This window comes from Bacillus sp. 7894-2 (genome assembly GCF_002272225.1).
Taxonomy (GTDB): domain Bacteria; phylum Bacillota; class Bacilli; order Bacillales; family Cytobacillaceae; genus Cytobacillus.
Genome location: NZ_NPDG01000072.1, coordinates 1 through 57,671, shown reverse-complemented (window position 1 = coordinate 57,671; position 57,671 = coordinate 1). Strand labels below are relative to the sequence as shown.

Annotated in this window: 60 protein-coding genes and 2 riboswitches; of the genes, 22 read left to right on the top strand and 38 right to left on the bottom strand. The window is 40.3% G+C overall.

Annotated elements, in window-relative coordinates; translation table 11 throughout:
* Positions 1–281 precede the first annotated feature (281 nt).
* The 4 genes from CHI10_RS11545 to CHI10_RS11525 all read right to left on the bottom strand — a co-directional run bounded on the left by CHI10_RS11545 (position 282) and on the right by CHI10_RS11525 (position 5,176).
* Entirely contained in the window at positions 282–845 is a 564-nt protein-coding gene (locus tag CHI10_RS11545) for a hypothetical protein (RefSeq protein ID WP_095244433.1), read from the bottom strand.
* Between the two features lie 102 nt (positions 846–947).
* Positions 948–1,274: a hypothetical protein gene (locus CHI10_RS11540; protein ID WP_076260223.1), complete on the bottom strand. Its 327-nt coding sequence runs from the start codon at positions 1,272–1,274 to the stop codon at positions 948–950.
* Between the two features lie 11 nt (positions 1,275–1,285).
* A complete protein-coding gene (locus CHI10_RS11535) occupies positions 1,286–2,176 on the bottom strand; it encodes a hypothetical protein (protein ID WP_095244432.1) in 891 nt (296 codons plus the stop codon).
* A 468-nt stretch (positions 2,177–2,644) separates the two neighbouring features.
* Positions 2,645–2,727, bottom strand: a riboswitch (cyclic di-GMP riboswitch).
* A gap of 1,084 nt (positions 2,728–3,811) precedes the next feature.
* Entirely contained in the window at positions 3,812–5,176 is a 1,365-nt protein-coding gene (locus CHI10_RS11525) for a hypothetical protein (protein ID WP_095244431.1), read from the bottom strand.
* A 220-nt stretch (positions 5,177–5,396) separates the two neighbouring features.
* On the opposite strand from CHI10_RS11525, the gene CHI10_RS11520 reads away from it, so the two are divergent.
* Together CHI10_RS11520 and CHI10_RS11515 are read left to right on the top strand one after the other, a co-directional pair.
* Complete coding sequence (locus tag CHI10_RS11520; protein WP_095244430.1) at positions 5,397–6,242, top strand: hypothetical protein; 846 nt, start codon at positions 5,397–5,399, stop codon at positions 6,240–6,242.
* A 242-nt stretch (positions 6,243–6,484) separates the two neighbouring features.
* On the top strand, positions 6,485–6,838 hold the full coding sequence (locus CHI10_RS11515; protein WP_095244429.1) for a hypothetical protein: 354 nt from the start codon (positions 6,485–6,487) through the stop codon (positions 6,836–6,838).
* An 852-nt stretch (positions 6,839–7,690) separates the two neighbouring features.
* Here the strand turns inward: CHI10_RS11515 and CHI10_RS11510 are convergent.
* The gene (locus tag CHI10_RS11510; RefSeq protein ID WP_095244428.1) at positions 7,691–9,958 is read right to left on the bottom strand and encodes an AAA family ATPase; all 2,268 of its coding nucleotides are present in this window, start codon (positions 9,956–9,958) and stop codon (positions 7,691–7,693) included.
* Between the two features lie 347 nt (positions 9,959–10,305).
* Between CHI10_RS11510 and CHI10_RS11505 the strand changes: the two genes are divergently transcribed.
* From CHI10_RS11505 to CHI10_RS11490, 7 genes are all read left to right on the top strand, one after another.
* The gene (locus CHI10_RS11505; RefSeq protein WP_095244427.1) at positions 10,306–10,872 is read left to right on the top strand and encodes a hypothetical protein; all 567 of its coding nucleotides are present in this window, start codon (positions 10,306–10,308) and stop codon (positions 10,870–10,872) included.
* Positions 10,873–11,655: 783 nt separating this feature from the next.
* On the top strand, positions 11,656–12,645 hold the full coding sequence (locus tag CHI10_RS11500; RefSeq protein ID WP_095244426.1) for a GTPase: 990 nt from the start codon (positions 11,656–11,658) through the stop codon (positions 12,643–12,645).
* 38 nt (positions 12,646–12,683) lie between these two features.
* Positions 12,684–12,842: a hypothetical protein gene (locus CHI10_RS22355; protein WP_179289017.1), complete on the top strand. Its 159-nt coding sequence runs from the start codon at positions 12,684–12,686 to the stop codon at positions 12,840–12,842.
* A gap of 142 nt (positions 12,843–12,984) precedes the next feature.
* Positions 12,985–13,173: a winged helix-turn-helix domain-containing protein gene (locus CHI10_RS22690; protein ID WP_286137311.1), complete on the top strand. Its 189-nt coding sequence runs from the start codon at positions 12,985–12,987 to the stop codon at positions 13,171–13,173.
* A 30-nt stretch (positions 13,174–13,203) separates the two neighbouring features.
* Complete coding sequence (locus CHI10_RS22685; protein WP_286137310.1) at positions 13,204–13,647, top strand: hypothetical protein; 444 nt, start codon at positions 13,204–13,206, stop codon at positions 13,645–13,647.
* The gene (locus tag CHI10_RS22680; RefSeq protein WP_286137309.1) at positions 13,595–14,035 is read left to right on the top strand and encodes a Mu transposase domain-containing protein; all 441 of its coding nucleotides are present in this window, start codon (positions 13,595–13,597) and stop codon (positions 14,033–14,035) included. Before CHI10_RS22685 ends, CHI10_RS22680 begins: the two co-directional genes overlap by 53 nt.
* Before the next feature lie 14 nt (positions 14,036–14,049).
* Entirely contained in the window at positions 14,050–14,643 is a 594-nt protein-coding gene (locus CHI10_RS11490; protein ID WP_286137308.1) for a recombinase zinc ribbon domain-containing protein, read from the top strand.
* 16 nt (positions 14,644–14,659) lie between these two features.
* On the opposite strand, the gene rlmD is transcribed toward CHI10_RS11490, so the two are convergent.
* The 5 genes from rlmD to CHI10_RS11465 all read right to left on the bottom strand — a co-directional run bounded on the left by rlmD (position 14,660) and on the right by CHI10_RS11465 (position 19,874).
* Positions 14,660–16,048 (bottom strand): 23S rRNA (uracil(1939)-C(5))-methyltransferase RlmD, encoded by a 1,389-nt coding sequence (rlmD, locus tag CHI10_RS11485; protein ID WP_095244424.1) that lies wholly within the window; start codon positions 16,046–16,048, stop codon positions 14,660–14,662.
* Between the two features lie 19 nt (positions 16,049–16,067).
* Positions 16,068–16,949: a DNA-3-methyladenine glycosylase family protein gene (locus CHI10_RS11480; RefSeq protein ID WP_179289016.1), complete on the bottom strand. Its 882-nt coding sequence runs from the start codon at positions 16,947–16,949 to the stop codon at positions 16,068–16,070.
* A gap of 103 nt (positions 16,950–17,052) precedes the next feature.
* Positions 17,053–17,844, bottom strand: coding sequence for a delta-lactam-biosynthetic de-N-acetylase (gene pdaA / locus CHI10_RS11475; protein ID WP_095244422.1), 792 nt, complete (start codon positions 17,842–17,844; stop codon positions 17,053–17,055).
* A gap of 117 nt (positions 17,845–17,961) precedes the next feature.
* The gene (locus CHI10_RS11470; protein ID WP_095244421.1) at positions 17,962–19,515 is read right to left on the bottom strand and encodes a fumarate hydratase; all 1,554 of its coding nucleotides are present in this window, start codon (positions 19,513–19,515) and stop codon (positions 17,962–17,964) included.
* Positions 19,516–19,691: 176 nt separating this feature from the next.
* Entirely contained in the window at positions 19,692–19,874 is a 183-nt protein-coding gene (locus CHI10_RS11465; RefSeq protein WP_035326476.1) for an SE1561 family protein, read from the bottom strand.
* Positions 19,875–20,049: 175 nt separating this feature from the next.
* Between CHI10_RS11465 and CHI10_RS11460 the strand changes: the two genes are divergently transcribed.
* A complete protein-coding gene (locus CHI10_RS11460) occupies positions 20,050–20,568 on the top strand; it encodes a DUF421 domain-containing protein (RefSeq protein WP_095244420.1) in 519 nt (172 codons plus the stop codon).
* A 13-nt stretch (positions 20,569–20,581) separates the two neighbouring features.
* On the opposite strand, the gene ggt is transcribed toward CHI10_RS11460, so the two are convergent.
* Both ggt and CHI10_RS11450 read right to left on the bottom strand, forming a co-directional pair.
* A complete protein-coding gene (gene ggt / locus CHI10_RS11455; protein WP_095244419.1) occupies positions 20,582–22,288 on the bottom strand; it encodes a gamma-glutamyltransferase in 1,707 nt (568 codons plus the stop codon).
* A 137-nt stretch (positions 22,289–22,425) separates the two neighbouring features.
* On the bottom strand, positions 22,426–23,055 hold the full coding sequence (locus tag CHI10_RS11450) for a hypothetical protein (RefSeq protein ID WP_095244418.1): 630 nt from the start codon (positions 23,053–23,055) through the stop codon (positions 22,426–22,428).
* Between the two features lie 165 nt (positions 23,056–23,220).
* Between CHI10_RS11450 and yfkAB the strand changes: the two genes are divergently transcribed.
* Entirely contained in the window at positions 23,221–24,342 is a 1,122-nt protein-coding gene (yfkAB, locus tag CHI10_RS11445; RefSeq protein ID WP_095244417.1) for a radical SAM/CxCxxxxC motif protein YfkAB, read from the top strand.
* A 37-nt stretch (positions 24,343–24,379) separates the two neighbouring features.
* Here yfkAB and CHI10_RS11440 read toward each other — a convergent pair whose 3' ends face one another.
* From CHI10_RS11440 to CHI10_RS11425, 4 genes are all read right to left on the bottom strand, one after another.
* On the bottom strand, positions 24,380–25,201 hold the full coding sequence (locus CHI10_RS11440; protein WP_095244416.1) for a YfkD famly protein: 822 nt from the start codon (positions 25,199–25,201) through the stop codon (positions 24,380–24,382).
* Between the two features lie 410 nt (positions 25,202–25,611).
* Positions 25,612–26,673: a calcium/proton exchanger gene (gene cax, locus CHI10_RS11435; protein ID WP_095244415.1), complete on the bottom strand. Its 1,062-nt coding sequence runs from the start codon at positions 26,671–26,673 to the stop codon at positions 25,612–25,614.
* Positions 26,674–26,852: 179 nt separating this feature from the next.
* The gene (locus CHI10_RS11430; protein WP_095244414.1) at positions 26,853–27,995 is read right to left on the bottom strand and encodes an acyl-CoA dehydrogenase family protein; all 1,143 of its coding nucleotides are present in this window, start codon (positions 27,993–27,995) and stop codon (positions 26,853–26,855) included.
* A 135-nt stretch (positions 27,996–28,130) separates the two neighbouring features.
* Positions 28,131–28,514, bottom strand: coding sequence for an OsmC family protein (locus tag CHI10_RS11425; RefSeq protein WP_095244413.1), 384 nt, complete (start codon positions 28,512–28,514; stop codon positions 28,131–28,133).
* 148 nt (positions 28,515–28,662) lie between these two features.
* Between CHI10_RS11425 and CHI10_RS11420 the strand changes: the two genes are divergently transcribed.
* Both CHI10_RS11420 and CHI10_RS11415 read left to right on the top strand, forming a co-directional pair.
* A complete protein-coding gene (locus CHI10_RS11420; protein WP_095244412.1) occupies positions 28,663–29,841 on the top strand; it encodes an MFS transporter in 1,179 nt (392 codons plus the stop codon).
* A 213-nt stretch (positions 29,842–30,054) separates the two neighbouring features.
* Positions 30,055–31,977, top strand: a complete 1,923-nt coding sequence (locus CHI10_RS11415) for a heavy metal translocating P-type ATPase (protein ID WP_095244411.1) — start codon at positions 30,055–30,057, stop codon at positions 31,975–31,977.
* A gap of 223 nt (positions 31,978–32,200) precedes the next feature.
* On the opposite strand, the gene CHI10_RS11410 is transcribed toward CHI10_RS11415, so the two are convergent.
* Together CHI10_RS11410 and CHI10_RS11405 are read right to left on the bottom strand one after the other, a co-directional pair.
* Positions 32,201–33,025 (bottom strand): YihY/virulence factor BrkB family protein, encoded by an 825-nt coding sequence (locus CHI10_RS11410; protein ID WP_095244410.1) that lies wholly within the window; start codon positions 33,023–33,025, stop codon positions 32,201–32,203.
* Between the two features lie 19 nt (positions 33,026–33,044).
* Entirely contained in the window at positions 33,045–33,425 is a 381-nt protein-coding gene (locus CHI10_RS11405) for a YtxH domain-containing protein (protein ID WP_095244409.1), read from the bottom strand.
* A 239-nt stretch (positions 33,426–33,664) separates the two neighbouring features.
* Here CHI10_RS11405 and CHI10_RS11400 point away from each other — a divergent pair, with 239 nt between their 5' ends.
* Positions 33,665–33,895, top strand: a complete 231-nt coding sequence (locus CHI10_RS11400; RefSeq protein ID WP_035326433.1) for a DUF1128 domain-containing protein — start codon at positions 33,665–33,667, stop codon at positions 33,893–33,895.
* A gap of 306 nt (positions 33,896–34,201) precedes the next feature.
* On the opposite strand, the gene CHI10_RS11395 is transcribed toward CHI10_RS11400, so the two are convergent.
* The 4 genes from CHI10_RS11395 to CHI10_RS11380 all read right to left on the bottom strand — a co-directional run bounded on the left by CHI10_RS11395 (position 34,202) and on the right by CHI10_RS11380 (position 37,866).
* Complete coding sequence (locus tag CHI10_RS11395; protein ID WP_048010425.1) at positions 34,202–34,717, bottom strand: type 1 glutamine amidotransferase domain-containing protein; 516 nt, start codon at positions 34,715–34,717, stop codon at positions 34,202–34,204.
* A gap of 76 nt (positions 34,718–34,793) precedes the next feature.
* Positions 34,794–35,531, bottom strand: coding sequence for a trehalose operon repressor (gene treR / locus CHI10_RS11390; protein WP_286137315.1), 738 nt, complete (start codon positions 35,529–35,531; stop codon positions 34,794–34,796).
* A 47-nt stretch (positions 35,532–35,578) separates the two neighbouring features.
* A complete protein-coding gene (locus CHI10_RS11385; RefSeq protein WP_095244407.1) occupies positions 35,579–36,568 on the bottom strand; it encodes a class I SAM-dependent methyltransferase in 990 nt (329 codons plus the stop codon).
* Positions 36,565–37,866 (bottom strand): FAD-dependent monooxygenase, encoded by a 1,302-nt coding sequence (locus CHI10_RS11380; RefSeq protein WP_095244406.1) that lies wholly within the window; start codon positions 37,864–37,866, stop codon positions 36,565–36,567. The genes CHI10_RS11385 and CHI10_RS11380 overlap by 4 nt, the downstream gene beginning before the upstream one ends.
* A 227-nt stretch (positions 37,867–38,093) precedes the next feature.
* Here CHI10_RS11380 and mnmH point away from each other — a divergent pair, with 227 nt between their 5' ends.
* Positions 38,094–39,152 carry a tRNA 2-selenouridine(34) synthase MnmH gene (gene mnmH, locus CHI10_RS11375; protein WP_095244405.1) on the top strand — a complete coding sequence of 353 codons (1,059 nt, stop codon included), beginning with the start codon at positions 38,094–38,096 and terminating at the stop codon, positions 39,150–39,152.
* 180 nt (positions 39,153–39,332) lie between these two features.
* A complete protein-coding gene (locus CHI10_RS11370) occupies positions 39,333–39,656 on the top strand; it encodes a helix-turn-helix domain-containing protein (protein WP_048010430.1) in 324 nt (107 codons plus the stop codon).
* A gap of 100 nt (positions 39,657–39,756) precedes the next feature.
* On the opposite strand, the gene CHI10_RS11365 is transcribed toward CHI10_RS11370, so the two are convergent.
* The 6 genes from CHI10_RS11365 to sipW form a co-directional block, all read right to left on the bottom strand.
* Positions 39,757–39,906 (bottom strand): anti-repressor SinI family protein, encoded by a 150-nt coding sequence (locus CHI10_RS11365; RefSeq protein ID WP_179289014.1) that lies wholly within the window; start codon positions 39,904–39,906, stop codon positions 39,757–39,759.
* Positions 39,907–39,933: 27 nt separating this feature from the next.
* A riboswitch (cyclic di-GMP riboswitch) is annotated at positions 39,934–40,022 on the bottom strand.
* A gap of 144 nt (positions 40,023–40,166) precedes the next feature.
* A complete protein-coding gene (locus tag CHI10_RS11360; protein WP_095244403.1) occupies positions 40,167–40,418 on the bottom strand; it encodes a hypothetical protein in 252 nt (83 codons plus the stop codon).
* A gap of 50 nt (positions 40,419–40,468) precedes the next feature.
* Positions 40,469–40,774 (bottom strand): DUF5658 family protein, encoded by a 306-nt coding sequence (locus tag CHI10_RS11355; protein WP_095244402.1) that lies wholly within the window; start codon positions 40,772–40,774, stop codon positions 40,469–40,471.
* A 78-nt stretch (positions 40,775–40,852) separates the two neighbouring features.
* Positions 40,853–41,698 carry an LPXTG cell wall anchor domain-containing protein gene (locus CHI10_RS11350; RefSeq protein ID WP_095244401.1) on the bottom strand — a complete coding sequence of 282 codons (846 nt, stop codon included), beginning with the start codon at positions 41,696–41,698 and terminating at the stop codon, positions 40,853–40,855.
* A 64-nt stretch (positions 41,699–41,762) separates the two neighbouring features.
* Positions 41,763–42,383, bottom strand: a complete 621-nt coding sequence (locus tag CHI10_RS11345; protein ID WP_095244400.1) for a TasA family protein — start codon at positions 42,381–42,383, stop codon at positions 41,763–41,765.
* Between the two features lie 79 nt (positions 42,384–42,462).
* Positions 42,463–43,053, bottom strand: a complete 591-nt coding sequence (gene sipW, locus CHI10_RS11340; RefSeq protein WP_095244399.1) for a signal peptidase I SipW — start codon at positions 43,051–43,053, stop codon at positions 42,463–42,465.
* 266 nt (positions 43,054–43,319) lie between these two features.
* On the opposite strand from sipW, the gene CHI10_RS11335 reads away from it, so the two are divergent.
* The 3 genes from CHI10_RS11335 (at position 43,320) to CHI10_RS11325 (ending at position 45,645) form a co-directional block, all read left to right on the top strand.
* Entirely contained in the window at positions 43,320–43,661 is a 342-nt protein-coding gene (locus CHI10_RS11335) for a helix-turn-helix domain-containing protein (protein ID WP_095244436.1), read from the top strand.
* Positions 43,662–44,273, top strand: coding sequence for a class D sortase (locus CHI10_RS11330; RefSeq protein ID WP_095244398.1), 612 nt, complete (start codon positions 43,662–43,664; stop codon positions 44,271–44,273).
* Positions 44,274–44,481: 208 nt separating this feature from the next.
* Positions 44,482–45,645 (top strand): GumC domain-containing protein, encoded by a 1,164-nt coding sequence (locus CHI10_RS11325; protein WP_095244397.1) that lies wholly within the window; start codon positions 44,482–44,484, stop codon positions 45,643–45,645.
* 254 nt (positions 45,646–45,899) lie between these two features.
* Here CHI10_RS11325 and CHI10_RS11320 read toward each other — a convergent pair whose 3' ends face one another.
* The 3 genes from CHI10_RS11320 to CHI10_RS11310 all read right to left on the bottom strand — a co-directional run bounded on the left by CHI10_RS11320 (position 45,900) and on the right by CHI10_RS11310 (position 49,444).
* Positions 45,900–46,811, bottom strand: a complete 912-nt coding sequence (locus CHI10_RS11320) for a pseudouridine-5'-phosphate glycosidase (RefSeq protein WP_095244396.1) — start codon at positions 46,809–46,811, stop codon at positions 45,900–45,902.
* A gap of 14 nt (positions 46,812–46,825) precedes the next feature.
* Positions 46,826–47,923, bottom strand: a complete 1,098-nt coding sequence (locus tag CHI10_RS11315; RefSeq protein WP_095244395.1) for a carbohydrate kinase — start codon at positions 47,921–47,923, stop codon at positions 46,826–46,828.
* A 135-nt stretch (positions 47,924–48,058) separates the two neighbouring features.
* Positions 48,059–49,444 carry an alanine/glycine:cation symporter family protein gene (locus CHI10_RS11310; RefSeq protein ID WP_095244394.1) on the bottom strand — a complete coding sequence of 462 codons (1,386 nt, stop codon included), beginning with the start codon at positions 49,442–49,444 and terminating at the stop codon, positions 48,059–48,061.
* Between the two features lie 159 nt (positions 49,445–49,603).
* Between CHI10_RS11310 and CHI10_RS11305 the strand changes: the two genes are divergently transcribed.
* Together CHI10_RS11305 and CHI10_RS11300 are read left to right on the top strand one after the other, a co-directional pair.
* Complete coding sequence (locus CHI10_RS11305) at positions 49,604–50,032, top strand: MarR family winged helix-turn-helix transcriptional regulator (protein ID WP_095244393.1); 429 nt, start codon at positions 49,604–49,606, stop codon at positions 50,030–50,032.
* A gap of 56 nt (positions 50,033–50,088) precedes the next feature.
* Positions 50,089–51,285: an MFS transporter gene (locus CHI10_RS11300; RefSeq protein WP_095244392.1), complete on the top strand. Its 1,197-nt coding sequence runs from the start codon at positions 50,089–50,091 to the stop codon at positions 51,283–51,285.
* 298 nt (positions 51,286–51,583) lie between these two features.
* On the opposite strand, the gene motB is transcribed toward CHI10_RS11300, so the two are convergent.
* From motB to CHI10_RS11270, 6 genes are all read right to left on the bottom strand, one after another.
* On the bottom strand, positions 51,584–52,381 hold the full coding sequence (motB, locus tag CHI10_RS11295) for a flagellar motor protein MotB (protein ID WP_095244391.1): 798 nt from the start codon (positions 52,379–52,381) through the stop codon (positions 51,584–51,586).
* Positions 52,374–53,168, bottom strand: a complete 795-nt coding sequence (motA, locus tag CHI10_RS11290; protein WP_095244390.1) for a flagellar motor stator protein MotA — start codon at positions 53,166–53,168, stop codon at positions 52,374–52,376. Before motA ends, motB begins: the two co-directional genes overlap by 8 nt.
* A gap of 137 nt (positions 53,169–53,305) precedes the next feature.
* Complete coding sequence (locus CHI10_RS11285; protein WP_095244389.1) at positions 53,306–53,680, bottom strand: hypothetical protein; 375 nt, start codon at positions 53,678–53,680, stop codon at positions 53,306–53,308.
* Between the two features lie 139 nt (positions 53,681–53,819).
* A complete protein-coding gene (locus CHI10_RS11280; protein ID WP_095244388.1) occupies positions 53,820–54,281 on the bottom strand; it encodes an STAS domain-containing protein in 462 nt (153 codons plus the stop codon).
* 31 nt (positions 54,282–54,312) lie between these two features.
* Positions 54,313–54,687 (bottom strand): DnaJ family domain-containing protein, encoded by a 375-nt coding sequence (locus CHI10_RS11275; RefSeq protein WP_095244387.1) that lies wholly within the window; start codon positions 54,685–54,687, stop codon positions 54,313–54,315.
* A 100-nt stretch (positions 54,688–54,787) separates the two neighbouring features.
* Entirely contained in the window at positions 54,788–55,354 is a 567-nt protein-coding gene (locus CHI10_RS11270) for a peroxiredoxin (RefSeq protein WP_286137314.1), read from the bottom strand.
* A 143-nt stretch (positions 55,355–55,497) separates the two neighbouring features.
* Between CHI10_RS11270 and CHI10_RS11260 the strand changes: the two genes are divergently transcribed.
* A complete protein-coding gene (locus tag CHI10_RS11260) occupies positions 55,498–55,725 on the top strand; it encodes a hypothetical protein (protein ID WP_226619409.1) in 228 nt (75 codons plus the stop codon).
* Positions 55,726–55,763: 38 nt separating this feature from the next.
* On the opposite strand, the gene hutH is transcribed toward CHI10_RS11260, so the two are convergent.
* Entirely contained in the window at positions 55,764–57,257 is a 1,494-nt protein-coding gene (gene hutH / locus CHI10_RS11255; RefSeq protein ID WP_179289018.1) for a histidine ammonia-lyase, read from the bottom strand.
* Positions 57,258–57,671 lie beyond the last annotated feature (414 nt).

Here is a 57,671-nt window from a genome sequence, read left to right as displayed (position 1 = left end):
TCCAGCAGCGTACACGCCTCAACATGTGAGGATTTGATCGTGCATATAAATCTCATTAATATATTGGAATAGCACTTGCGATTTAAATAGAGTAAGGCGTATAAATTCACTCCATGCGCCCCTCACAAATTAGTACATACTGTCATCACAGATGACTAGTCCAAAAAGCCATTATTACATAAGAATATTCTTACCATCTAATCTTTGAAGAAAGCATATTAAATCATAAAGTACTTTTGTAACACATTCATCAAAAATTAAATTACTTCGACGCGTTCATTTCAACTTTTACCTGGCTTTTTTATTAACCTCATGAAAATAATCACAACGTTACATGCACAAATAATTAGGGAGAAAAATAATGGGATTGCTGAGATGACTAAAAACGAATCGATATCTCCATAAATATTCCCAACGCTATTATAGAACTCCTTAAATTCAAACAAAAATATTACTTCTGGTACTATCATAATCAAAACCAAGATTACAGATATCCAGAAAAAAAATCCGCCTTTCCTAAAATATAATATTGCTGAAAGAATATAAAAGAATAAAGCTAACAAAATTGGATATGTAATAACTTGAATTTCGGAATCACCACGGGTAATAGTCTCTTTAGTTATAAAATATAGCCATACATACCAAAAGATAAAAATTGTATTTGTCATAAAACTAATTACCGAGAAAAGCACATTTGGTTTATCAACTGATTGATTATTTCGATTTTCTATTGAATCTTTCATTTTACTAAAACTAATAGAGTTGAAATTAAATTGACAATTACTACAATTAGCTGAATTCACTTTTCTCTTTAAACCACAATTAGGGCAATATTTAAAACTCATCATTATCCACCTTTATAGTCATAGGCAAAAAAGACTAACACCAGTCAAGAAAAATTTATTTTCATTTTCAATATAACTCTAGACATGATTTAACTTATGATTCTATAGACCATAAATACTTTTAGCCAAAGCCTGGTCTATAGCATCGATGTTTTTATCATGGTTTAAATCATGATTCCAATTAGTAAGTCCAAAGTTTTGCTCGAAACTATCAATTATATTATTGTGATCTAAATCTGCTTGAAATTTGTCTATATATAGATCATTATTTAAATCCATATCGAATTTATCAAGAACTAAATCATGATCAATATCATTGATTGAATAGGTACCATGGTTTTCCAACTCGTACATTTGTAGATCGTTTGCATCAACTTCCATGTCATAGTTCATATCTAATACATCGAATGGGTCAAAATCTATAGCCATTTTGCATCCTCCTATAAATGTTTGTCTAAAAAACTCCCAATTCTCTTACCTGTTTCAGATAACTTCTTTTGCTGCTGCTTCTTTACATGTTCCCAAGTATTTTCAATACGTGAATCAATGTCTGGATAATATGTTAAATAGAATGCTCTATATGGCGTATTTGTTACTGTTTGATCTATGACTAATTTATCATTGTTATCTTGCAGTTTCTTTTTTAATAAAGATTTTAATAATTTATCTGCAGGCTGGAATCCCAATTTTCTAGATATATTTAATGTTCTTAGTTTCAATATTTTATTCTGTCCCTGATCATAGAGTTGAGAAAGATAAAATAAGTATTCCGCTTTTTTTCCTTGGTTTTTTTCCACTTGAATTGCCCGTGACATATAATCAATGCCATAGTTTAGCATTTTGTTTCTTTGATTTATTGTATTTGCAGATGCTGCTGAGTACCCTAATGCTTTAGCCAAGATAACAAGGTCCTCACCTAATATTTTTCTATTCTTATCCTTTATTCTTTTCATAGATAAAGCAATTGTCATGCCCAAACATTTTATAGGATCAAAAGATTCATAGGTATCATCCAATGTATTTAACCCTTTTGATATACCTTTACCTGCAAAAAAACCCACAGGATTAATGACCCCACGTCCTACATTGACACCACTATTTATTCTTTTATAGAAAGTAAAGGCTTCAAAGTAAAAAAGCCAATTTTTAGGATTGTCAGGATGATCTATTAAATTTTGTTGAAGTTCTCCTAATCCTGAAGCACCTTGAAGTGAATCACCAATCGCTGATATTAATGGCAAAGAGGATAACTCTTTTTTGGCTCTCCGAGAAAATTCAGCTAACTTCTTTTGTTCCGATTTTGAAAAAAAATTATCTAACATACCACCCATGCTCTCCAAACACCTTTCAAAACTTTCATATTTTAGTGTATATTGCTGATAAAAAATCCTTCATTAACCTTTCTACGGTATAAACCAAAATAAATTCCTTTATATCTTCATTTCCATCCAATCGAATTATTCCAATTTTTTATAAACTATCATAGTATAGTAACTTCTTGATTTGACAATCGGTTAGTAGATGTATTTTTGAAATATAATAACATTGTGGTTTTTAATGTTTTCGCAGTTTCGAAACTTTATAATACAATTTGCTTTAATCAATTCCTTCACAGTTAACTTCGACTATTGATCCAACTGCCATCAACACGACACCTAAACAGATAATATTTAGAACGATACTAAACATAATTTTATAAGCCTATGTGTATCAGGTTAAGTTTTTCCTTCAAACATTCCTATATTCAGCTATATAAAACAAAAAAACGCCCGTTATAGGACGTTGAAAATCTATAAAAGATTTACAACTGGCTGGCGTGTCAGAAGATTTAGCCCCTATAGTTTTGCGTCCTACTTTTTCAAGTAGTTTGCCATTTGAATTTAGGTATTATTGACTATTGTTAGTTTATTACTTTTTTACCAATTTGTAAATATGTTCCTTGTTGATTATTATTCCAAATGAATTAAATACTTAGAATGTTTCCTGAAAATCATCTTAAAATTAGCAAAACTAAAAACGAAGTTCAACCTATTATCCTATTAAGCAGTAGAGCTTAATTAATTTTGTTACTACAATCTTTCCCAAACTTCGCAGTGGCTAGAGTGGTGATGACAGAGATTATTCTTCGATGGTTAAAATTCCAAATCTTTTTTTTATTTATTACATAGTCAATAAGGTGAAGTTTTTACAGAAAATAAATCATATTTTTCAAGTACAGACTTGGAGTATAAAAATCCAAGATGCATATTTTGGGAAATACAGAAACAAATACTAACCCGATAATAAGCTAATTAAGCAGAGATTACTTAGCCTCATGAACAAAAAGTCGGCTTTCAAATTAGCAAAAAAAAATGATAAGTATTTATCTATTAGAATAGATCCAGGACGGGTCAAAGGGACAGATTCTCCCTCCCACCACAACCTTTTGTTACTTCAACAAAAAAAGAGCGGTTAACAACAACCACTCCTCATTCAGGCTTGTTTCAGGATGGAGTCTGAAAGAAGCACATAAACTGCTGATCCCCCTTGAGGCAGATAGCTATCTATATATAACTTTACTCAGCTTCAACAACTCTTACCACTTTATGCCCGCACTGCTGGCATTTGCCATGCAGGACTAATCCAAATTGATGGTTTCCAATCGTAAAACTCTCCATAGTGACAGCATCTTTACATTTGATACAAAAGACATTTTTTCTAAGTTGGCTTCTAAACTATTTAGGAATGGAGAGCCATTTTTTATTTGCATGCATACAAAATTCTCTCCCTGCTAATTTTTATAGAAACACAAACTTGTTATTTGAGTTCCAGCAGCGCAACCGCCTCAACATGTGTGGACTGTATTTGACAACACAAAGGGATGTTGGTGGGTTTACTAACACTCTTTTAAAGAATACACCTTCCTACAAATAGTGAAACCTAAAGTATCGTACGTACCTGCATCTGAATTATTTACATTTCTTTTTTTACTTAAATCCCAGCGAGTTAAATTGCCTTTCTGTTCTAGCTATATAAATACTTATCAATTTTTCAATATTCTCTGTTTTGCCATCCCGCATTTTAGCAAAGTGTTCTAATGCTTCCCTTGTTAAAACATCATCCGGGACAAGTTGTGGGCGGTCATAATAAAATATTGCTGGTTCGATTTCACCTGTTAATTTTGCAAAAATACACACTATACACATAATATCAAAATTAATATTCTCTTCTTGTGGATATGAAACATTATAAAAATCAAATGGAGAAACATTATTATATTGACGTAAATACTCTTGAATCAATATTTCAAAGCCTGGCTGCATAAATCTTGGAATATTAAGCCTTGTTACAATTGGAGTAATATTTCCTGTGAAAATAATATCTCCGTCTTCTATAAAATATTGTGTTATGTTAGTTTCTTCAAAACAGGAAACATCCAATTTATTATTTGCATATGGATTATGAAAAATAAAAAGTCCATCTGTCAATAACTCTGGAACTTCTTTATCAACGACCTGTAATTTGTATGGAATATCATTATCTTCATAATCCCTTCTAAGATTGTATACTATATTGGTAGAACTTTTTCCTGATGACAGTGCCATTGAAGTTAATTTCCCTAAAGTTGTGGTACAAGAATAAATAATTGCTGAAATATTACTATATTTATCAGAATTAAATATTCCAATAGGAATATTTGCTCCTGTTTCAGGCTTAACAACTGTATCCTTTTTTATGTAATGCTTTTCTTCTGGTACATAATATAATCCGTAAAGCAATGCTAACATAGGAAAAATATATTCTCGTCCATAATTCACCTGATCATAAGAACTCATTGCCACCAAGAATGGAACATCCTTTTCAATCCACTCACATTTAGAATACTCTTGAAAATGCTTATTTATTTTATATGTTATGGTATTGGAATGCCTAATTATAGCTTCATCTAAAACTTCATTAAAGTCAGTTTGTTGACTTGGAGGAATGAACATTTCCATTAAATCATTTAAATCTCTGTCTTTTTCTTCTCTTCCACCCTGCTTGATATTTGATACTACAGCCTCAACATATATTTTGTTTGGAGATGTGATAATAAAATCCGGTCTATTGTATGAATGTTCCAGTTCAAACCCCATTTCATTAAAACACGCATTCAAATAAAATTCCCAAAAAGTTGAATGAAATGTTTCTTGAAATTCTCTTACTATTTTTTTATCTCTATCCACAAATCCTTCCGTCCAGCCAAGTAAAATATCTCGCTCGTCATTCATAGTTATACTTTCTTTTAACAATTTAAATTTAGGATGTAAGTTTTCTTCACTAACACCCTTTACTATCTGAAATAATTCCAAACTCGTACGACCTTTCTAAGATAAAGTTGATTCCCTCTAATTAATAAAGTTTGCCGCTTTCGTATTTTAATTCCTTTCCTTTATTTAAAAACCCTATTTCAATCTATCAAGTTTAATAGAAGGAGATAATGTAAAAAGACCATTCTAACGAATATTATCTATCTAACCCAAACAAATACTGGTAATATGTACCTTAAATACTAATATAGAGGTGAATCAAATGTCCAAAAATACAGACATAGTAAGGGGAAATAACTTTGAGGTTTTGTTACCAGAAACCACGGAGGATAAAAAGAAAGAATTAAAGAACCTTATTGACCAATATGAAATTTCTGATAACCGAAAAAAACAGATAGAAGACCAAGCTATTAAGAAAAACCTCACGAGTACTTTACTTTCTAACACTGGATTGTTAGGTAAAGTCGTTAAGTTTTTTAAAGATACTGATGATGAAGTAAACAAGTCACAGCAACAAGAAAAATTTGATGCACTAATATTTGATCTAATAACCTCACAAAAAGTAAATAATGATACCATTCAGCAAATTAAAGAACTTCTTTTGGACCCCTATGGTAGTATGTTATTTAATAAATATTCAAGAATATTAAATAATGTCCCATATTATAATGAGTTTATTGATTTGTTAGGTGATGCATTAATTAATATTTCTCAAGAAGATTATCAAGAAAAGTACTACGATTTAGACTTTCTACTTACAAAGATTGAAAGTTTATCACCACTAGCTCTACTTTTACTAACCAAATTAAATGATTGGCAAGGAGAAACGTATAATAAAACAGGTGATTATAAACTAATAGATAATATTGTCCAAGGAGATTGGTATACAGACTTTGCTGCTCAATATCAAAGTGTATTACTTAAATATGGGGTATCTGAAAAAATAGAACTAGTTAATATGCATTCCCGTATGGCTCTTGTAATTAGAGAATTAGCAAACGAAGGGTTAGTAATAGCAAGTGGTGATGGTAACAAAAAACGGAAGGAATTTACTATAGGTTTATCAAAACCGGCTTTTGATATTTTACAACTATTAAAGGTGAAATAGATAAATATAAAGATACAATTCTCTTGCCCGATAATTCAAAGAAAATCGGTAATGAATTCAACTAAAAACTAATTGATTTCCAATTTAAAGTCTATAATAACTAACTTTTTCAAATTCGAAGCATCCTTTAATGTGGAGAGTTACAAATAGAAAAGACCAATAAGGTCCTTTTTTACACTATATATAATAAGTATCAATTTTTGCTTTCTCATTTTCCTAAAACGCTTCAGTAATTTAATGAAATGGTCAGACTAGCAACTTTATACGAAAAACCTCTAACAAAAGACAGGGCTAAAGAATTAGCAATTGCCGCTTTGACAGGCAATCTTGGTAAGAGTCTTTTTAGGCAGGCATTAAAGTTTATCCCTGGTGCTGGCTCTCTAGTTGGTGCTGGAATTGCCGGTAGTATGACTTTAGCATTAGTTTATGGTATTAAATATGCTTATGAAAATAACATTGAATTAGATGCGGAAGTCTTGAAGAGTCTATCTAAAATGTTTTTTAAAAAGAGGATAATTTACATCCTAATTTACAAAATTAAAATGTATTTAAAAAGCTTGGGAAGTCAAAACCTCCAAGCTTTTTGTATATTGTGAACTTTTTTTAAAAAAATGGCATTTAGTACTTCAATATACATTAGTCTAAGTAAGGTTTTTTCTGATAAGTAATTAGAGAATAAATATAAAGACCACCCCGCCTGGTAAGCTGATTTGTGTGGCCTATTCCGTTGGCGACTAACCAATGGAATTTCTAAAGTCTACTTCTAGTATTTGTTAATGGTGGTGAAGTCCAGAATTCACCCTTCACTAAAAAGGGTGAATCTGGCATTAACAATTACTCCTGTTTTGAGTATGGAGCCGCCATTATTTTGTAGTACCAGAAATGCACCTAATGCACTCCTGAGTCGCCCAGGTCTCGCTTTACCGACCGTTTCACCACGAAACGTACTACAACCCACCTTGCAAATACCAACGAGCACGGGATGTTTGATTCCTAATAACTAAAATCAATCTGGGGACATAATTCCCTTCTAACGGGATGACATCACGATGGTAAGTCGTGAGCGAGGTTGACGGGAAACTCTAACAATTCTTTTACGTCTTTTTTGCATTATCAAATCGCCTACCGATAGATGAATGGGCACACTGCCAGTTATATTAGTTTTTCTTGATGTAAAAACCACAAGGCCATTAACTTTCTCTAAACCCTTTTTATGGTTTCTCATCCTAATATGTTAATTTCGAGAAAATTAACTGTTCCCTTTCTCCAATTGATAATTTTAAATTTTTTACTCAATCTATTTTTGTTCAATAACATTTCTTTAATACTTGAAGATCCTAAATATTAGGTATCGGATTCATATTTCCTCCGTAAATTACAGCACTTTATTTTTATTATTAGAAACTGTCACGTGAATATTGGCATATTTAAAAGGAGTTTTCCAAATTCTATTCCCTTGTACCGGCTACTTCTCTCATTGCAGCTCCAACCTCAGCAAATCTATCTTGTTCTTCAACAGAATCCTCATCCTCGGATGGGTTAGTATCAGCCTCATTATTAATATCATCCATCATCATATTAAAATGGGCTATATGTCCTTGAGTATCGAAAATCTTTTTAAAGACTTGGAAGTACCTCTCTACAACATCGTCACTAGATTCAACATACAAATCGTCACTTATAAAGTGAGAGCCATCATTTATCCAGGAGATTAACGACCGGCATCTCATTTTATCATCTAGTTCAAATTTTTCTTCTAAACTATCAAGATCAATATTGCCCAGAAACTTAAAATAGTTTTCCAGAATTCTACGCATAATGTTTTGAATTGAAGCCAGACCTTGTTTATCTCTAGTTTTTAATTCTTTCCACAGTAGTTCATAAGAAGTCTTAATTGGATTTTCATTAAATCGTATTATATAAGATTGGTTTTCTTTCTTTTTTACTATCCAATATCCGCCTTCACCGTAGCTCTTTTTACCTTGTTTAAAGGTTACTTCTTTATGAAAGTAAATGTTATGTGTAAGTATAAATAGCTGCTTAATATCCGTTTTATTATCTCTTATGTCAAACATTATTTCTCTTACTAAACTGCTTACCATAAAGAGAACATTACTATCTAGACTGGATATCGGGTCGTCTATAACAACAACCTTCTCATTTACTATATCTTGTCTATTATTACTGCCTTTTAACAACTGGTAAAAGTATAGAAAGGTTATAAATGTTCTTTCACCCTCACTTAATGTATCTTTTACATCCTCTCCGGTGTTTCTTATTATTTTGTAGTTACCTTTTTTTGAAGCTGTTTCTAGTTTGAAGTTTTTAAATCCAAATGATTTAAGTATCCTATTTATTTCACTAACTGAATGTTCCACGCTGGTTGTCTTCTCTTGCAGATCAATTAAATCTTTTTCAAAACCTATTTTAAAAGATTCTTTTTTACTCTGACCTTTCCTAATTCCAACTAGAGCTTTCTCGATTTCAGTTTTTTTTCTATTAAAGCTTAAGAAATTTGTTTTGTTTTTTTCAGCAATATATCTCCAAATATCTTTTACTAAATTCTCTTTTTCGGTTTTAACATTCTCTATTAAAAGATTATATTCTGTAATTTTTTTGTTTGCCCTCTGAATTTCAGAATTAACTTCATTAAGTAATGGTAATATTTCAACCAGTTCAATAATTCTACTAGGCTCTTTTTTCTTCTTCTCTATAAGTAAAATGTTCTCATTAAATTTAGACTTAATTAATGAGAGCAGTTCTTGGATTTTCTCCCCATTAATACTTTTATCATCTGACAAGTTTTCTATTTGCCTAATTACACCTTCTACTTTATTCCTATAATCAATAGAGGATTGATTTAAATCTTCTATCTGCCTAATATAAGTTTGGTCAAAGTAACTTTCTAACTTTTTTTCAAATTCATTAGGAAGCGTTTGTTGACAGAATGGGCATTGATTATCGGTGTTTTTTATGTATGTAAAGCCTTGCTGTACCCAATCGCTTAGGTTCAATTTCATTATTAAATCAGCGATATCCACATCTTCTTTACCAATTATTTTTTGTTTGAAAATATGGTTATCATCTAGAGACGTTTCAAACAGGATTGATTTTAGTAATTCTAATTTTTCTATTGGCCGGTCAAAAATTGATTCCTTTTTTAATTTTATTTCCTCTAATGATTTTAACTGCCTAGTAGTATTTGATTCTTCAATACATTTTTGCATAAACTTTTCTTTAGAATTTCTATAACCTTCAATTAAACCTTTAAAATTCTCGTCTATTTCTTTTTTTATATCCCAACATTTCTCTTTAAATTCATTAATTAAATTTTCCTTCTCCTCAGATTTAGATTTAAGTTTTCCATCTAATTTTTCTATATCTTCTTCGTGTTTTAGAATTTCTTCTTTTAGTGAATCGACCTTAGTTTGATGTTCAACCGACTCCTTCCCTAATGTAAATATCCCTTTTATAGTTTTATCTTGTTGAAAGTTTTCATTTACAAAGTTTCGATTATATACATAGGTAGCCATCTTTCTACCTTTCCATTCTACTGTACAATCGGAGAAGTTCTCTTCATTCCTTAATACTTCTGATATTGTTGTTTTGCCGGCCCCATTATTACCGTAAATAAAATTAATTTTTCTAAGATTTTCCAAATAAGCTCCTCTATCATCATAAGTAGCAACATTTTTAAGGGTAATCTTTTCTATCATTAAAAATCCCTCCTATGAAACGCACAGATATTATATACAAATTATAACAAAATTACTAAAAAATAAATATTTACCGATGGATTCTTGTCCAATAAAAAACCCAATCTGCATTGCATAAGCTTAATTTTGACGTCATTTGAAAGCTTTGCCAAAAGAGAACAAGAGAAAGTAAAAATCCACCATTGTATGTATTAAAATTCTTCCTCATCCATATAATCGTCCGTAAACTTTAGCTTCATTGAAAGCATTGACAAAAATACCTATAAAAGGATGATCTAATGCATAATCTGAAGTTATTTTTCTCAATATAATAATGAATTTTTTTATTTGGAAGGGATTGAAGAAAATTGTTGGTTGAACCTACAAAATACTGCGAAGAATGTAGAGAATATCATCCCTACACTTTCTTTGAGGGCAGATACTTAAATATTTGTAAAATATTGAAGTGGGCTGAGGGAAGTATTAACAACGCCTTTAGACGCTCTCAAAAGACAAATAAATTAAGAAAAATCAATGGTGAAGAGCCTCTTCCGTTCTCTATTACATCATGGGACCTTCTTGATTTATGGCAAGATCAGAACGGACAGTGTTTCTATACAGGGTTGGATTTCTTCCCACCTTGGCTAGATAAATACGAAGATAAAGAAGGTATGTATACGCCCAGTATTGATAGATTAGATAATGAATTAGGGTACCAATTAAACAATATAGTTTTGGCATCTCGTTACATAAATACGATAAAAAATGATAAAAGTTTGGAACAATTCTTAGCTGAGCTAGAGGATTCTGCATATATTTCAGTTCAGGTTATATCTAGAATTAAATCTTTCTTTTATAAAGAAAGATTTAATCCGGAAATTTTTTTGTTAGATAGAGCTTCCTACTTCAACATAATGTTAAAAAAACTCATCTAAGTTCGCTAAGTAAGCTTTAAAAAAATCCCAGAAAATATTTTTATTTTATATTAAGTTGCAGAACTTTAACAATCGACAGGGTAGGATCTAATATAGATTAATGTACTTAATAGAAGAGAAACCAACATAATGTAGATGGTGTACAATGTAGATACCAGATAATGTAAAAACTCATAATGGATTTGAAAATTAAATTTTAATAGCCCTTTTCGGTAAAGCCCTGATATGTGGTGGTGAAGCCAGACTTCACCCTTCACATTAGAGGTAGAATTCGGCATTTAATAGAAAACTCCTGTTTTGCGTTTGGAGCCACCGTCATATTGTAGTACCACAAGTGCATTAAAAACACTTCTGAGTCGCCCAAGTCTCGCTTTACCAACCGTTTATAATTAACGGTGGCAATTAGATAAACTGTCAAGCTGATTAATATACTTAAAATGCCGCCCTTGCTTGGTAAGCAGATTAGGATGGCATTGTTCATCGGTGACATACCAATGGACTTGTTCAGTCAAAATATATTATATATCTATTATCGTGTTCTTATTCACATCAAAGCAACACATTAAATAAAGTAATTTTGTTCCTTCTAAATACCCAATTTTAATTACTAGAGAATTATATAGATTTCTAGTTAGGCAATAATGTGAGAGGGTAAATTCATTAGTATTAAATCAATATTTTATAATTGTTAATATACTTTTAACTGGTAAACAAGAAATTTTAAAATAAAGTGAAAAATTTAGGGAAAATTGTTAGTATTTAGTAAGGAGAGGTGAGTAGATTATGATTCAATTTGATGATAATGAATTTGAAAAGAGCTACGAAGAAGAAATAAACAATATTAATGAGCAACTTGAAAAAGAAATTTTATTTGCAATGATTGGTGATGTTAACGCTGGTAAATCCTCAACAATTAATCGCCTAATTGGAGAAGAAGTGGCTTCAGTTAACTCTAAGCCCGGGGAAACTACTGTTGTAGATAAATATAATTATAAAGATAAAATTATATTCGCTGATACACCTGGATTAGACGATATAACCAGTAAAAACTCCGAAGAGACGCTTAAATTTTATAAAGAAGCAGATGTTATTCTATTTTTCCTTAATGCAGCAGGAACGGTATTTTCAGAGGGTGAAAGACAATCCTATGAAAAAATAAAAAAATTTAATAAAAGAATAATCTTTGTTTTAAATAAAATTGATGCAGCCGATGATATTCCAGGTCTTGTTAAATTTGTTCAAGAAGTTACAAATTATGATTTTAAGGTTACTCCAATCTCATCAAGGACTGGAGAAAATATTGATATGCTTAGAAATGCTATACTTGATATTCTTAAAGAGGAAAAAAAAGATATTTTATTCGCAAAACATATTAAGGAGAAGTCTTCAACAGCAAATAAGTGGATTCTTGGTGCTGCAACTTCAGCAGGTGCTGTAGGGGCAGCACCAATCCCAGGCTCTGATATTATTCCCTTAACCGGTATACAAGTCAGCTTAATGATCAGATTGGCAACTTTATATGAAAAACCATTAACAAAAGACAGAGCCAAGGAATTGGCAATCGCGTCTTTGACTGGAAACTTGGGAAAGAGTCTCTTTAGGCAGGCAATAAAATTTATACCCGGGGCAGGATCATTTGTTGGGGCTGGAATTGCCGGAAGTATGACATTAGCGTTAGGTTACGGAATTAAGTATGCGTATGAAAATGATATTGAACTAGATGCAGAAGTTTTAAAGAATCTCTCTAAAATGTTTCTTCAAAAGAACCAATAGGCTACATACAATTTACCAAATTTAATGGAGGTTTTCATTTGGCGTTAGTCTTAATTGATCCTCGAGGTGTAGGAAAAACAAGTGTTGCAAAATTGATCGTAGAAAAACTTTGTCTTTCTTATGTATCATTATATGAAGAAGGAAAGAGTTTAGATTATTCCATTCGACAATCACCTCAGGGTGATTACGGCAAGTGAAATGTACCAACAATGACATTCTATTTACCACCTAATGACAAGAAATGTACCAGCAAATGACAAGCTGTTTACCACTATACCTTCTGTATAATTATTGAGCAAACCTTCGGGTGTGCCATTATTATTCAGGAGGTATTTTTGTATGATTCATTATCGGAAGATATTGGAATTACACGATGAGGGCATCAGCCTTAGAGGCATCGCTTCAAGTACTGGTCATTCTCGTCAAAAAGTAACAGAGATCATCGGCCTTGCCGAAAAGAAGGGGTTAGTCTGTCCGTTAGAGGAAGAAATGACGGATAAGTGGATTGAGGAATTTCTTTTTCCTTAGAAGACATTAGAGGCTTCAGGTCGACACCCCTTGAATTTTGACTATATTCATGAAGAGTTGGCAAAGCCCAATGTAACACTTTCACTTCTCCACCATGAATATGAAGCTGAATGTAGAGCGAGCCAGAAGATTCCATACTCTTATCGTAGTTTTTTGCGTCATTACAGCAATTATGCAGATAAGTACAAAGCTACTTTGCGCATTCGCAGAAAACCAGGTGAAATCATGGAAGTCGATTGGGCGGGTTCCACAGCATTCATCATTGATAGAGATACTGGAGAAAAGGTAAAAGCTTATGTGTTCGTTGCGACCCTTCCCTGCAGCCAAATATCATACGCAGAAGCAAGCTTATCTATGGATTCGCATTCCTGGATTACACTTCACAATAATGCGTATAAATATTTTGGTGGAACGACTCAGATTGTCGTTCCAGACAATCCTAAAAACGAGTGTTACGAAGCATACGACCCGTGAATTGATATTAAATCCTGCCTATAAAGAGATGACAGACTACTACAACACTGTCGTCATGCCTGCGAGGGTGTGTACTCCCAAAGATAAAGCTAGTGTAGAAGGTTCGGTTGGAGTTATCTCTACCTGGATCATTGCAGCATTAAGAAATACGCATTGCTTCACAATTGATGAATTGAACGAAGAGGTTAGGAAGAAATTAGATGAATTTAATAAAAGACCCTTCACGCGGAAAAAAGGGTCTCGTTTGTCTGCATTTGAAGAAGAGGAGAAATTTGCGCTTTCTCCCCTTCCAACAGCAACTTATAAAATGCCTGAATGGAAAAAGACAACTGTAGCACCTGACTATCACGTTTCTTTCGATAGTATGTTTTATTCCGTACCCTACTAATATATCAATATGTTTTGTTCTGTGAACATTGCCAAAAGGGAATGTGGTTCAAGGCTAATCAAAAAGGCTATAGGTGTGGCGGCAATATTAAACACGGAGATACTTTCTGGGAGAATAGAGTAGTTATCCGAGAAAAAGAACTAGAACACATTATCATCGAAGATTTACAAGAGCTTTTTCAATCTATTCAAGACGATGAGTTCCTAAAAAGCTTACAAAAGAGACTCGATCAGAAAAAATTTCAGATAAATAATGAACTCAAAAAAATTGAGAAAAAATCAAATAAATTACGTTCTAGAAAGAAAGATTACCTTGATATGTATGCTGACGAAATAATAACTCGGGAAGAGCTAGTGGAATATCGTAAGCAGATTGATCAGGAAGTATCTAATTTAGAAACGGCTAAGATTCAGTATCAAGAAAAGCTAGAAGAGTGCGAAAGTGAGAACTATGCAATTCATTTAGGTAAGAAGCTTAAAGAAGTTTCAATACTAAACGATTTAACTCCTCAAGACTTACACTCACTGGTGAATAAAGTCACCTGTAGCATTGATGGTAATCTTCGTATTCATTACAACTTCGTAAATCCTTTCGAAGAACAGGAATAGGCAACAACCACAAGGGTTAGTTGCCTTCTTTTAAAATGAGTTGCGAGATACACTCAACATGCGCCGTCTGCGGAAACATATCCACAGGCTGTATGCCATTTACTTTATATTTGGAACTCAAGACCGAAATATCCTTAGCCAATGTGGATGGATTACACGAAACATAAACCACTTTCTTCGGCTGGACTTTCAAAATAGTTTTTAAAAGCTGCTGGTCCAGTCCTGTTCTTGGCGGATCGACGATGATAACATCGGGACGCCATCCTTCTTTTGTCCATTTCGGAAGCCATTCTTCTGCTTTGCCGACCACGTATTGGGCATGCTTGATTCCATGGCGGGCCGCATTTTTCTTTGCATCTTCAATGGATTCCCTGATGATATCCATGCCGCGGATTTCAGCTGCCTTATCGGCTACCCATAGTCCAATCGTTCCGACGCCGCAGTATGCGTCAGCTACTTTTTCCTTGCCTGTTAAAGCCGCTGCTCTCTTGACTTCATTATAAAGCTTGACCGTCTGTTCAGGGTTCAGCTGGAAGAAAGTCCGTGCCGATAGTTCAAACTGAAGGTCCCCAAGCGTTTCCTGGATAAAGTCGCTTCCATCCAGATTCGTGGTTTCCTGTCCAAAAATAATGGAGGTTTTTTCACCGTTCACGTTTTGGATGATGGACTTTACTTCAGGCAGCTCACTTTTTATTTTTTCGATAATGATTTCTTTTTTAGGAAGCTCTTTTTGAGCTGTAATTAATACGATCTGCAGCTCGCCTGTCTGTATTCCCACCCTGGCAACGATGGTTCTTACGATGCCTTTGCGGTTTCTCTCATTATAAATGGGTATTCGCAGGTCCTGAAGAATTCGCTTCACTGCTTCTGTCGCCTTTGTTGTCTGCGGATGCTGGACCGCACAGTGCTCAATATTAATCAGGCGGTGCGAATTCATGCCATATAAACCGGCCAGCACCTTCCCGTCTTTTTGGCCAACCTGGAACTGGCTTTTATTTCTGTAGCTCCATGGATCTTCCATTCCAATGGTTTCTTTTATATCCAGCTTTTCAGGATTCAACTTGGTATGGCGCTCTAAAGCTTGAATAATGATATCCCGCTTTTCCTTCAGCTGCTGATCATAGCGGAGATGCTGCAGCTGGCAGCCGCCGCACTCATGATAGACCGGGCATGGGGGCTGGACGCGGAACTCCGACTTTTTGCGGATTTTCTTGATTTTGGCCTCAGAAAACTTTGGATTTACCTTTGTTGCTTCTGCGACAATTTCCTCACCTGGCAGTGCCCCAGGTACAAATACGACCTGCCTTTTAAAGTAACCGACACCTTCGCCATTGATGCCAAGCCTTTTGATTGTCAGCGGGAACGTCTGCTTAAGTTTTAATTTAGCTTTTTGTTCTTGTTTCATGATCCTTCATCACTCCAAATTACTCGATGCTTCTCCACAAATAAAGCGAAGCATAGCTCAAATAAGGATTCCAGCTCTTTGAAAATGTCTCCATTTCTTCAAGAGTCGGTTTCGCTTCTAATTTATATAATTTTTTCAAGGCATTCTGGATGCCGATGTCTGCAGCCGGAAAAAGATTTGGCCGGCCAAGCCCGAACATTAGGAAATTCTGAACAGTCCAGGGACCGACACCGCGCAATTTGATCAGTTTATCATAAATTTCTTCATCTGAAAGGTTTTTAAGCTCATCAAAGTTTATATTTCCCGCCGCCGTTTCTTTTGCAATGCCAATGACATATTCAGCCTTCCGTCCGCTGAACTGCAGTTCCCTCAGGTCCTCCACCTTAAGTTCTGCCACTTTTTCAGGCAGCGGATAGAACCACACACCGTCTTGTTCAAATCCAAAGGTTTTCACAAACCGTTCTGTTAATGTGTGTGCAAACGCAAGATTCAGCTGCTGGTGGATAATGCATTTCAGGATACAGCCATATGGATCAAAGTCGAGCACAATAGGCGTTCCATAATGCTCTTCAAATATCGGCTGTAATTCTGTGTTTTGAAAATGTTTGTGAATGGTCTCAAGTGGCAGATGCCATTGGAATATTTCCGATAAGCGCTCAGCTGCTTTTTCTTTAAGGGAGCCATCCGTTCCGGAAATTAAAAATTCCGGCTGTTCCGTCGTTCCGATTGCTTTTACTTCTGCCACGACCGGCTGACGCTTAAGCATCATAGGCACTTTCACAGATCTATCCTCTATATTAACCTGATTAAGAGGATCGTTCGAAAGCCTGTCCAGTACGAGATCAAAATTATAAGGTCCTTCTACTTGTATCTTTTCCAAGAAGAATCCGTCCTTTATCATTTTCCCCGATTATAGCATTTTTTCGCTAAAATTGTTTACCTATGCAAAAATAGACCCTGACGAGCCGGGTCTATTTCTGCGATCATTGTATTTCTGCCAAACTTCAGTACAGCATCTGCTCCCCAATCGCCTGCTCCCATGTCAAGTCGTCAAGGCTCTTAAACGTGTACCCGCGCTTTTTCAGATCCTGAATGGCTTTTTCAAGTGCATCGGCATTGTCCTTTGAGACTGTGTGCAGAAGCAGAATACAGCCAGGGTGGATCTGGCGCATAATATTGTCATAAGAATACTGCCAGCCCTTCTGCCGGTCAGTATGCCAGTCTACAAAAGCAAGTGACCAGAATACATGCGTGTAGCCTTCCTTTTTAGCAAGAGCCAATGTACGTTCACTGAATATCCCGCGCGGCGGCCGCAGATAAGCCATTTGCTTAACACCAGTCAGCTTTTCGGTTTCAGCACGGACCATTTCGAGCTCTTTGATAAATTTCTCATCGCTCACTCTGGTCATATCAGGGTGATGCCAGGAATGATTGCCAATGATATGCCCTTCAGCCGCCATCCTCTTGACGAGATCGGGTGCGCTTTTTAAATAATGGCCTGTTACAAAAAAGGCAGCAGGGACCTTTTCCTTTTTTAAAACGTCCAGAACCTGCCCGGTATAGCCGTTTTCATATCCATTATCAAATGTTAAATAGATCTCCTTTTTGCTTGTATCGCCTTTATAATAAGAGCCATGCCGTTCAAGCAGCGAATCGAGCGGCTTGCCTGCTTCAGCGGGCACCTCATTTTTTGCTTTTTTAAATCCCCAATGAACCGGCGAGTTGCCGTAGTTTGCATAAGCTGTTCCGGAAAAAAACAGAATAAATACACTCAGGAAGATACTTAATTTTTTCATCTGAGCTCCTCCAATATTTTTTCTTAGTGTTTGTGAATGAAAAAAAAACATTCACAGGGCCGGCTGGCAAAAATGCACAAAAAAAGAGAGACCGCAAGCAGCCTCTCTCGTTCCTCTTTAAAATACACGCTCTTTGAATTGAGCCAATTTCTCAAGTGAAGATTTATCGACATCACGATGAAGGCTGTTGCCGTGGGAATCCATTGTCACCACTGCGGTAAAGCCTTCAACCTTAAGGTGCCACATAGCTTCAGGAATGCCGAATTCCATCAGGTCCACACCTTCAACAGACTTGATGCAATCTGCGTAATATTGTGCAGCCCCTCCGATTGCATTTAAGTAAACGCCGCCATGCTCCTGAAGTGCTGCCAATGTTTTCGGCCCCATACCGCCTTTTCCGATTACAGCACGGATGCCAAACTTTTTCATGATGTCACCCTGATATGGCTCCTCACGGATACTTGTAGTCGGACCGGCTGCTTTCACATGCCACTGGCCGTCTTCATCCTTCATCATAACCGGACCGCAGTGATAAATAACCTGTCCATTAAGGTCAACTGGAGCATCATGATCAATCAAGTGGTGGTGGATGGCGTCGCGTCCCGTGTACATCATGCCGTTGATTTGAACGACATCTCCGACCTTAAGACCGCGAATCTGTTCTTCCGTGATCGGCGCCTGCAAGGTCACAATGTTTGTTTTCTCTGCTGTTTCAGCAGCTGCCGCAGTCTCAAGCTCAGCTTCAGTTGCACCAAATTCGATGTGCTCGCCTTCCTGGTACATCCATTCATTAATTTCGCCTGTTTCCATGCTGATTTCCACACCAAGACGGCGGAACGCCCAGCAATTATAGGCAACAGATACGAAGAAGCTTGCCGGAATGCGGTTCATCACACCGACTTTACAGCCTAGAAGTGTTGTTTCCCCGCCGAAGCCCATTGTTCCGATGCCAAGCTCATTGGCATTTTCCATTACATAGTCTTCAAGCTTGCGAAGATCTTCATTAGTGTTCACATCATCTACAGAACGGAACAGCTGCTCTTTTGCCAGGTCGTAGCCTGAAGAGCGGTCTCCCCCGATTCCCACACCGATGAAACCGGCGCTGCAGCCTTGTCCCTGGGCCTGGTATACAGAGTGCATGATGCACTTGCGGATTCCATCCAGGTCACGTCCAGCGCGGCCAAGGCCGTCAAGTTCACAAGGAAGGCTGTATTGGATATTTTTATTTTCACAGCCGCCACCTTTTAGAATCAGGCGTGCGTCAATATAGTCTTTTTCCCATTGCTCGAATTTAATAACGGGAGTGCCAAAGCCAAGGTTATCACCACTGTTGGCGCCAGTTAAAGAATCAACAGAGTTCGGGCGAAGCTTTCCATCCTTGGTAGCCTGGGCAATCGCGTTTTTGATTGCTTCCTTCATGACCAGCTGGTTCGCACCGACAGGCGTCTTGATTTTGAATGTCGGCAAGCCGGTATCCTGGCAGATTGGCGACACATTGTCATCAGCCATTTTAATATTATTTGTAATCGTATCCAGGCTCATCGCCGCTCTCGTGCCGGCATTTTCTCTTTCTTTCGCTGATTTAATCGCACGGCGCACGTCACGCGGAAGATTCGTGGATGTCTGAACAATCAGCTGATACATGCTTTCCTGAAATTTGTCGATATTCATTGCTTTAGTCCCCTTCCCTTTGCTCCCTATATCGCTATATCTTTTATGAAAATTATAATTATTAATCGTCTACCATTATACTCCTATCTGAAGTGTATTTAAAGATAAAGGTTGCAATCGTTTACAGGGTGAAAAAGGAATTTTCCGCAAAAAAAAGAGCCCTCAGGCTCCTATTGTTAATCGCGGTTATTAAATTCACGGCATTTGGATTCGAGGTCATCGATCATTTCAATCAGACGGTCGATGTCTTCGATCTCAGTGTCTTCCGGCTCAATAGCTTCCAGTACGTCCAGGAACATATTTAAGCGCTGCTTTAGAAAAGTAACTTGTGAATTTTTATCTTGAATCGGACTGCCCAAAAACGTTCTCTCCTTTCGTCTCGATTACATCCTACATGAAATCTGTGGTTTCAGCAAATAAGTATTTTCACTTAATATACCCGTCAATGCCACCCTGCAACATGAATATGGATTAAAATCGTCGTTTATTGTCTTCCTTTTAAAGGAATAGACCTATATAGAAGGGAGGCAAACCATGCTTTTTTCCAGCTGGCAGGACATATGGAGAGTTCTCTCGATTGGGGCAATGAGTTATATATTCCTCGTTATATTCCTAAGGATAGCAGGAAAGAGAACGTTAACCAAAATGAATGCATTTGATTTAGTGGTGACAGTTGCCATCGGCTCTACCCTTGCCACTATATTCCTTAATAAACAGGTATCACTTGCCGAAGGGCTGACTGCTTATGTTCTTTTGATCAGCCTTCAGTATATCGTTTCCTGGCTATCTCTTCATTCAGCCAAATTCAATAAGCTCATAAAAGCCAGTCCAGAACTTCTCTATTATAAAGGCCATTTCGTTGAATCGGCTTTAAAAGAGAACAGGGTTTTACAATCAGAAGTGCTACAGGCAGTGCGCTCCGGCGGTCATTCCTCAATGGATGAAATTGAAGCGGTTGTGTTTGAAACTGACGGCAGTATGTCAGTCATTCAAAGGAGCAGTTCAACCAGCACGATGAGCACCCTTTCTGATATTGGCCATAAGAAAAGCTGATGCCAAAACGGCATCAGCTCTTTATTTGCTCCTCTGTAATTCCGGCAGCCTTCCCTTCACGGCTTGAGTCAGCCGCTCCATATAAACGGCCTTTCTCCCGGTCGATTTGGATAGCCTGTACATTTCCGATCCTGCTTGGCTTATCTCCAAATTCATACCCCATGGACTCCATTTCTCCCTTGGATTCCATGCTGATGCCCGGCTCCCACTCAATAAGAGGGCCTGTTGTGGCAAAGATCCGGGGCTCTTCAATCGCTTCCTTTAAATTCATGTTATGATCAATAACATTCACAATCGTCTGAAAAACCGAGCCGATAATGGTCGGCCCGCCTGGAGAACCAAGGGTCAGGACTGGCTGATCATCCTTAAACAAAATCGTCGGGCTCTTACAGCTGACCGGCCTTTTGTCCGGTTTTGGTTCATTGATGCCGCCAGGGTTGGCATCAAAGTCTGTCAGCTCATTGTTTAATAAAAATCCGTATCCCTTTACCATAATACCTGAGCCAAACGGGTGCTCAACGGTTGAGGTACACGCAGCAATATTGCCCCATTGATCGACAACCGTGAAATGCGTCGTTTCACTTTTCTCTAAATCATCCGGCTGGCGGATAATCTGCTTTGGTTCGCCCTCCTGGTATTTCCATGGGTTCCCAAAATCGATGGCATCATTTCTTCTTTTAAAATTAATGGCTTTGACCCGTTCAGCAATATAATCATCATGAAGCAGCCCTTCAATCGGGAGATCTGAAAATTCCGGATCCCCTGAATAAGCAACCTTGTCAGCAAACGCCAATCTCATAGCTTCTGTAATCAGATAATATTTCTCCCATGACTTTGGATCATATTGGTTTAAGTCAAACTTCTCCAGGATCTTCAGTATTTGAATGACGGTTACACCGCCTGCACTTGGAGGAGCGGACGAAGCAATCTTATAGCCTTTATATTCGCCCCAAATCGGTTCATCAATTGTAAGACGGTAATTCTTCAGGTCCTCAAGCGTCATAAAGCCGCCTTCTTCTTCAAGACTCTTTATAATTGCTTCTGCGATCTCCCCTTCGTAAAAAGAAGAAATCCCTTCTTTTTGAAGGATCCGGAATGTCTTTGCTAAGTGCTCCTTAACAAGACTGTCCCCTTCCTTCAGGGTTTTGCCTTCAGGGAAGTAGAAAGCTTTAGCCTCTTCACCAAGTCTGTAATGAAAGTTCTGAAGAGCTTCCTCCAGTACCCAGTTCACTTCCACACCGCTCTCAGCAGCTTCGATTGCCGGCTGGATCAGATCGGCTAACGGCTTGGAACCGTGTTCCTCAAGAGCTGTTTCAAAAGCTTTTAAAATACCCGGAATGCCCACTGCTGATCCATGGGTAGAGCGTTTACGAAAATCGATTACTTCCCCGTTGTCATCGAGAAACATTTCCGGATGCACGCCTTTTGGCGCCCGAGTGTGGCCATCATATATTTTTACATCTTTCTTTTTATTGTCGTATACCATTAAAAACCCGCTTCCGCCAATACCTGTCATCATTGGTTCTACGACATTAAGAGCAAATTGAATGGCTGCTGCAGCATCAACTGCATTGCCGCCCTCCCGCAATATTTTTTCACCAATATCTGTGGCAACTGAATGAGGACTGACGACCATCCCCGCAGTGCCAACAGCTGTTTCTCTTTCGTGTGATTGCTTTTCCATATCGTTTGATAATGATTTCCCTCGTCTATAACCCATAATGTAACCTCCAAAAATTGTCCTGTACCTATAATTAAGGGTTACCCCCGCCGTGTATTTATAAAACAACCATCATTAGGAAAAAAAACAAAAAAAAATCCTCCACTCCTAAGAGCAGAGGATTTTCATATCATCTATTAAAGGTTATTGCTGTTTTTTTGAGTCTCAGGGCTATAGGTAACTGCACTTTCACCGCGCTCTGCCGGGAAAGCAGTATTTGTGCTGCTCACTGCGCCTGTACCTTGATAGTTTGAGCCTGTGGAAGTTCCACTGTTTTCAACAGGGTTTTCCATTAACTCCGAGCCAGCCTCTTTCACTTTTGAACCGATATCAGCCAGCTCGTTTTTTGCATCCTTCGCTGTTGACATAGCATCGGTTGACACTTCCTTCACCACATCCATGTTGCCGAAAACATCTTCATTCACGCGCTGATATAAACTCTGTGCGTCTTTAATGGCATCTTTCAGGGTATTGGAAGCACTCTTGAATTGATTAATCATGTTTTCCTTTACATCACCGGGATTTTCCCTTACTTCTGAAATGAGATTTGCAGAAGAATCCTTAAGATCCATTGCTTTCGTTTTTACTTTCGTTCTTGTTGAGGTATCAAGCATAGCTAAGGCACCGCCAATAATACCGCCAATCACAATCCCTTTCACCAGCTTGCTGTTTTGTCCATTGTCATAATTCATGTCCATATTCTGACCGTAATCAGACCTCAAAGCAGTTGTTGTGTTTGTCGTATTATAAGTGTTATTCTGTTCCATGTTCATTTCCTCCTCTTTAGTTTAAAAGTGTTTCTCGTTTGATATTGAGTTAATTCCCGCAGGAGGAGAAATTAAACGTTATTATGTTATTTTTAGTACTAACTATCGATTGACAATAGATCCCAAAGATTAAATAATGACAAAGGACTTAGATTTTTTAAGGAGATACATATGAAAACAAAACTTTCACCCATCACACCGGAATATGATCCATGGGAAGCTTATTCCGACATCGATCAGCACGGAAAAATGGTGCTTTCAAATATTGAATTTACCACAACAGTCTTATGCAATATGCGCTGCGAACACTGCGCTGTCGGCTATACCCTTCAGCCCAAAGATCCTGACGCACTGCCAATCGATCTGCTTCTGAAAAGGCTGGATGAAATTCCCCTTTTAAGATCACTGAGCATAACTGGCGGGGAGCCGATGCTTTCCAAAAAATCGGTTGAAAACTATGTTGCGCCGCTGCTGCGCTACGCACACGACAGAGGGGTCAGAACACAGATTAATTCAAATCTGACGCTGGAGTTAGCCCGTTATGAAAAAATCATTCCTTATTTGGATGTCCTTCATATATCTCATAACTGGGGAACGGAGGAGGACTTCATTGAAGGCGGCTTTGCGATGATGGAACGAAAGCCGACAATAGAGCAGCGCCAGCGTCTTTTTTACAGGATGATTGAAAACAGCAGGGAACTCGTAAAAGCGGGGGTAATGGTTTCCGCTGAAACCATGCTTAATAAACGGACATTGCCTTATCTTGAGAACATCCATAAACAGATTACGGAAGAAATGAATTGTCAGCGTCATGAGGTGCATCCTATGTACCCCTCAGACTTCGCCTCCTCATTAGAAACATTAACTCTTGAAGAAATGCGTTCAGCCATCCATCATCTGCTCGATGTCCGGAATGAGGATACCTGGATGCTGTTTGGCACCCTGCCCTTTTATGCCTGCAGCAGCGAGAAGGAAGACATGGAGCTTCTGAGAAGACTGCACTCATCCAAAAATGTGACGGTCCGAAATGATCCTGACGGAAGATCACGTCTTAATGTTAATATTTTCACGGGTGATGTCATTGTCACTGATTTTGGCGATACACCACCGCTTGGGAATATCCAGACCGATCAGCTTGAGGACATTTATCAGAAGTGGAGCAGAACGGACCTTGCCGATTCACTGAACTGTCATTGTGCGGGTGTTAAGTGCCTGGGCCCTAACGTTCTTGTGAAGAACAGCTATTATAAAGAAACAAATTTTAAGACGAGACGCTCGAATATCTAAAAAAATCAGCCAGCCCGGATATTGGGCTGGCTGATTTTTATCTCGGCCTTTCCGAAACAACAAACCCGAATGTCACATGATCCTGAATCGGAATCCAGGCACCTATTCCCTGTGAAGTGACATTTTTAATGACGATCATTTTTTTGCTGCCTTTCAGCATCAGATACACTTCTCCATACGTGACTTTCCCCTTTTCATTGATGGCAGGAGCATAGCCGTATAGATAGCCTAATCTTTTAGGCGGAATATTATAGATATGATCCTTTTTGGTGCCTGCGCCTATAATCGTTTCAAAAGCAAGCGGCAGACCTGATTTCTCCATGGCTTTGAGGAGCATCATCTTTTTAACATCCTCTGCATTGGGAACCTTGGCGGTAAGTCCCCCGCGGACAACCTTCTGGGCTTCCTGCACATAATGAATCTGGTATGGCGCCTTGCCGCCCCGGTTATCAAAATAATTCGTGTTTATCCGCTGATATTCCCAATTTGGGGAGGTTTCGGCCGACTCATAATTTAGCGGCCACTGGCCGAGATAGACGATCGCTCTATAGCCAAGCGCGAACGGAGTGCTGCTGACAGAGGTTTCATTCAGCATCCGGATGAGATCCGGATTTTCGATCGTAACCTTCGATGAGTCAATGAGCTGCTGAGTTAATTCGCTCGGCTGCAGTGTCGGCATATCCTGCGCAGGGTTCGGATACGTATTTTCCTTCGTTACATTCAGCACCGAATTAGGGATAGTGATTGCTTTCGGCGGCTGTTTAGCCGGCTTCTCAGCCCCTTTCTGCGCTTCTGCGGCCGGATGGAATGACAGCAATAGTATAAGACCTAAAAAAAGAATGCTTACGTATTTTTTCATGATGTCTTTCTCCTTTCAAGTCACAATCTTTTTAGGGTTGATATTAGTTTTTTCGGAGAAAGGGGATATTATCCCTCCCATGAAAAATAAGCTTTGTTTCGATTTTTTTGTAACAAAATTGTAAAAATCAGAATATTTACAAATATCAATTAATGGTTTATAATGAAATTACTAAATTAAAGGAGGGCAGTGGAAATCAACCCCACTACTATGTAAAAGGAGGAGAATCGTTTTTTTGTTAAGTCATCTGCAAGTCAGGTTAATGATCAAAAATCAGCATGAAGGTTGGTGATCAATGACAGAAAGCGAACAGAACCATTCTCTGAAAAAACATAATCCTTTAAGAAAAGTACTTAAATACCCATATAAATAACCGGCTCTGAGAATTTTCAGAGCCGGTTTTCTATTTGCTATAAAAGATAAAATCCGATTCCCATGATTACGTAAGCTGCCAGTAGAGTCGCTCCTTCAAACCAGTTGGTTTCCCCGTCATTGCCAATGACAATCATCAGCAGGACGGCCGTCACCATAGCAATTAACTCAGGCATTGTAAAGACAAGGGGCATTGCAGCCGGGAACATTAATGAAAGCAGTACAAGGACCGGTGCTACGAACATTGCAATCTGCAGAGTGGAACCAACAGCAATTTCAACAGCGATATCCATTTTATTTTTATAAGCCATAATGATGGCTGAAGCATGCTCTGCTGCATTTCCCACGATTGCCACAATGACTACCCCAATAAACAGTTCTGTCCAGCCAAACGCTTCTCCAACTGTTTCAAAGGTGTGAACCAGATTCTCTGACACATAAGCAACGGCAATGGTCGAAATGGCAAGTACCGCAATGGCTTTTCCTTTGCTCCATTCCGGCGTTTCCTCCTCATGAGAGCTTCCGTCTTCCTCATTAGACTGATAGACGCCCCGGTGAGTGACAAGCTTGAAGAATAAAGCCGCTAAATAAAGAGCTATTAAAATGACAGAGATGCCTATGCTGAATGTAATTGTTTCAGCTTCATCCATTGTCATTGAAAAAACTTCAGGAATCACAAAAGCCACAATGACGGCAAACACCAGCAGTCCTGAGTTATGACGTGCATCATAGACATTAAAGGACTGGGTCTTGTATTTAACTCCGCCAACAAAAAATGATAGTCCTGCAACTAACAGTAAATTCCCTAAAACGGATCCTGTCAGTGATGCAAGAACAACACTAATCAGGCCGGCCTTTAAAGCAAAAATGGATATAATCAGTTCAACTGCATTTCCAAAGGTGGCATTCAGTAATCCTCCAATTCTGGGACCCGCTACTACGGCAAGGCTTTCTGTCGCCCTTCCCATATAGCTGGCCAATGCGATAATCGTAATGCAGTATATCGCAAACAGCAATATATTGGACCAGTGCATCAATGTTCCGATGACAGATAGCGGAACACCTGCAAACGCCAATACCATGAACACTTTATTTGTCATATCTTTAACTCCTTTCGTTTTATACTATTTTTTAGTATTGCCTGCACATTCCTGCCTATGTGATTATATGCAGAGAGTTTATGTAAAACGTACTTTCTCTTTAGCCATTTTTAGAATGAATCAAACTTGTCGCAAATGGCATATAAAAAGCTGCCGTCTATAACAGCAGCCTTTCTTCGTTACTTTATTGCATTATTTGCTAATGCCTGAATTGTCATATCATCCATCGGCGGGTTATGAAGCCCGGCACGCACATCTCTGTAATAGCGCTGCAGCGGATTTTTTGCCGATAAACTGCGCGCACCTGCCACCCGCATGGCCAAATCGACTACTGTAATGGCTGCGTTCGTTACAGCCAGCTTGACCGCTCCCAATTCTGGCTGCATTCCGCTTCTCGTATCATCGTTTGCTTCATCCCATTTATTTGCAACTGAATAAAGGAAATGGCGCGCTCTCATGAGTTCAAATTCCATCTCGCCAATTTTTTGCTGAACATTGGGCAAATCAATAATCGCACCCTTTATACTGTTCGGGGAGTAATCCTTTGCAAACCTAATCGCATAATTCTGAGCAGCCTGTGCAATGCCCAAATAACAGGCAGGAATGTGGAGAAGCCAGCCGGCCGCGCCTTTTTTGCCGGGCTGAAACAGCTCAACAAGCGCATCCTCCTTCACCCTTACATTTTTTAAAAGAAGATCATGGCTTCCTGTTCCTCTCATAGCAATGCTGTCCCATGTTTCCTCAATCTCCAGGCCAGCAGAGTTTCCCGGAATTAAAAAGTTCCCAACCTCTCCACTCTCTTCAATCGTGGCGCTCACATTAAAGTAATCCAGCACGGGAGCCATGGTTGTGAAGCTTTTCCGGCCATTAATGATCCAGGAATCCCCCTCTTTTCGTGCAGAGGTAACGGGCTTGCCTCCCCTTGTAGGGCTGCCCGTCTGCGGTTCTGTTGCACAGTTATTCATTAGGGCACCCTTTTTGACGTCTTCACACAGCTTCTTAAATATAGCTTCTTTCCAGTTGTTTTTCTCGCCAAGGCTTTTGATAATCCCCATATGCCAGCCAATGGACAGGGCGGTGGATCCGTCACCTTCCGCTATCTTTTCCTGGAGCTGCAGAAATTCAGAAAGGGAGATTTCTTTTCCCCCGTATCGTTTAGGGACGGTCAAGGAAGTATAGCCGGATTCTTTTAATTCTTTCATATTTTCAAACGGAAAAAGACCTTCTTCATCGTTTTTGGCTGCTCTTGATAAAAAATTTTTTGAGAGCTCTTCCATGAGCACGATTCTTTCTTCGGCGGTTTTTAAGTCCTGGAATTTCAATGTGGGGCACCTCATTTCTACTTGAAATTCTTATTATTTGTATAGGAATTATTATACTATTATTATTCAGTCTTTCACAAAAGTACGCTCTGTATAAAAAAACAGGAAAGAGGCATCCCCTTTCCTGTCTGCATGTTAAATAAGTTCAAATGTCTCTTCTATTTCAATGCTATCTTCCACTGAGCGCACCATTGAACAATTCTTTCTGGTCAATTCCAATGCCTTGTGGAGCTTCGCCTCATTTAAATCCGTTCCTTTAATAATGAAGTGGATTTGCACCTTTTCCACGCGGTCAGCCTTTTCAGGATTTCTTTCCACACTGGTTTTTATTTGGATATCCTCAAATTCCATGCGCATTTTTTTCATGATTTTTCTTAAGACACCGCCGCTGCACACAGCCAGCGAAGCGACAAGCAGCTGGTACGGCCTGAAGCCATACTCTTCATCTCCGGCCACCTCCAGACGCCCAAATGGCAAATCAGCATAAAAGCCTGCTTCTTCCTTCATTTTAAATTCCATGGTATTCGCCCCTTTTTATCTTATTATTAGTAGAGATTACACTATTTTGCCTTTTATGACCATAAACTTACTCTTGCCAAGATTCCTTATTCCCGATACCATCATTTAGGAGACATTTATATTTCACGTCAGAAAAAGAGGTTTTTTTATGAATAAAGAAACAATGCGCTTTTGGATTCTCATCAGCATTGTGGCCATTTCCGGCTTCAGTCAGGGAATGCTGCTGCCGTTAATTGCCATTATTTTCGAAAATGACGGCATTTCCTCGAGCTTAAATGGTCTAAATGCAACTGGTTTATATATTGGCATCCTTCTCATTTCACCTTTTATGGAATATCCATTGCGAAAATACGGCTACAAGCCGGTCATTATCCTTGGAGGATTATTAGTTGTTGTATCTCTCATGCTTTTTCCGCTGTGGAAATCCTTTTGGTTCTGGTTTATCCTGCGGCTTCTTATCGGAATCGGCGACCATGCCCTGCATTTCGGAACGCAGACATGGATCACATCCTTTTCCCCGGAAAACAAACGCGGCCGGAATATCTCCCTGTACGGACTTTTCTTCGGAGTGGGATTTGCAGTGGGTCCATTAATGGCACCGCTTGTCAAAATCAATGAAACCATGCCGTTTATCATTTCTTCCATTCTATGTCTGATTGCCTGGCTGTTTTTATTCTCATTGAAAAATGATTTCCCTGAACAGTCCATAGAAATTAATTCATTCCGGGAAACGATGAAGCGTTTTTCAAAAGCCACGAAATATGGCTGGGTTGCCTTCCTTCCGGCAATGGGTTACGGGTTCCTTGAAGCTTCATTGAATGGAAGCTTTCCCATCTATGGCCTGCGCATTGGGCTCGAAGTTTCAAGTGTTTCCCTGCTGCTGACTTCATTTGCGATCGGGGGCATCCTATTCCAGCTTCCGTTAGGCATCATGAGTGATAAATTCGGAAGGCGCCATGTGTTAATGAGTGTTCTTTTTATCGGGTTTATCAGCTTTGTCGCTGCAAGCCTGCTGGAGGAAATCGTGCTTGCACTGACCATCTGCCTATTCATTGCAGGCATGGCCGTCGGATCAACCTTCTCACTTGGCATCACCTATATGGCAGACTTAATGCCAAAGAACCTGCTGCCGACAGGCAACCTGCTTTGCGGGGTAGCCTTCAGCATCGGAAGCCTGATTGGCCCCTACTTCGGCGGCCTTTTCATTGAATTATTCAAGACCATCAGCTTTTTCAACATTATCAGTGTGATGCTGCTGATAATCTTTGGTGCCGTCACCTTATTTGGGCACAAAGGGCAGGTATTGGAGAAAAGCCAGTCATTTTAATTTCACGTAACTGTTTAGCTTTTCTTTTCATAGGTTATATAGTAATATAAGTGTAATAGATTACCATAACTGCATAATGCAAGCTGCATTACTGATCTTAACGCTGTCACCTATCTGGTGGCAGCTTTCGTTGTTTTTTAGGGGTATTGAATGTGATTATTCTTCTCAATAAGACAAATGAAAAACATAAAAACCATTTTAGGAGGACAAACGATGAGTATGGAGGCAAAGGCTCTGCTTAAAAGCAGCAATCGATCTGAAGAAAGTCTTTTAGAAAAAATCAAACCCCATGCTGAATTAATTGCCGCACTTCTGAGCGGTGTATTGATTCTGACAGGCTGGCTGTTAGACCGGAGTGGAATGGAATCACCATCGATTGCCGCTTACCTGCTGGCTTTCGTAATCGGCGGTTTTGCGAAAGCGAAAGAAGGCATCGAAGAAACCATTGAGAATAAAGAATTGAATGTGGAAATGCTGATGATCTTCGCTGCAATCGGCTCAGCCATTATCGGCTATTGGACAGAAGGAGCCATCCTGATATTTATTTTCGCAGTCAGCGGTGCTTTGGAAACCTACACCATGAACAAAAGCCATAAGGAAATCTCTTCCCTTATGGAGCTGCAGCCTGAAGAAGCTCTGAGGATCATAGACGGTTCCGAGGAGCGTGTCCATGTTTCCGAGCTGAGTATCGGTGATTTTATCCTTGTAAAGCCGGGTGAGCGGGTTCCCTCTGATGGAACCATCGTAAAAGGCCATTCATCACTGGACGAAGCCGCCATTACGGGTGAGTCACTTCCTGTTTCCAAAGGGGCGGATGACCAGGTATTTGCCGGTACTGTGAATTTGAACGGATCGATTACAGTTGAAATCACAAAACCAACTAATGAAACTCTTTTTCAAAAAATTATCGAGCTTGTGCAATCAGCTCAAAGCGAGAAATCCCCTTCACAGCTTTTCATTGAAAAGTTTGAAGGCACCTATGTCAAAATTGTTTTGGCTGTTGTTGTTCTGATGATGTTTGCTCCACACTTCCTTTTAGGATGGAGCTGGACTGAAACTTTTTACCGGGCCATGATCCTTCTTGTTGTCGCATCACCCTGTGCCCTGGTCGCATCCATTATGCCTGCGACTTTATCAGCCATTTCGAATGGAGCGAGACACGGCATCCTTTTTAAAGGCGGTGTGCACCTCGAAAACCTGAGCCATCTGAAGGCGATTGCCTTTGACAAAACCGGCACACTGACAAAAGGAAAACCGGAAGTAACCGATGTAGTAGTCAGTGATGGGCTTTCCAGGGAAGAACTGCTTCTAAAGGTCGCATCCATTGAAAGTCATTCAAACCACCCGCTGGCTAATGCCATTGTCAAATATGCCAAGAGCACACTTAATGAGTCCCTTATCCACCCGGAGAGCATTGAAGATGTTACCGGATTTGGGGTCAAAGCGAAGGTTGACCATGATGAATGGAAAATCGGCAAAGCCTCTTTTGTCGGTAAAACTGAGGCCACGGCATTTGCAGACGGAGCTGCCGACCGTATGGCAAGCGAAGGAAAGACGGTTGTATTTGTCCAGAAAAACGATGAAATCATTGGCCTCCTCTCCCTGAAGGATGTTGTCCGGGAAGAAACCAAACAGGCCATTGACCTTTTAAAGAAACAGGGAATCTACACGGTCATGCTGACAGGTGACAGCCAGACAACCGCAGCAGCCATTGCGGGCGAAAGCCATGTCAACGAGCATATTGCCGAATGCCTGCCTGAAAACAAAGTGGAGCATTTGAAAAAGCTGAAGGAAACATACAGCAATGTCGCCATGGTTGGTGACGGAATTAACGATGCCCCTGCCCTGGCCACTGCCAATGTCGGAATCGCCATGGGCGAAGGAACAGATGTAGCGCTTGAAACGGCTGATGTGGTTTTAATGAAAAATGACCTTCCGAAAATTGCGGAGGCCATCGAACTTTCAAGGCGCATGAATAAGATTATCAAGCAGAATGTCATCTTTTCGATCACGGTGATCATGTTTCTAATTGGATCCAACTTCCTGCAGCTGCTTGACCTTCCATATGGCGTAATCGGCCATGAGGGATCAACCATTTTGGTTATTTTAAACAGCTTGAGGTTATTGAGATCATAAGGAAAGCCTGGGAATTCAGATTCCCAGGCTTTTTTATGTCTAGTGGTAGCCGTTCTGCCCGTTAGCAGAACCGGATGTTTTTTGTTTTGGTTTGTTTTTGCCTTTTTGCTTAGTGCCGCCGTCTTTTTTCGTGTGCTTTGTCATATCGGTCCCCTCCAATGTATTCATTTTCCCCCATTACTAGTGTGTAACGGAGAGGGACTTTTTAAGAAGGAAACTTTTATCAGCAATCCTCTTTATTGATCTTCGAACTGATGGCATTGATTTCCCCGCCCAAAATGATAATAATACCGGATATGTAAAACCAGATCATAAGAACAATAATAGCTCCAATGCTTCCATAGGTCGCGGAGAAATTGCCGAAGCTGCTGACATAGTATGAAAAAGCAAGCGAGGACAGCACCCAGCCGACTGTTGCGAAAATGGCTCCAGGCACAGCGCTTATACAGGTTAATTTTTTATTGGGAGCTATCCAGTATAACCCTGTAAACACCACAAAAAGGATAAATGGACTCACTAGCCAGCGAATCATATTCCATATAGCCAGAAATTGGCCTGACAAACCAAATTCCGAAGAGATAAATAAGCCAATCTGTCTTCCGAAAACAGGAAGAAGCAGGGCCAGTACAAACACAAAGATCATCGCAAACGTAAGCAGGATCGCCATCCCGCGGGCTATGATAAAATGACGGGTTTCCTTTACGTCATATGCCTTATTGAAAGCCTTCACCACGGCATTGATTCCATTTGAAGCCGACCAGAGCGTAGCGATGATCCCGAAGGAAAGCAGCTTTCCATTTCGCTGCGTAATTTCATAGATATTGGTTTCAATGAGCTTCATGGTCTCTCCCGGTGCAAAATCACGGACAACATTTAAAATATCCTGCTGTGTGATCGGCAAATAAGGAACGAGTGTGACCAGGAAAATCAGCAGAGGAAAAAGAGAGAGAAGAAAGAAATAAGCCAATTGGGCAGCAAGTCCAAAGACATCATCTTCTTCTACTCTTTTCCATAAGTTTGGAATCAGAGCCGAAAAAGTTCGTCCCATTCCAACACCTCACTTGTTATTAATGCGGAATCTGAACCGAATCGCCAGCAGGTTTTTCCGGCAGTTCGCCTGATCCCTTGGGCTTTATATCTGAAAAAGCCTGCTTTGTATTCTGAACAATCTGTGTTACTTCCGGTGCCATTTCCCTTATTTCTTCCACAGTTCCAGTGATAAAAGCGACGTCTTCACTAACCTGGTCAATAGCGGTTTTGACCTTATTGGAAACATCCTTCACCTGATTCACCGCTTCACTTGGGTGTTTTAAGTAGTAGCCGACATTGCTGGACGTTTTCCGGCAGTTGTCAACAACGGTTTCCCTTGTGGATTTGTCAAGCAGGCTTAGCGCACCGCCTGCAAGTGCTCCATATAGTACGCCTTTCCAAAACAATGATTTCCCCATATTTTATTCTCCTTTAGTAAAATTATTATATGAAAATTTTATTCAATTTTTCCCTTTTTTTCGTTAAACGAAACCTGACCTGTATTTTCTTATGTAGTTTGTACAAACTACTCCTTTATTTTCTACTAATTTCCATGGTACATGCAAGCCTAATTTAAGTTGACAATTTGCTGATATCGTGGAAAGATGATAAGAAAAGTGTGTTCGTCCTAATACATAGCTATGAGAGGGTGTCTGAATTGAATAATTTATCGGAGAAGTCGGTTGAGAATGTGGAGTTTATGATTGAGGCTATTAAGGAGAAGCTGAAGGTTTTGAATTTAGGTGCTATTAAGCCTTCACATTTTGATGAGGAAATGTATGAGGAATTGAAGGATATTTATGATCTTGTTATGAAAAAGGATTCGTTTAGCCCGAATGAAATGCAGGCTTTGGTTGAGGAGCTTGGGAATTTGAGAAAAAATAAATAGTTATGGAAGCAGCCTTTTGAGGGCTGCTTTTTTTGTAGGCTATATCCTACAAACATAATGTGCAGCTGTTGACCTAGGGTGCTGATTTCCGCTGCAGGGACTCGCTTTCCGCGGGCGGCCCGGGAGCCTCCTCGACGCATTGCGTCTGCGGGGTCTCCCGTTTCCCGCTGCTCCCGCAGGAGTCGAATCCCTTCCGCTCCAATCAGCACGTTATTAATACAAGATTTTTCAGAATCAAAACCCGTACGAATTATCTTCTCAATAATATATTAAACCCTCTGCCAAGGCAGAGGGCTGTAAATTTCATTATCCTAACAATTTAAGCGATTCACGTGTGAATGCCGGGATGTCTTCTGGCTGGCGGCTTGTGACGAGCTGGTTTTGGCAGACTACGACTTCTGAGTCCTGGAATTTGGCTCCTGCGTATTCCATATCAACCTGGATAGATTTGTAGCCGGTTGCGTCGCGGCCTTCTAGAGTCTTGGCTGTCAGCAGCAGCTGCGGTCCGTGGCAGATCGCGAAGACTGGTTTCTTTTCGTCCATAAATGATTTGGCAAATTGGACGAATCGGTCATCGGCACGAAGCTGATCCGGTGAGAATCCGCCTGGCAGGAATAGCGCATCAAAGTCCTGCGGATTTACGTTATCAATGCTCTGATCTATTTGAACAGTGGCTTCACCCTGTTTGCCTTTAACGGATTTACCTTGTTCTTTTTCGATTGTTACCACTTCATGTCCCGCTTCTTTGAAGCCTTTAGCAGGTTCCGTGTATTCACTATCTTCGAACATCTCGGTAATTAAGCATGCGATTTTTTTACTCATCTATACCATCTCCTTTTAAAAATCTTCACATAAGGAGATTTCCCTGAATGGACAATATTAAACGTAAAAAAGCATGTTACACTCCGCTGTCCATTCTTCTCGCAAAATCAACAAATCTGAATTTGTCCGGCCTGTGCCTGGATTCTGTGTACTGAAAAAGGGTGGCATCATCGAAATAAATATAATTTTTCACCACGACAATGGCATGGAATCCTTCCATATCGAGAAGCCTGCGGTCTTCAGCAGTCGGTTCTTCGACTGTAAATTCCTTTTTGGCAAAGCTGATTTTTTTTCCGAGATCGCCCTCAATGTAGGCAAAAATAGAACTCTGGCAGATATCCTTCGTTAAGCCGGGGACATATTTTTCAATTAAAAAGTCCTTGTCCAAAATAATCCGCTCATCTTCAATTTTCCGGACACGATAGACTTTCCAGACCTTTTCATCTTTATCAATATGAAGATGCTTCATCTTTTCTGCGTCAGGCTGAATAAGCGAAAATTCGTCCACAATCGTTTCAGCACGCTGCCCCATCTTCCCGGCCAGCTCTTTAAAGCTGACCAGACCCGATATGGGAAACTGCAGCTTTTTTAAATCAAGGACCATCGATCCTTTTCCGCGTATTTTCTGAATAAATCCGTTTTGTGCAAGCAAATTCAAGGCCTTGCGGATGGTTTCTCTTGAAGTGGAATACATCTCCGTCAATTCATGTTCAGATGGCAGAATGGATCTGGCGGGATACTTGCCTTCATGGATTTGCTGGGCAAGCTCCTCATAAATCACTAAATATTTATTATTTCTCATTTCAATCACCATTTCAGTCAAGTTAACTCCATTCTACCATTAAACGGGCTTGCTTTGAATTATCGGTTGGACAGCTGGATAAAATACCACCCGCCTTCCGTTACAACAGGTTTGAAGGTTTTCACTTTCAGCTTCAGCTCTTTCGCAAGCTGGTGGATATCCTCCTCAGTAGGGGTTGGATACAGATTTTCAAAGGCAGAAAAGAAGCTGTTAAACACACTTGAAAACTCCTCGCCTTTTTTGGAATGAAGAATGGGTGTGATAATCGTAATGGATCCTTTCCGGCTAAGCCAGCTTTTCAATCGGGACAGCAGCTGCTTGCGATCCTCCGGCTGGATATAGTGCAGCAGGTTGTTGACCATAATTAAATCAGCCTGATGATCAGGTGAGTATTCATGAACATCTGCTGTCACAATATTAATGTTGGGAATATCTTTGCAATTGGTTCGGGCAGATTCTGCGACGTCTTCATTAATTTCAATTCCCGCCAGTTTTGCATGCGGGAACTTCTGGCTGATTCTGCTTAAATAGCCGCCTTCCCCGCAGCCAATATCGATGATCCGTTCCATTTTATTTTTCTTAATGGTCTTCATAAGCCGCGGCAGTGCAAGCTGTTCAAGCAGTGATGAAGTTCTCGCGACGGTTGGTCCATGTTCTTCATGGTCAAAGGTATTTTTCGTATTGGAACGGAGCAGTTCTGGATAAGAGAGTAAAGTCGGGATATGCAATTCCATCATTTCCTTCAGGATGATTCCTGTGGAACGGGGGTTTTTCGGCGTGGATGGAAGGCTGAATTTTGATGCTGTCTTGATTTTATCCTTGCCTTTCTTTTTCAAATGGCGGATCGCAAGTCCCACCTCCACCCATCTTAAAAGCAGCTCCTCCTGAAGGTTTCTGCTTGATGCCACCTCTTTTACCGTTCTCCAGCTGCGGAACTGTGAAAAAAGGTCCAGCTCAAATCCAACATATGCATGCCAGCTGTATAAAAAGGGCTGGTTCTTTTTCATCCAATTTCGTGCTTTTAGTAATCTCACATATTCATTTATCATGGCTGTTCAACCTTCTTCCAGGGATAGTCTTCTTTTTCTGTATAAAAATAATGGTTTTTATCGGCAGCTGATAATTCTGTTTTTCTTGCCGGCAGCATTCCTGCCTGAATCAATCGATCCCAAAGGCTCTCTGACCAATATCCTAGACCTGAAACATTCAGCATTTGCTTATATTGCAGGGTTTTATCTCTTTCGATCTGCTTTAGGCCTTTGCGGCGTATTCCCGTAATAACCCGGTTCGAATAGGAATAGGCTATGGCGGATAAATGACTGAGGCTGATCATGTTTTCCGCGCGTGGCTTCCGGACTTTTTCATACCATTTAAGCTTGTCCGGCGAAATTCTTCCGCTCGCATACATCTCTGCAAGCAATTCCCCAAGTACATCGGCATCCTGAATAGCCATATTCATGCCTTCCCCTGCCATCGGGTGGACTGTATGAGCCGCATCACCCAATATCGCGAGTTTTCCATCCACATATTTATCTGCATAAAAAGCTGTCGGAATCATCAGCTGGATATCCTTCCAATTTTTCAGCCTGGTCACATACCCTTCCAATTCCGGAAAAAGCTCTACATAATTTTTATGGAAATAGTCAATTCCTTTTTTGAGATACTCCTTATACGTGCCCTCCGGAATTAAATAAACAGATCGCACTTTCGCATCCGGCAGTGGAAATAATCCGAGGAACCGCTCATCCTTAGAAATGATTTTCCCCTCCTCCAAGGATTGGGGCCGGGGGAAGGTGACCGTTAAAAATTGATGGTTGTACTCAATCGTTTTAATTTTGCTATTCATTTCTTTTCTGGTAATGGAATTCCTTCCTTCAGCACCTATAAAAAAGTCAGCCCTCACTGTCAGCTGCTCCTTTACATCCTTCCGCTCAACCATTAATTCGCCATTGTCATACCCTTTTGCCAGGGACCCTGACAGATAATGAAAGTTTGAATATTGAAGTGCCTGTTTCAGAAGGATTCCTTTCAGCCTTTCATGCTCGATCATAAGCGAGTAATCATAATCACCCGGCAGAATGCTGTAATCCATGGCAAACTCTTTTTCCCCTTCCTCAAAAGCGATCCGGGAAAATGAAAAGCCATTATCAAGGATTTCATCCAAAGCAGCCAGCTCCTCAAAAATTTTCAGGCTTTTCGGCTGCAGGAGTTCTCCTTTATAAACGGAAGATGGTGCATCCAGCTTCTCAAGGACGGTGACATCAATATTGGCTTGAGCCAGCTTCAATCCAAGCGTCAAACCGCCAATCCCCCCGCCTATAATGGCAACCTCTGTATTCAAGGACATGTTTCCACCACCTTTGCCTTTTATTTAACCTTCTTTTTAAAAAGCAAAACCAAGGGGTATGCTGATATTACAATGTCTGGAAAAAATTATAAGAACAAACTTGTGAAAATAGGAGTATGATTGTGATAGACACCTATCATTTCAAAATCCTGTATAATAGAGAGAGTCAGATCAATTAACCGTTCTTTTGAGGACGATATATAGCATTATTTTTTGGAGGCAATAAAATGAGAGAAATAGCAGTCGAACAATATATCCAAATGGACAACGCAGTTCCGGTCGATGTCAGGTCTCCAATCGAATTTGAGGAGTGCAGCATTCCCGGTGCTGTCAACGTGCCGCTTTTCACCAATGAAGAGCGTGTGGAAATCGGAACATTATATAAAAAAGAAGGCTCTGATGCGGCTAAGTGGAGAGCGATGGAAATCGTTTCACCTAAAATTCCGTCCATGATGCAGAAAATCAGAGACCTGAAAAATGACGGCTTCCAGCCTGTCATCTACTGCTGGCGCGGCGGTATGCGCAGCAAAGCCGTTACTACATTTATCACTTATGCGGGCGTTTCAATCCCCCGTTTAATTGGGGGCTATCGAGCCTACCGCCAATATATACTTGAAAATACTGCAAGTCTGATCCCTGAAAAAGCAGTTGTTCTGCACGGGATGACCGGCGTCGGTAAAACAGATGTGCTGAAGGTGTTAAGTCAAAAAGGCTATCCTGTTCTTGATCTGGAAGAAATGGCTGGCCATCGCGGTTCGATCTTCGGTTCCTTTGGCATGGGGGACGGCAGCACACAGAAAACATTTGATGCACTACTGTATCAAGCCCTTTCTCAGGTTAAAGGCTCCCCTTATATTATTATGGAAGCCGAAAGTAAGCGGATTGGCAAGGTCGTTCAGCCGGACGAGCTGCTCGATACCAAAAAAACCGCAATCCACATTGATATGTTTGCAAGCATCGAATCCCGTGTTCAGCGTATTCTGAGGGACTATGTGGAACCCTATCAAAAAGAAGAATGGTTCAAGCCGAAAGTGGATGAAAGCCTAGTTTTTATTAAAAAACGGCTGAAGGATACTGAAATCCGCGACCAGCTGGATGAATCAGTTAAAACGGAAAACTACGAGCTATTTATCAAGCTTTTATTAGAACACTATTACGATCCGCGCTATGCTTTTAAACAGCATGACTATGAAGGCGAATTCCACCATGTGAATGCCGATGATGTGGAAGCAGCTGCACAGCAGGTTATTCAAATAATTGACAAGCAAAATGCTCCCGTCCTATGACGCGGAGCATTACTTTTTGTGAGCGACAAAAGTAATATTTTTATAAAACTGTGATAACTATCTATATAAATCAGTTGACACTGTGGTATGATGATAATAATATTGAACAAATCGTTCTTAATATGGAACTAAATATATGATATAATCCTATTACATACAAAATAAGGTGTGTGGTATACGATGATCGGTGATCGTGTAAAAAAACTTCGCCAGGAAAAGAAAATGTCCTTATCCGAGCTTGCAGACCAGGCCGGTGTCGCAAAATCATACTTAAGCTCACTTGAGCGCAACCTGCAAACCAACCCATCGATTCAATTTCTCGAGAAAATCGCGGGTGTTCTGAATGTTCCTGTGGACCATTTGATCCATGAGCAAATCAACAAGGAAGATCTGGATTCAGAATGGATGAAAATTGTGAAAGAAGCGATGGAATCCGGGGTTTCCAAAGAGCAATTTCGGGAGTTTTTGGATTTTAACAAGTGGAGAAGCGGACAAAAATCATAATCGCCATGAGCCTGAATACACAGGCTTATTTTTTTTGGCAAAATAAAAAGCATTTCCATTTAGAGGTGCCTCTAACAGAAATACTTAGCAATACCAATATTTAAGCTTCGATCAGAACCTCTTTGGCTCTGTTATTATGTAAAAACTCTCTAATTTCTTCCTTTTGCAGGCCTAAGTTCTTGGCTTCCATAATTAACTGCAGCCACTCCAAATCAATTCCCTCAACCTTTACATTTTGCTCTGTCAACATTCTTCCCCCCAGGATACGTATCGTATTCCAGGCAATCCAGCCATCGTAGTATTTTTCAATACCTTAGACCCGCGACTTTGCGTCCCCATCTTTCAATGAGTTTGCCTTTTTCTGCTCCTATCGACTCAAAGAAATATTTTCCATAGATGTATTCTACTATGGGCGTATTGCTAACGTTGTCATATTTTGTAATTTTTATTAATTATTTTAATATTAAATTAATTTATTGTTCGACAAAAATCTCTCAAACCCATCATTTATTAGTTAATTGTTCTCTGTTTGGAATAGTAAGAATGGCCGATTCTCTTCCTATAATTCTTATTAATTTCCTGCAGAGAATATGTGTGAGAAATTTTCTTTTTCTTATAGATCATATGGACCGGTTCCCGTGTCATTGCATCAAGGAAAGTTTCATTCGTCAAATCATTTCCGCAAACCGGGCACAGCCATTCTCCGGTTTCAGTGCTGCTGAAAGATGGTTTATGGCATTTAGTGCAGTTTTTTTGGTACATGGGACACCACCTGAACTATTTTATATTGATATATATTTCCTAATTGGATTTTAATGAATGCTGTTAACAATTAATGAGAAAATCCAAACAGAGTGCAGCAGACATACGATTGTATACATAACTGTAGCTCCGGCTGCCAATAGTTTGACTTTAGATTCTGCAGAGATAAATATTGATAAAAAGATAAGTACACAAGAAAGAATTATTTTAAGAGAAAGAAATAAAAAAGGATGCAGGTCATAAAGATTACCCATTAGTGGATTGCTTTCTTCTATAACATTCAAGTGGAGTCCTAGAGCAGTAAGAAATCCGTCCAGTAAATTTAAGATGGCAAGATAATAAAGCAGCTTTTTCATGTGATCACCACTTTTTTGCTAAGATGAGATTTATAAATAAAAATTAAGGCCACGAAGTTTTTACTCTCCTGGCCTTCTCTATCTATCACTTCTTAACCTTCTATAAAAAACAAGGATTAATACACTTCCAGTTCCCAATAATAATCCGCCGATCAACAGTAAGTTATAAGTATTGGTAGCTGTGTTTGGCAGGAGATTTTCGGTCATTTCAGGATTTATAACAATATTGTCTTTAGAATCACCAGGTTTCGCTCCTTCGTCATTAGATTCATCAGAAGGTTCTTCTTCACTTGGAGGATCTCCATCTCCTGGGGGATCTCCATCTCCTGGAGGATCTCCGTCACTTGGAGGATTTCCATCCCCTGGGGGATCTCCGTCACCTGGCGGGTCTCCATCATCTGGCGGGTCTCCATCATCTGGCGGGTCTCCATCTCCTGGCGGATCAGTTGGATCCGTTAATGCCTCAGCAAGAAATATGATCTCTACCTCAGCAGAAGAATCCTGAAAAGCATTTCCCAAAGTGTAAGGCATTGAAACTTGAAAGAATAACTGTTCAGAGCTGCCCTTAGCCAGCTTCCTTGGAGTAAACCCTTCAAAGTCTTTTAACTTTCCTTCAAATAAAATATCTGAATCCTTCTTAACCAGAAGATCAAGCTCTTCGAAAAGCCCTTTTACGGATTTTTTCTTTCCAATTTGCGCTGTGTATCTGAAATCCTGTTTTCCCTGGTTTAGAATGGTTATATCTCGAGGCATCCAGTCGCCTGGTTTTAGATTGCCCACATTAAAAAAATAACCATTGGAGTTAGTTTTTATATCAATTTCTTTTTCTTTTGCATATACTCCTTTTACTTCTAACCCACACAAGAAAAAAAACATTATTACAAAAATCGCTATTGGTTTTGCCAAAATGCATTTTTTAATCATGGCATAACCTCACATTTCTTATACAAAAGGCAGGACCATGATCCTGCCTTTTTGAAATATTATATTATTTCGCTTCTCCAGCAGTTTGTTCAGCAGTGAATGTCCATTTAAGTTCTAACTCATCACCCTGGAAATCATTCTGATCTTCTCCATTATCTACAAACTCAAATTGAACAGCTAATAAATTTTCTTCTCCGCTTTCCAGACCGTTATTCGGCCCGAAAAATGGGATAAATACTTTATCTCGAACAGCATCTGGTGTTAAACTCTGTAGGTCCGCTAGTGTTGTACTATAGATAACTGAGTTTGAATTACGAGGATAAAGTATGGATAAAGGATCTTTAGTTCCATTTATTAAGAAATTCACACGAATATGTTCTCCAAAATCAGACTCATTATTGTCATTTGCATCAATAACATTGTACTCTGTTGCCAATTTAACAGCTGAAATATCAAGAGATCCATCGTTCTTAAGTTTAAAGAACTTTGTAGTCCAGTCACCTGGCTTTAAATTTTCAACATCAACAATTGTAGTGGGATTTAATTCTAAATTTAGAGTACCAGCAGCGAAAGCATTATTTGATTCTTCAACATCATTAAAGTATGCAAACGTTCCTCCACCAACTAGTGAAATACCTAACGCTGCTGATGCAATACCTAAACCTAACTTCTTTTTTAAACTCATTCCCTTTTCCTCCTCTACCCCTTACGGGTATGTATGATTTTATATTGACCCTTGTTGTTAACAAGGAGTACAACCAAAGTTATGCCGTTTTTTCATTTGAATCTGTTTTTTTATTCTTAGAATCTAGCTCTCTTAGTGCCTGCATAATAGTGAAAGCTGAGTATGCCAGAAGCAAAACTCCGGGACCAATCAGCAGAATCGCTCCGCCTTCTTTTGACTGTGCAAAATCTATGAAATATCCCACATATGGAATCGTGAAACCAGAGTAAACGGCTCTTACGTTTTCAGAAAGTACTGGGTCCATGTCTGCTGCGTTGTTGTTATCCCCTTTTGTTTCATACATGACATGTTCGCCGCTTGTTGAGACACCAATAATGCGGTGGGTGATCAGCTTCTGTTCATCGGCCTGGAAAGTAATGATGTCTCCCTTTTTCAGGTCTTTACTTTGGGATGAATCAACCGGCTTAACCGCTATAACAGATCCTGTCATGAAGGTTGGCTCCATTGAACCTGATAGCACGGTTTTAAGCTGGTAACCGAATGCCTGAGGTTCTCCGCCAGATGCTTTAGAAGAAACAACGAGCACCGCCATAATGATTAAATTGATAAACAATATTGCTGTAATCAAATTGCTAATAATCTTCCTTGCTGTTTTCCAGCTGAATTTCAATTCACTGTCACCTTCCTTTAAAGAAAGAAGTTTGTTCTTTCTTCGTGTTCATTTTGTTCTTTTTATCGAACCGTTAAGTCGAGTATAGTCCATCCGTCTTATTTTGAAAAATTCCAAATTCAGCCGTTTTTTCGTTTTAAAGAACGTTTTTCGTTCTTTTTCTAAGAATATCTCGAGAATTCTCACTATTTTGTATTTTTTATTGAACGTTTTGTTCGTTATAATGAAAATATCTTTATATTTTATGATGAGGGAGTATCATGCCTATGATAGGTGGCCGGATTAAAAGTTTAAGGATCAAAAAGGGATATTCAATTAATGAGCTCTCAGAAAAAGCGGAGGTATCCAAATCATATTTGAGCTACATTGAGAGAGGCATACAGGAGAACCCTTCACTGCAGGTTTTATCGCGAATCGCCAGGACACTGGATGCTAACCTTGAAGATCTGCTGGAAGAGAATAAAGAACAGATTACCGATTTGTCTAAGCTGGATGAAGAGTGGGTTTCCCTTGTCAAAGAAGCAATCAGGCATGGAATCACAAAAGAGGATTTTTCCTATTATCTGGAGTTCATTAAATTTAAGAAAATGAATGGAGGGAACGTTTAGTTGAAGGTTAGAGGCCGTTTGCTGATTGTAGCTGCCTCCTTCCTTATTCTAATCGGAGGCGGTCTGGTCCTGTTTTCCCTGCATGAAATGTACGCTCAGGAGAAGAAAACCAAGGATTCTTTAGCCCAGGCACAAGAAAGAGTTCATAACGCAGTGAATAAAGAAAGAAGAAATGTTCTCCAAACAGAACAACCACTGGATGTTTCATTTGAGCAGGGTGAAGCCATTGGCATTTTAAAAATTCCCCGCTTGGAAGCTGAAATTCCTATTATAGAAGGAACAGATGAGGATGAACTTGAAAAGGGGGTTGGACATTATTCAACAACTGTTTTTCCGGGACAGCCTGATCAAATTTTATTATCAGGGCATCGGGATACAGTTTTTCGCCGGCTTGGTGAACTTGAAATTGGAGATATACTTCAGGTTATCATGCCCTATGGAGAATATAGATATGAGATAACAGAAACAGAGATTGTTGATGCGGATAATACTACAGTGATTAATTCCACTGCTCCACAAGAAATTCTCACTGTTTCCACTTGCTATCCTTTTTCATATGTAGGAAATGCACCATATCGCTATATTTTATCTGCTAAAAGATTAGTTAATTAAATTAAATTTTATGAAATGTTCTCAATAAAGAATATCTATGCGAAAATTTGAGTAAAATCTAGATAATGAGAGAAAAGATACTATTTACCTGCCAAAAACTTAAATTATTCCATTTCCAAATTTACTTTCCTAATAGTATAATGAATCTTAATTCTATATAAAGAACAAATTCACTTTTAATAATGAACATTCAAAGGAGGTTACATTGATGGAACCGAGAGGGGTGAGAATTAAAAGAATGAGAAGGAAAAGAAGAAAACAAATGGCAAAAACCGCAGCTACCAGTTTTGCACTTTCATCCTCCATTGTTGTTGGAGCACATTTCATATCGCCTACATATGCTCAATTCAACAGCACTGATGAAGCAAACTCGACTATTGAGGCATGCTTTATTTTTCCCAGAACAATAGAAAAAGAATATGTAACCAAGTCAGAAGATATCTTCAAAAAATTGGATGAGGAAATACAACAGGCATTGTCTATAAAAAGCAGTATTACTGAAATAGATGCTGATGCTAAACTAAAGAACGTAAAGCCTTATTCCAACGGCCATACCAATCCATCCGAACCAGCAGCTGATAGCAGTGCCTCAATAAAAGGGCTAACAGCTACCCGTTCTTCGTTAGAATCACATATTAACAGTATGCAAAATAACCTATCTACAGCTAAACAGGACTTAAATGCAGTTAACTCCTTAAGCAGTCAATTATCTGCCTCAATCCAGCAGCTGGAGAATTACAATACTGCTCTCGAAGCAGCAGTAACAAAGTCACAAACTCATACTGAAGAATTAACCACACTTTTAGATACAATAAAAGGATTCAAAGATCAAGCTATCACAGAATGCACTTATGAAGAAACTTACTTTGATGAGCAAATTTCCAAGATGAATAGTTTTTCAGAGAAGGCTGAAACTCTTTTAACCCAAGTTAAAAAGGAACAAACCGCTTCCCTGGAAAAGGTCATAAGCTATAAAGACAAACTAAATCATTTAAGGAATACGGAAAGAGATATTCAGAACGAAATTTCCAGTTTAGTAAGCGAAATTGATAATCTGAATAACAGTATTTCCAGTATTGATGCTCAAATTCAAAAGCTTGAAAAAGAACAACAGGAAGCTGAACAAAAGAAAAAAGCTGAAAAGGAAGCCGCGGAAAAGAAAAAGAATGAAAGCAAACCTTCTGAAGAAAAGCCAGCAGCAGATCCTTCAAAAGAAAAGCCAAGTGAAGAAAAAACTGAACCAGCTGAAGAACCGGCAGCAGAACAACCACAAGGTGAAGAAAACAGCACATCTGAGAGTGCCAGTGAAACAACACAACAAAATGAATCTCCTTCTGAAGATGAAGAACCAACCTCAGAAGAAGCTAAATGAAAAGTTCCCGAAAGCTAAGTGTAATCACACTTGGCTTTTTTTTATCTCATCAATCAAGTGCCCTTTTTACTGAATATAGACAAACACCCGTCCCCCATCCAAGAACCTGTACATATCCTTTACTATATGGGTTTCCAGAAGGGACAGATCCAGATGATCAATTTCTTAAGATTACTATTATATTTAGCCATCATCATCACAGCTATCATTCTATCAGTATAAAAAGCCAGACTCTCTAAGCCTGGCTTTCCCCTTTACTCATTCAAACTAACAGCAATCCTCGAACCCACTTCCGCATTATGCTTCACCAATGCAATGTTCGCTATCAAGCTTCTTCCTTCTGTTAACTCCTTAACTTTCCCCAAAAGGAATGGAGTCACTTTTTTCCCTGAGATATTGTTTTCATTCGCTTCTTTTAAGGCGGTTTCAATAACCCCGGTGATAAACGCTTCTTTCAGCGCGTCTTTTTCAGGGATTGGGTTGGCGATAACAACGCCGCCTTTTAGGCCCAGCTCCCATTTTGTGCGAATCATCTCGGCTGCTTCCTGTGCAGTATCCACTCTGTAGTTTACATTAAAAGGACTAGTGCGGGTGTAGAAGGCAGGCAGTACATCTGTTTCAAATCCAACGACCGGAACGCCGTGGGTTTCTAAGTATTCAAGTGTCAAACCGATATCCAGCATGGATTTCGCACCTGCACAGATAACGGCCACATTGGTCATCGCAAGCTCCTGAAGGTCAGCCGAGATGTCCATGGTGGTTTCCGCTTCACGGTGAACTCCGCCAATTCCGCCTGTGACAAACACTTCAATTCCGGCAAGCTCAGCACAGATCATGGTGGCCGCTACCGTTGTGGCGCCATTTTTCTTTTTAGCAATCAAATAGGGAAGGTCCCGCCGGCTCGCTTTTTCAATATCCTTGCTTTGTGCAAGGAATTCCAGCTCCTCGTCTGATAAGCCAATTTTAATTTTCCCGTTTAAAATGGCAATGGTTGCAGGGACAGCACCGTTTTTGCGGATGATTTCCTCTACTTCTTTTGCTGTCTGAACATTTTGCGGGTATGGCATTCCATGTGAAATGATGGTGGATTCAAGGGCGACAACCGGTTTATTTGTTTTCTTTGCTTCTAACACTTCTTCTGAGTACTCAAGCCATTTTTCTAACATGATGTCACTTCTCCTTAGTCGAAATATTGGTTGAACGTTTCCTGAAGGCGTTTGTTGTTCAGGTTCGGGTTAACGGTTTCAATGGACTGCAGGGCAAGCATCGAGCAGGACATGCCAATTTTGCAGGCATCCTCTGTGCTCAACCCCTTTAAATGGGCAAAAATAATACCTGATACAAGCGAGTCACCTGCACCTGTCACATCAGCGATTTTCACCTTTGGCGGCAGCTGCACACCTGCTTCACCTGTTTTTGTGAAGTAGATCAGTCCTTTATCTCCCCGGCTGATCACCACTTTTTCCACGCCTTTATTGATCATTTCCTGTGCTGCTTTAAAGAAGTCTCCCTCCTTGATGATTTCCATCCCTGTCAGGGCTTCTGCCTCATTTTTGTTGGCAATCAGCCAGGTGACACCCTGCAGACTTTCCGGCAGATTCTTTATTTTTGGTGCTGAAACAGGTGTGATGCATAGCGGAATACTCTCTTCGTAACACCTTGTGATGATTTGTTTTAAAACTTCTGGCGGAAAGTTGGTATCCAAAATTACCATCTCAGATGATGCCATGTACCCCCACCTTTTTTCGATAAACCCTCTGGTAACGCTTTCATAAATGGACATGTCAGCTAACGCCACCGCCATTTCCCCTTCGAGATCAAGCACGGCTGTATAGGTTCCCGTGGCGGCCCCTGCCAGGGATTGTGAAGGTGTCACGTCGGCAAAGGCTTTCGTATATTCCAGAAGCCATTCCCCTTCCGGATCGCCTCCCACGACGGTCATCAGACCGACATTACAGCCCAGCCTGCCAAGGTTTTCGGCAATGTTCCGTGCCACTCCCCCGCAGGATTGGGAGCTCTCAGCGGGATTCGATGTTCCGTATTGGAGCTGTCCGGTCGTCTGGATTTTTCTGTCTACATTGGCCCCTCCCACACAAAGCACTTCTTTCTTTTGCGGCAGAACATAAGCCCTGCCAAGAATTTTCCCCTGCTTGGTCAGTGAGGAGATATAGCCGGCTACAGCGGACCTTGAGAGCCCCGTTTTGTCAGCCAGCTCGTTTTGGGCAATAAATGGATCCTCTTTAATCAGCTGTAAAATTAATAGTTCTTTATCGTTCACAATGGATCAGCCCTGTCTTTTTTTGACTTTTGTCTAGATTATAAACTTTTGTCTATTTATCACACAAGTGTTATTTTTCCGAAAATTGTTTTTAGTCATAAAAAAAGTCCCCCGCTATTAGCGGAAGAACTATTTTTACGCTGCCTTATCGTCTTTTTTAATATCTTTTAAATAATACTTTTCTGAAGTAAAGAACTCGTTTTTCAGCTGTTTAACCTCTTTGCTTAGAAGGAGGACAGCCACGATGTTCGGTATCAAGATCATGGCAAGTGCCAGATCAAGGAACTGCCAGATGGTTTGCGCTGCACCCACTGAGCCAAGAACTATGGCAGCAATGTAAACGACTTTAATGGCTTTTCCGGCAAAAGAGCCAAATAGAAACTCAGCCATTTTAGAACCATAAAAGACGACTACGATGATTGTGGAAACCACAAAGAATACGAGTGATACAGCAACAAGAATACCTCCGAAGGAACCAAAATACTCTGTAAATGCCGCTGCTGTCAGGGCTGAAGGATCCTTCATTGCCCCTTCCCTTGTCCACACACCTGATGAAAGGACCACAAATGCAGTTGCAGTACACACAATCAGCGTATCAACAACAATACCGACAATCGCCCAGAAGCCTTGGCGCACCGGGTGATCAGTTGTGGCAGCAGCATGAGCTATCGGTGCCGTTCCAAGTCCTGCCTCATTGGAATATAATCCTCTTGCAAATCCCCAGCGAATGATTTCGCCAATTGCCGCACCGGCAAATCCGCCTATTGCAGACATTGGCTGAAACGCATAAGTGAAGATTAATTCCAACACTTCAGGAAGCTTGCCCAGATTCATAAATAAGACTACTAAAGCTGCACCTACATAAATGAGTGCCATAAACGGAACGAAGATTTCAGTTACTTTGCCGATTCTCTGAATTCCGCCAAAAACAACCAATGAAACCAGTAAGGCTACAGCGATGCCAGTATAGAGGCCATCAATCTTAAAAGTCTCTCCAACCGCAGACGCTACTGCATTACCCTGAACCATGATGCTTGGGATTAATTCGATCATGAGCGCAAAGGCAAATATCACACCAAGCCACTTCATGTTAAGCCCTTTCGTCATGTAATACATAGGGCCGCCCACATATTCTCCATCTTCATTTTTCTCTCTATACTTAATAGCCAATACACTTTCCGAGAACTTAATGGACATTCCTATTAGCGCAATGACCCACATCCAGAAGACTGCTCCAGGGCCGCCAAACATGATGGCTGCCGGTACACCTACAATATTCGCGGCTCCAATGGTGGAAGCCAGTGCTGATGTGAGTGCCTGCAGCGGTGTAACGGTTCCTTTTCCCTTCGGCTTTTTAAAAACACTTCCGAATGTCTGTTTAAAAATATATACCGGATAACGGAACTGGAAGAAACCCAGCAAAAAGGTTAAATACAGCCCTGTTCCGGCTAATAATAGGATGATGGGATATCCCCACAGCCATCCTGAAATATCTCCTACGACTTCTAATAACTTATCCAAAAAAATTTCCCCCTTATAGTTATGCACAGTTGCCCTTGTTATTTCATTCCCTTTTATTTGCCAGTTAAACACTTAGTTAGCAAAGAATTAGGTGAGGTAGACATTTTCTTGAAGATCCTGTATAGTTAGCTAGGTAACTATTTTAAGCAGGTGAAAACAATGCACCCTAATCAAAGTGAATTTTTTCATTCCATCAACCAATTTACACGCCATTTTTCCAAAGTACTTAATGAAAGTCTGGTGCCCCTTGGGTTATATGCGGCTCAATGGACAATTATCTACCGTCTGAAAACCGGAGGGCCAAACACTCAAAAAGAGATTTCCTCTTATTTGGGCGTTGAAGCTCCGACCATGACCAGGACATTGGCCCGTCTTGAGAAATCAGGCTGGATCACCAGAACAGCCGGCAAGGACAAACGCGAAAAACTGATTTCACTGACTGATGCAGCGATTCTGGAATATGACAATTGGCTTACTGCAGTAAGATCAAGCGAAAGCAATGTCCTGCAGAATATTACGGAAGAAGAAATCAGCACAATGATCAGACTTATGGCAAAAATGAGAGAAAATATGGTACCAGGCACCTAGACCAGTTCACGAAATTGGTATAGGTACCTGGTACCTTCATTTGTTAGGAGGACAACATGAAGAAACAGCCATTATGGACGAAGGATTTTTTGAGTATTTCTGTTACGAGTTTTTTCTTATTTATGGGGTTTTATGTGTTGCTGACAACACTTCCCCTTTATATTTTGGATGATTTGAAAGGGGACGAAACACAGGTTGGCCTGATTATTTCGGTCTTTTTGATTGCTGCCGTGATCAGCCGGCCGTTTACAGGGAAATGGATTGATGAGGTTGGAAGGCGGAAGATTCTGCTTGCTTCCCTGATTGTGTTTGCGGTCTCATCGCTTCTTTATTTTTGGGCTGACACTATGCCTGCTCTTTTAGCTCTAAGATTCCTTCACGGTGTAGGATTTGGCATGGCCACCACAGCGACGGGAGCGATTGTTGCTGAAATTGTGCCGGATGAACGGAGAGGCGAAGGGCTTGGCTATTATGCGATGTTCATGAATCTCGCCATGGTTATTGGCCCGTTTGCCGGTTTGACGATTGTTCAATATGCAAGCTTCAAATGGATTTTTGCGTTATGTACCGTTTTATCATTTATTGCGATAGTGCTGGGTGCTTTTGTTAAAATACCGCAGAAAACCGAAAGCTCTGTGAAGCATCCGAGTTTTACACTTTCAAGCTTATTCGAAAAAAATGCCGTTCCTGTTGCGATTTCAGCGGGCATCCTTGCTTTCGCGTACTCAGGAGTTCTTTCCTTTATTTCTGTTTATGCAAAAGAGCTTGATTTGCTTGAAGCCGCGAGCTTCTTCTTCGTTGTATATGCGGCGTTCATCATAATGTCCCGCCCATTTACAGGCCGCTGGTTTGATGCGTACGGAGAGAATAAGGTGATTTATCCGGCCATTATTCTATTTGCGGCAGGTTTGTTTTTGCTCAGCCAGGCCAACAGCACCTTTGTGTTTTTGCTGTCAGGTGCAGTAATCGGATTGGGATATGGCACGATTGTACCGAGTCTTCAAACCGTTGCCATCAAGCAGGCTGATCCAGCGAAACGCGGACTTGCTACCTCAACCTTTTTCACCCTCTTTGACACAGGGATCGGTTTAGGATCCTATGTTCTCGGAATTCTTGCGGTCAAAACAGGCTTCGCTTCGCTGTATTTTATGCTTGCCGGAGTCGCATTGCTTGGCTTGCTCGTATACTACCTGCTTCATGGCAAAAAGACAGAACCAAGAACCATTCATTCAGAAGCAGATCTTCCATTATAAGAGCCCCTTGCGGCTCTTTTTCTTTGTCAATCTTAATTTGTGTATATTTTCTGAAAATTATTTGTCTTTTTTGTGAACGCCGGCATATAATGTAATTAATATATTTTAGGAGGTTCGCTGATGACCATTGTTCACATTTTAAACTTCTCCATTCCCATCGCCTGCGTTTTCCTATTTGGTGTAATGGTCGACCGCATGTGCAAACCGGACGGCACCGAACAGGAAGCAAATGAATAATCCCGTTAAAGCGGCTGGCTGACAGCCTTTTTTTATTTCTTATAAAGAAAGAACCAGCCTCCTAAGGCTGATTCCCCGTTCTCGGCAATATTAAAATCTCTACCCGTCTGTTCTTCGCCCTGCCTTCTTTCGTATCATTTCCGGCAACCGGCTGGAATTCCCCAAAGCCTTTGGCACTGAACCATTTCGGGTCCAGCTGGTCATTTTTCAGGATGACTTTCATAAAGTTGACCGCCCTCATCACACTGAGCTCCCAATTGGACTCGAAGTTCGAATTGCGGATCGGGACATTGTCTGTATGACCACTGATGATGATATTTCTTGGCGGGTCCATGATGAGAAGCCCGGCAATTTTACCAGCCATTTTTAAATCCTGCTCCCGGACCTCTGCACTTCCTGAGCCGAACAGGACGTTATCCCTGATTGATACAAGCAACCCTTCCGTGGTCAATGAAGTTTCCAGTTTGTCTGCCAGGTTTTGATTTTCAATAAAAGCATTGACTCTTTGCTGCAGCTCAGCCAGTTCTTCCTGATCGGCAGCCTGTTTCAATTTTTCTTTTTCCAATTCATCCAGCGCGGCCATTTCCTCGAGATCCTTGCTTGGTTTTTCAGACACAGCATCCGTGGATTGCATTTGCCCTTCAGGCATTGGACTTGGGAATTCTAAGACGCCCGTTCCCCCTGAAAAGACGTCATTAAATGCCTTTGACAGCTTCTGAAACTTCTGGGCATCCACTGAACTCATGGCGAAGAGGACAATGAACAGCCCGAGAAGCAGTGTCAATAAGTCCGCATACGGCAAAAGCCAGGATTCATCTACATGATCTTCATGATGCTGCTTCTTTTTCCGCCTACTCATCCTTTACCACACTGCTTTCTTCAAGGAACTTGCGGCGTTCTCCTGCAGGAAGATAAGAAGCAAGCTTTTGCTCGATTACCCGTGGTGCTTCCCCTTCTAAAATAGAAAGAATCCCTTCGATCATCATGCTTTTAATCTTTGCTTCCTGCTTGGACTTTCTCCTTAGCTTATTGGCAAACGGATGCCAGAACACATAACCGGTGAATATCCCCAGTAAAGTCGCTACGAAAGCCGCACTTATGGCATGTCCCAAGGTGGTGGTGTCCTCCATATTTCCAAGTGCTGCAATCAATCCAATAACGGCTCCCAATACTCCAAGGGACGGGGCATATGTGCCGGCCTGGCTGAAAATTTGCGCTCCAGCCTGGTGCCTTTCTTCCATCGCTTCGATTTCTTCACTTAAAACATCCCGTATATAATCGGCACTTTGCCCATCAACAGCGAGAGATAAGCCGTTTCTTAAAAAAGCATCTTCAACTTCGTTCGTCTTGACTTCCAGGGCAAGCAATCCTTCTTTTCTTGCCAGCTGAGCCCAATCCGAAAACATCTTAATCATTTCAGCCGGATTCATCAGCTTTTCTTCTTTAAATAAAATGCCAAACAGCTTCGGCACCCGCTTGATTTCATTTGATGGAAATGCAATACTCACCGCTGCTGCTGTACCCAGAATAATGATCAAAATAGCGGCCGGGTTAATCAGAGCAGATGGCGGAACCCCTTTAAGAATCATCCCGACCCCAACGGCTATGATTCCTAAAATGACTCCTATAATCGTTGTTTTATCCATACATGCCACACCTTCTATGTAGTCTGAAAAGCTCTAAAACCTTCTATTAATAATTTCGGATGATTTTTACAGTTCTTTAGGAAAATTTTCATATATAAAAGGCAGGGGTGCTTCCCCTGCCTTTGTTTTCACTATTATTAGATCCAGCGGCATCCGCAGAAACCTCTTCTTCTGCGGTCATCGTCATCTCGGCGGCGTCTGCATCCTCTTCCAGATCCAGCTAAATCTCTGTTGTACCATAGGTCACCAGCACCGCGTACATCATCGCGGCGATGTCTTCTGCGGTCGTCTTCTGCTCCGCCCACACTGTCTCTTCCACAGCCGCAATGTCTTCTGCGATTGTCCTCGATTCCAGCTACATCGTCATCTCGGCGGTGCTTCCTGTCGCGGTCTTCAACTCCACGGACATCATCACGGCGGCGATCATCTTCTTCTTTTACAATAACTCTTTCGGCTCTGATTTCCACTTCATCTGCATTAATCTCAAATCGTCTTCTCCAATTATTTGACATAAGTCTACCTCCTTTCTCATGGATACTACAGAATATGTGCCAGAGGCAGTTTTCGCATGGACAAATCCCCAATCAGAAAGAAAATGTGCCTGTATAAAATAAAAAACCCTATCCTATTCAGGAAAGGGATCTTGAGAACTTAGATTTTTCGAAAGACGAGGCTGTTTATTTTCATTAAATGCTTTAAAGCCGCCTGGAAGTTAGCATGGGTTTCAGCATTTAATTCAATGCCGGACAAGACAATTTCCTTTATCAGCTGCGGGGTCATTCCTACAAAGTAAGGCTTAACTCCCATGAGGTTAATCGAATCAGTCAGGTTGCGGATTTGCTCTCCAAGTTCAGTAAGGCACATCTGCTCTATGCGGTCGACCGTTATGTCGGTAAAATCGATGATGGCAAATTCAATGTCATGTTCTTTAATATGATTCAATATCTTAGCTGTAATTTTTTCGAGTCTTTCTGCCATGAGCAGGCCGGTAACGGGCACAAGAATCGTTTGGGGAATGATCGATGGAATAATGGGTGCCGTCATATCCGCTATGGCTGCCTCATATTCCTCCACTCGTTTCTCAAGAATCTTTATATATTCATCTTTATTCATGTGTTCTCCTCGATTCCAATCATCTAATTCATTAGAATAATTTATTGTTAATTTTTTCTTCGTAATTTTTAAAAAGGGATGAGTTGGTGTTCTGTCTTCTTTTGGACATCATGCTGTTATAGCGGAGCAGCTTTTCGTTTAATTTCTTCTGCAATGCCTTCTTTTCTTCCTGGTTCTCACATTTCTTCATCAGGTCTTCAATCGTCAGCATTTCCTTTTTCACCTGGTTTTCTTCATCAGTGAATCCGGCATTCTTCATGATGCGATAGGCCATGCGCAGGTTCTCAGGGACGGAAGACAGGTCATCAGGCGGCAGCGGTTTCCCATATCCCGGCAGGTTATCAAACTCGCCGTCCCTATAAGCTTTTTTTATGCGATCTTCAGAAAGGTTAGAAAAAAAGTCCACTCAAGCTCCCCCTTCACTTCATTTGTACTTATTATATATTTTCGGCGCTGCATATTAAAGTAATTATGTATATAGAAGAGAAAGCTTGCGCCTCCTCCTTTTAGATTTTACCTATTAAGTTTGGATCCTTGTTAATCCCTTGCTGGCCGGGCTGCCAGTTTGCCGGCACACCTTTTCCTGTCTGCTGTGCATATTGAATTCCCTGCATGATTCTGACATGTTCATGCAGATTTCTCCCGACTTCTCCTGGATAAATGAGCTTTGCCGCAATGATGCCATTGGGGTCGATAAAAATGGATGCCCTGATGGCCGCTCCTGACTTTTCATCCAATACCCTGTAAGCTCTGCTTATTTGATGCGTCCGGTCGCTGACCATCGGATAATTCACATTTTTTAAAGAAGGAGATGTTTCCTTAAATACTTTATGTGCATATACACTATCCGTACTGATCGACATGACTTCGCAGTTTAAGGCTTTTAAATAAGGGTTCACAGCGGCGACCGCCGCCAATTCTGTCGGTCAGACAAAGGTAAAATCACTCGGATAAAAAAACAGCAGCACCCATTTTCCAATATAGTTCTCAAGATTGACTTTTTTTATTTGATGATCGATGACAGCATCGGCAATAAAAACTGGCGCACGGTCTCCCCGTCCCGCACAGAACATGGAAGCATTCGGATCAATCAAGGCTGTACCCCTCCTTTTCTCTTTCGTCTTTGCTCTATATACTTATGCGAACAAGTGCAAAATTGAACGGAAAATATTGATTGAACCAGCCGTACATAGTCCTGATGCCGGAGGGAAAAATAGTGGAAGAATGCAAATTCAACTATGAAAGGAGCCTGATTATGTCACGCGGAGTCCATTTTAATCATAAAAAAAAGCATCACCCGGGGGAATTTCCTGAACACACAATGGTGGAGCGCCATACAACTGAGGCACAGGAAGATGAAGAATTTATTGTGACGCAGGAAGCGTTTAAAAACCGCTTTGAAGAGGATGAAGCCAAGGAGCTTGAGGAAAGAGCCAAAGATTAAAAAGCAGGGGGCCTGAATAACATTCAGACCCCTCACTTTTATATTGCGTCTATTTCAATCTCTTTCAGCCAGGCCGCGCATGCTTCAATATCCTTTGAAAATATGCGGTCTTTTTTGATGGAAGGCACCACTTTTCTAGCTTCTTCGTAAAAGCGTTTTGTTTTATCAGCCATTTTATCAGAACCGCGGTACTCGGCTGCCTGAAGTGCGCAGATTAGTTCAATTGCCAGCACTTTATTGACATTCTGGATGATCTGATAAGCATGTCTCGACCCAATTGTCCCCATGCTCACATGGTCTTCCTGGTTCCCGGAAGAAGGAATCGAATCCACACTTGCCGGATGGGCGAGTGTCTTATTTTCCGAAACAAGGGATGCTGCTACATATTGCAGAATCATCGCACCAGACTGCAGTCCAGGCTCCGGGCTTAAAAATGGCGGCAGGTCACTCAGCTGCGGGTTAACCAGCCTTTCAATCCGGCGCTCAGAAATATTGGCCAATTCAGCAACTGCGATTTTCATGAAATCCATTGCTAGAGCGATTGGCTGCCCATGAAAGTTTCCGCCGGATATGACACTTTCCCCATTATCAAAAATAAGAGGATTATCTGTGGCTGCATTCATTTCAATTTCAAGCTTTTCTTTTACATAGTCAAGAGCCTGCCAGGATGCTCCATGCACCTGCGGAATGCAGCGGATGGAATAGGCGTCCTGCACCCGGATTTCCCCCTGTCTTGTGATCAGGCTGCTGCCTGACAGGTATTCCCTTATTCTTCTGGCTGTATCCACCTGCTGCTGATAACCTCTTGCCTGATGAATATTCTCATCAAACGCATCAATAATGCCGTTCAATCCCTCCATTGTAAGTGCCGCGATAAGCTCACTTTGATAAGCGATTTTTTCCGCCTCCAGATAACCAATGACTCCCATTGCCGTCATCGCCTGTGTGCCGTTAATGAGGGCAAGCCCTTCCTTCGCCTGTAGGGTTACAGGCTCTATTCCTTCCTGAACAAGCACTTCAAGCGCAGGCTTTCTTTCCCCCTTGTAAAACACTTCCCCTTCTCCCATTAATACTAATGCCAGATGGGATAGAGGAGCCAAATCCCCGCTTGCTCCAAGAGAGCCCTGCTGCGGGATGACAGGATGGATACTATTATTCACAAGCGCTAAAAGAGTTTCGATTACGACCGGACGAACGCCTGAGAATCCTTTCAATAAGGCATTTGCTCTTAAAAGTAGCATAGCTCTTGAGACAGACTCAGGGAACGGTTCCCCTACTCCGCAGGCATGCGAACGGATTAAATTCAGCTGAAGATCCTCGACATCTCCCTGATCAATTCTTACATCGCTGAATTTCCCAAAGCCGGTGTTTATTCCGTATATGACTTTTTCTTCACTTACAATTCTCTTAACGGCTTCATGGCTGTTTTTTACACGAAGCATGCTTTCCTCTGATGCCGCCGCCTTTACTCCTTCAAAAAGAACCCGTTTGACTTCAGACAAATTAAGGGTATTTCCATTTAAAGTAACCACCTTGTTCTCCTCCCCTTGAGTTAAAGTCATCATTGATTCTGTCAATTTTTCCATTTTATATCCTCCCCGGTACATTAGCGAGATAAAGAAAAGGCTGTATCTCAAACACAGGTTTGAAATACAGCCTTTTTTAGAAGATTATTTGCACTATCTGTTGTCAGATGTCTCATCTTTATCACAGCCTATTTTTGTTATATTTTCTGAATATAATTAATTTTATGTTCCTATTGGAGGGATGTCAATGATTATTTCCCATTTTTTAACAAGTTAGATTGTTAGAATGGTAACACAGTAAAGCGTGTATTATTATATCCATATAAAAAGCCGGCACTTCTGCCGGCTATCGTTCTTCTTCCTATTTAGCTATTTTCGTAAAGTTGTTGCTTTTTAATAAGTAGATTAATTTGCTGAGTT

Bases quoted from the DNA above. Each gene is read 5' to 3' on its own strand.
- CHI10_RS11480 (WP_179289016.1), bottom strand. From the start codon at position 16,949: ATGATAAAGGACGGATTCTTCTTGGAAAAGATACAAGTAGAAGGACCT.
- rlmD (WP_095244424.1), bottom strand. From the start codon at position 16,048: ATGAAACAAGAACAAAAAGCTAAATTAAAACTTAAGCAGACGTTCCCG.
- CHI10_RS11380 (WP_095244406.1), bottom strand. From the start codon at position 37,866: ATGTCCTTGAATACAGAGGTTGCCATTATAGGCGGGGGGATTGGCGGT.
- CHI10_RS11515 (WP_095244429.1), top strand. From the start codon at position 6,485: ATGGTCAGACTAGCAACTTTATACGAAAAACCTCTAACAAAAGACAGG.
- CHI10_RS11280 (WP_095244388.1), bottom strand. From the start codon at position 54,281: ATGAATAAAGATGAATATATAAAGATTCTTGAGAAACGAGTGGAGGAA.
- CHI10_RS11285 (WP_095244389.1), bottom strand. From the start codon at position 53,680: ATGTCAAATAATTGGAGAAGACGATTTGAGATTAATGCAGATGAAGTG.
- ggt (WP_095244419.1), bottom strand. From the start codon at position 22,288: ATGGGTTATAGACGAGGGAAATCATTATCAAACGATATGGAAAAGCAA.
- CHI10_RS11535 (WP_095244432.1), bottom strand. From the start codon at position 2,176: ATGGGTGGTATGTTAGATAATTTTTTTTCAAAATCGGAACAAAAGAAG.
- treR (WP_286137315.1), bottom strand. From the start codon at position 35,531: ATGGTGATTGAAATGAGAAATAATAAATATTTAGTGATTTATGAGGAG.
- CHI10_RS11325 (WP_095244397.1), top strand. From the start codon at position 44,482: ATGGAACCGAGAGGGGTGAGAATTAAAAGAATGAGAAGGAAAAGAAGA.
- CHI10_RS11395 (WP_048010425.1), bottom strand. From the start codon at position 34,717: ATGAGTAAAAAAATCGCATGCTTAATTACCGAGATGTTCGAAGATAGT.
- CHI10_RS11510 (WP_095244428.1), bottom strand. From the start codon at position 9,958: ATGATAGAAAAGATTACCCTTAAAAATGTTGCTACTTATGATGATAGA.
- CHI10_RS11300 (WP_095244392.1), top strand. From the start codon at position 50,089: ATGAAGAAACAGCCATTATGGACGAAGGATTTTTTGAGTATTTCTGTT.
- CHI10_RS11320 (WP_095244396.1), bottom strand. From the start codon at position 46,811: ATGTTAGAAAAATGGCTTGAGTACTCAGAAGAAGTGTTAGAAGCAAAG.
- CHI10_RS11460 (WP_095244420.1), top strand. From the start codon at position 20,050: ATGCTTTTTTCCAGCTGGCAGGACATATGGAGAGTTCTCTCGATTGGG.
- CHI10_RS11500 (WP_095244426.1), top strand. From the start codon at position 11,656: ATGATTCAATTTGATGATAATGAATTTGAAAAGAGCTACGAAGAAGAA.
- CHI10_RS11540 (WP_076260223.1), bottom strand. From the start codon at position 1,274: ATGGCTATAGATTTTGACCCATTCGATGTATTAGATATGAACTATGAC.
- motB (WP_095244391.1), bottom strand. From the start codon at position 52,381: ATGAGTAGGCGGAAAAAGAAGCAGCATCATGAAGATCATGTAGATGAA.
- CHI10_RS11440 (WP_095244416.1), bottom strand. From the start codon at position 25,201: ATGAAAAAATACGTAAGCATTCTTTTTTTAGGTCTTATACTATTGCTG.
- CHI10_RS11370 (WP_048010430.1), top strand. From the start codon at position 39,333: ATGATCGGTGATCGTGTAAAAAAACTTCGCCAGGAAAAGAAAATGTCC.
- CHI10_RS11410 (WP_095244410.1), bottom strand. From the start codon at position 33,025: ATGGGACGAACTTTTTCGGCTCTGATTCCAAACTTATGGAAAAGAGTA.
- pdaA (WP_095244422.1), bottom strand. From the start codon at position 17,844: ATGAAAAAATTAAGTATCTTCCTGAGTGTATTTATTCTGTTTTTTTCC.
- cax (WP_095244415.1), bottom strand. From the start codon at position 26,673: ATGACAAATAAAGTGTTCATGGTATTGGCGTTTGCAGGTGTTCCGCTA.
- CHI10_RS11345 (WP_095244400.1), bottom strand. From the start codon at position 42,383: ATGAGTTTAAAAAAGAAGTTAGGTTTAGGTATTGCATCAGCAGCGTTA.
- CHI10_RS11385 (WP_095244407.1), bottom strand. From the start codon at position 36,568: ATGATAAATGAATATGTGAGATTACTAAAAGCACGAAATTGGATGAAA.
- CHI10_RS11470 (WP_095244421.1), bottom strand. From the start codon at position 19,515: ATGAATATCGACAAATTTCAGGAAAGCATGTATCAGCTGATTGTTCAG.
- CHI10_RS11520 (WP_095244430.1), top strand. From the start codon at position 5,397: ATGTCCAAAAATACAGACATAGTAAGGGGAAATAACTTTGAGGTTTTG.
- CHI10_RS11305 (WP_095244393.1), top strand. From the start codon at position 49,604: ATGCACCCTAATCAAAGTGAATTTTTTCATTCCATCAACCAATTTACA.
- CHI10_RS11415 (WP_095244411.1), top strand. From the start codon at position 30,055: ATGAGTATGGAGGCAAAGGCTCTGCTTAAAAGCAGCAATCGATCTGAA.
- mnmH (WP_095244405.1), top strand. From the start codon at position 38,094: ATGAGAGAAATAGCAGTCGAACAATATATCCAAATGGACAACGCAGTT.
- CHI10_RS11350 (WP_095244401.1), bottom strand. From the start codon at position 41,698: ATGATTAAAAAATGCATTTTGGCAAAACCAATAGCGATTTTTGTAATA.
- CHI10_RS11365 (WP_179289014.1), bottom strand. From the start codon at position 39,906: ATGTTGACAGAGCAAAATGTAAAGGTTGAGGGAATTGATTTGGAGTGG.
- motA (WP_095244390.1), bottom strand. From the start codon at position 53,168: ATGGATAAAACAACGATTATAGGAGTCATTTTAGGAATCATAGCCGTT.
- CHI10_RS11545 (WP_095244433.1), bottom strand. From the start codon at position 845: ATGAGTTTTAAATATTGCCCTAATTGTGGTTTAAAGAGAAAAGTGAAT.
- CHI10_RS11355 (WP_095244402.1), bottom strand. From the start codon at position 40,774: ATGAAAAAGCTGCTTTATTATCTTGCCATCTTAAATTTACTGGACGGA.
- CHI10_RS11420 (WP_095244412.1), top strand. From the start codon at position 28,663: ATGAATAAAGAAACAATGCGCTTTTGGATTCTCATCAGCATTGTGGCC.
- CHI10_RS22690 (WP_286137311.1), top strand. From the start codon at position 12,985: ATGATTCATTATCGGAAGATATTGGAATTACACGATGAGGGCATCAGC.
- CHI10_RS11360 (WP_095244403.1), bottom strand. From the start codon at position 40,418: ATGTACCAAAAAAACTGCACTAAATGCCATAAACCATCTTTCAGCAGC.
- CHI10_RS11425 (WP_095244413.1), bottom strand. From the start codon at position 28,514: ATGGAATTTAAAATGAAGGAAGAAGCAGGCTTTTATGCTGATTTGCCA.
- CHI10_RS11335 (WP_095244436.1), top strand. From the start codon at position 43,320: ATGATAGGTGGCCGGATTAAAAGTTTAAGGATCAAAAAGGGATATTCA.
- CHI10_RS11405 (WP_095244409.1), bottom strand. From the start codon at position 33,425: ATGGGGAAATCATTGTTTTGGAAAGGCGTACTATATGGAGCACTTGCA.
- CHI10_RS11450 (WP_095244418.1), bottom strand. From the start codon at position 23,055: ATGGAACAGAATAACACTTATAATACGACAAACACAACAACTGCTTTG.